This is a genomic window from Streptomyces sp. NPDC048383 (assembly GCF_040651775.1).
In the GTDB taxonomy this organism is placed as follows: Bacteria; Actinomycetota; Actinomycetes; order Streptomycetales; family Streptomycetaceae; genus Streptomyces.
On sequence record NZ_JBEZKS010000026.1, the window covers coordinates 1 to 57,671 of the forward strand.

Annotated in this window: 40 protein-coding genes (1 of these 40 running past the window's edge); 27 read left to right on the top strand and 13 right to left on the bottom strand. The window is 73.0% G+C overall.

Features of this window, described 5'->3' with window-relative positions:
- The coding region (locus AB0D46_RS19195) for an amino acid adenylation domain-containing protein (RefSeq protein WP_362878836.1) at positions 1-11,910 on the bottom strand (11,910 nt) is incomplete at its 3' end.
- Between the two features lie 304 nt (positions 11,911-12,214).
- On the opposite strand from AB0D46_RS19195, the gene hppD reads away from it, so the two are divergent.
- The 3 genes from hppD to AB0D46_RS19210 are packed head-to-tail and all read left to right on the top strand — an operon-like array spanning position 12,215 to position 15,872.
- A complete protein-coding gene (hppD, locus tag AB0D46_RS19200) occupies positions 12,215-13,300 on the top strand; it encodes a 4-hydroxyphenylpyruvate dioxygenase (RefSeq protein WP_362878838.1) in 1,086 nt (361 codons plus the stop codon).
- Complete coding sequence (locus tag AB0D46_RS19205; protein ID WP_362878840.1) at positions 13,297-14,511, top strand: alpha-hydroxy acid oxidase; 1,215 nt, start codon at positions 13,297-13,299, stop codon at positions 14,509-14,511. Before hppD ends, AB0D46_RS19205 begins: the two co-directional genes overlap by 4 nt.
- Positions 14,508-15,872: a PLP-dependent aminotransferase family protein gene (locus AB0D46_RS19210; RefSeq protein WP_362878842.1), complete on the top strand. Its 1,365-nt coding sequence runs from the start codon at positions 14,508-14,510 to the stop codon at positions 15,870-15,872. The genes AB0D46_RS19205 and AB0D46_RS19210 overlap by 4 nt, the downstream gene beginning before the upstream one ends.
- An 89-nt stretch (positions 15,873-15,961) precedes the next feature.
- On the opposite strand, the gene AB0D46_RS19215 is transcribed toward AB0D46_RS19210, so the two are convergent.
- Together AB0D46_RS19215 and AB0D46_RS19220 are read right to left on the bottom strand one after the other, a co-directional pair.
- Positions 15,962-16,624, bottom strand: coding sequence for a response regulator transcription factor (locus tag AB0D46_RS19215; RefSeq protein WP_362878960.1), 663 nt, complete (start codon positions 16,622-16,624; stop codon positions 15,962-15,964).
- A 23-nt stretch (positions 16,625-16,647) separates the two neighbouring features.
- On the bottom strand, positions 16,648-18,324 hold the full coding sequence (locus AB0D46_RS19220; protein WP_362878844.1) for a histidine kinase: 1,677 nt from the start codon (positions 18,322-18,324) through the stop codon (positions 16,648-16,650).
- A 134-nt stretch (positions 18,325-18,458) separates the two neighbouring features.
- Here AB0D46_RS19220 and AB0D46_RS19225 point away from each other — a divergent pair, with 134 nt between their 5' ends.
- The 5 genes from AB0D46_RS19225 to AB0D46_RS19245 all read left to right on the top strand — a co-directional run bounded on the left by AB0D46_RS19225 (position 18,459) and on the right by AB0D46_RS19245 (position 23,086).
- Positions 18,459-19,403 (top strand): ABC transporter ATP-binding protein, encoded by a 945-nt coding sequence (locus AB0D46_RS19225; RefSeq protein ID WP_362878846.1) that lies wholly within the window; start codon positions 18,459-18,461, stop codon positions 19,401-19,403.
- Between the two features lie 5 nt (positions 19,404-19,408).
- Positions 19,409-20,203: an ABC transporter gene (locus tag AB0D46_RS19230; protein ID WP_362878848.1), complete on the top strand. Its 795-nt coding sequence runs from the start codon at positions 19,409-19,411 to the stop codon at positions 20,201-20,203.
- 219 nt (positions 20,204-20,422) lie between these two features.
- A complete protein-coding gene (locus tag AB0D46_RS19235; protein ID WP_362878850.1) occupies positions 20,423-21,331 on the top strand; it encodes a prephenate dehydrogenase in 909 nt (302 codons plus the stop codon).
- 217 nt (positions 21,332-21,548) lie between these two features.
- On the top strand, positions 21,549-22,766 hold the full coding sequence (locus tag AB0D46_RS19240; RefSeq protein WP_362878851.1) for a lipase: 1,218 nt from the start codon (positions 21,549-21,551) through the stop codon (positions 22,764-22,766).
- A 104-nt stretch (positions 22,767-22,870) separates the two neighbouring features.
- Positions 22,871-23,086, top strand: a complete 216-nt coding sequence (locus AB0D46_RS19245) for an MbtH family protein (RefSeq protein WP_281208670.1) — start codon at positions 22,871-22,873, stop codon at positions 23,084-23,086.
- 106 nt (positions 23,087-23,192) lie between these two features.
- Here AB0D46_RS19245 and AB0D46_RS19250 read toward each other — a convergent pair whose 3' ends face one another.
- Both AB0D46_RS19250 and AB0D46_RS19255 read right to left on the bottom strand, forming a co-directional pair.
- The gene (locus AB0D46_RS19250; protein ID WP_362878853.1) at positions 23,193-25,088 is read right to left on the bottom strand and encodes a BTAD domain-containing putative transcriptional regulator; all 1,896 of its coding nucleotides are present in this window, start codon (positions 25,086-25,088) and stop codon (positions 23,193-23,195) included.
- Between the two features lie 332 nt (positions 25,089-25,420).
- Positions 25,421-27,862, bottom strand: coding sequence for an HAD-IC family P-type ATPase (locus tag AB0D46_RS19255; protein ID WP_362878854.1), 2,442 nt, complete (start codon positions 27,860-27,862; stop codon positions 25,421-25,423).
- 423 nt (positions 27,863-28,285) lie between these two features.
- Here AB0D46_RS19255 and AB0D46_RS19260 point away from each other — a divergent pair, with 423 nt between their 5' ends.
- The 3 genes from AB0D46_RS19260 to AB0D46_RS19270 all read left to right on the top strand — a co-directional run bounded on the left by AB0D46_RS19260 (position 28,286) and on the right by AB0D46_RS19270 (position 31,288).
- Positions 28,286-29,326: a class I SAM-dependent methyltransferase gene (locus AB0D46_RS19260; protein WP_362878855.1), complete on the top strand. Its 1,041-nt coding sequence runs from the start codon at positions 28,286-28,288 to the stop codon at positions 29,324-29,326.
- A 138-nt stretch (positions 29,327-29,464) separates the two neighbouring features.
- Positions 29,465-30,688 (top strand): serine hydrolase domain-containing protein, encoded by a 1,224-nt coding sequence (locus AB0D46_RS19265; RefSeq protein ID WP_362878857.1) that lies wholly within the window; start codon positions 29,465-29,467, stop codon positions 30,686-30,688.
- A gap of 87 nt (positions 30,689-30,775) precedes the next feature.
- Positions 30,776-31,288, top strand: coding sequence for a GNAT family N-acetyltransferase (locus AB0D46_RS19270; protein ID WP_362878859.1), 513 nt, complete (start codon positions 30,776-30,778; stop codon positions 31,286-31,288).
- 19 nt (positions 31,289-31,307) lie between these two features.
- Here AB0D46_RS19270 and AB0D46_RS19275 read toward each other — a convergent pair whose 3' ends face one another.
- Complete coding sequence (locus AB0D46_RS19275; protein ID WP_362878860.1) at positions 31,308-32,987, bottom strand: bifunctional 3'-5' exonuclease/DNA polymerase; 1,680 nt, start codon at positions 32,985-32,987, stop codon at positions 31,308-31,310.
- A 296-nt stretch (positions 32,988-33,283) separates the two neighbouring features.
- On the opposite strand from AB0D46_RS19275, the gene AB0D46_RS19280 reads away from it, so the two are divergent.
- On the top strand, positions 33,284-34,513 hold the full coding sequence (locus AB0D46_RS19280; RefSeq protein ID WP_362878862.1) for a DUF2786 domain-containing protein: 1,230 nt from the start codon (positions 33,284-33,286) through the stop codon (positions 34,511-34,513).
- A 7-nt stretch (positions 34,514-34,520) separates the two neighbouring features.
- Here AB0D46_RS19280 and tatA read toward each other — a convergent pair whose 3' ends face one another.
- Positions 34,521-34,703, bottom strand: coding sequence for a Sec-independent protein translocase subunit TatA (gene tatA, locus AB0D46_RS19285; protein ID WP_362878863.1), 183 nt, complete (start codon positions 34,701-34,703; stop codon positions 34,521-34,523).
- Between the two features lie 147 nt (positions 34,704-34,850).
- Between tatA and AB0D46_RS19290 the strand changes: the two genes are divergently transcribed.
- Positions 34,851-36,896, top strand: a complete 2,046-nt coding sequence (locus AB0D46_RS19290; RefSeq protein ID WP_362878865.1) for an FUSC family protein — start codon at positions 34,851-34,853, stop codon at positions 36,894-36,896.
- 107 nt (positions 36,897-37,003) lie between these two features.
- Entirely contained in the window at positions 37,004-37,249 is a 246-nt protein-coding gene (locus tag AB0D46_RS19295; protein ID WP_356871315.1) for a DUF397 domain-containing protein, read from the top strand.
- A gap of 134 nt (positions 37,250-37,383) precedes the next feature.
- Here AB0D46_RS19295 and AB0D46_RS19300 read toward each other — a convergent pair whose 3' ends face one another.
- Positions 37,384-37,890, bottom strand: coding sequence for an ATP-binding protein (locus AB0D46_RS19300; protein ID WP_362878866.1), 507 nt, complete (start codon positions 37,888-37,890; stop codon positions 37,384-37,386).
- A 356-nt stretch (positions 37,891-38,246) separates the two neighbouring features.
- On the opposite strand from AB0D46_RS19300, the gene AB0D46_RS19305 reads away from it, so the two are divergent.
- The 7 genes from AB0D46_RS19305 to AB0D46_RS19335 all read left to right on the top strand — a co-directional run bounded on the left by AB0D46_RS19305 (position 38,247) and on the right by AB0D46_RS19335 (position 45,913).
- The gene (locus tag AB0D46_RS19305; protein ID WP_362878868.1) at positions 38,247-39,107 is read left to right on the top strand and encodes a helix-turn-helix transcriptional regulator; all 861 of its coding nucleotides are present in this window, start codon (positions 38,247-38,249) and stop codon (positions 39,105-39,107) included.
- An 89-nt stretch (positions 39,108-39,196) separates the two neighbouring features.
- Complete coding sequence (locus tag AB0D46_RS19310) at positions 39,197-40,654, top strand: aldehyde dehydrogenase family protein (protein ID WP_362878869.1); 1,458 nt, start codon at positions 39,197-39,199, stop codon at positions 40,652-40,654.
- 63 nt (positions 40,655-40,717) lie between these two features.
- Positions 40,718-42,799, top strand: a complete 2,082-nt coding sequence (gene mrdA, locus AB0D46_RS19315) for a penicillin-binding protein 2 (protein ID WP_362878871.1) — start codon at positions 40,718-40,720, stop codon at positions 42,797-42,799.
- Between the two features lie 129 nt (positions 42,800-42,928).
- A complete protein-coding gene (locus AB0D46_RS19320; protein WP_362878873.1) occupies positions 42,929-43,441 on the top strand; it encodes a DinB family protein in 513 nt (170 codons plus the stop codon).
- A 36-nt stretch (positions 43,442-43,477) separates the two neighbouring features.
- Positions 43,478-44,119, top strand: a complete 642-nt coding sequence (locus tag AB0D46_RS19325) for a PadR family transcriptional regulator (RefSeq protein ID WP_362878875.1) — start codon at positions 43,478-43,480, stop codon at positions 44,117-44,119.
- Between the two features lie 177 nt (positions 44,120-44,296).
- Complete coding sequence (locus AB0D46_RS19330; RefSeq protein WP_362878876.1) at positions 44,297-45,055, top strand: MerR family transcriptional regulator; 759 nt, start codon at positions 44,297-44,299, stop codon at positions 45,053-45,055.
- 162 nt (positions 45,056-45,217) lie between these two features.
- Positions 45,218-45,913 (top strand): VTT domain-containing protein, encoded by a 696-nt coding sequence (locus AB0D46_RS19335; RefSeq protein ID WP_362878878.1) that lies wholly within the window; start codon positions 45,218-45,220, stop codon positions 45,911-45,913.
- Between the two features lie 102 nt (positions 45,914-46,015).
- Here AB0D46_RS19335 and AB0D46_RS19340 read toward each other — a convergent pair whose 3' ends face one another.
- Both AB0D46_RS19340 and AB0D46_RS19345 read right to left on the bottom strand, forming a co-directional pair.
- Positions 46,016-47,662 (bottom strand): threonine/serine exporter family protein, encoded by a 1,647-nt coding sequence (locus AB0D46_RS19340; protein WP_362878879.1) that lies wholly within the window; start codon positions 47,660-47,662, stop codon positions 46,016-46,018.
- A 363-nt stretch (positions 47,663-48,025) separates the two neighbouring features.
- Positions 48,026-48,520 carry an inorganic diphosphatase gene (locus tag AB0D46_RS19345; protein ID WP_008742522.1) on the bottom strand — a complete coding sequence of 165 codons (495 nt, stop codon included), beginning with the start codon at positions 48,518-48,520 and terminating at the stop codon, positions 48,026-48,028.
- A 164-nt stretch (positions 48,521-48,684) separates the two neighbouring features.
- On the opposite strand from AB0D46_RS19345, the gene dacB reads away from it, so the two are divergent.
- The 6 genes from dacB (at position 48,685) to folE (ending at position 56,242) form a co-directional block, all read left to right on the top strand.
- Positions 48,685-50,127, top strand: coding sequence for a D-alanyl-D-alanine carboxypeptidase/D-alanyl-D-alanine-endopeptidase (dacB, locus tag AB0D46_RS19350; RefSeq protein WP_362878881.1), 1,443 nt, complete (start codon positions 48,685-48,687; stop codon positions 50,125-50,127).
- A 38-nt stretch (positions 50,128-50,165) separates the two neighbouring features.
- The gene (locus tag AB0D46_RS19355) at positions 50,166-51,323 is read left to right on the top strand and encodes a zinc-dependent metalloprotease (protein ID WP_362878882.1); all 1,158 of its coding nucleotides are present in this window, start codon (positions 50,166-50,168) and stop codon (positions 51,321-51,323) included.
- Positions 51,324-51,587: 264 nt separating this feature from the next.
- Entirely contained in the window at positions 51,588-52,622 is a 1,035-nt protein-coding gene (tilS, locus tag AB0D46_RS19360; RefSeq protein WP_362878884.1) for a tRNA lysidine(34) synthetase TilS, read from the top strand.
- Between the two features lie 66 nt (positions 52,623-52,688).
- Entirely contained in the window at positions 52,689-53,249 is a 561-nt protein-coding gene (gene hpt, locus AB0D46_RS19365; protein ID WP_362878885.1) for a hypoxanthine phosphoribosyltransferase, read from the top strand.
- Positions 53,250-53,508: 259 nt separating this feature from the next.
- Positions 53,509-55,539, top strand: coding sequence for an ATP-dependent zinc metalloprotease FtsH (gene ftsH / locus AB0D46_RS19370; RefSeq protein WP_362878887.1), 2,031 nt, complete (start codon positions 53,509-53,511; stop codon positions 55,537-55,539).
- 94 nt (positions 55,540-55,633) lie between these two features.
- Entirely contained in the window at positions 55,634-56,242 is a 609-nt protein-coding gene (gene folE / locus AB0D46_RS19375; protein WP_362878888.1) for a GTP cyclohydrolase I FolE, read from the top strand.
- A gap of 59 nt (positions 56,243-56,301) precedes the next feature.
- Here folE and AB0D46_RS19380 read toward each other — a convergent pair whose 3' ends face one another.
- The 3 genes in view from AB0D46_RS19380 to folB are tightly spaced (at most 46 nt apart) and all read right to left on the bottom strand, a layout consistent with a single transcriptional unit that may run on beyond the window.
- Positions 56,302-56,787: a DUF3180 domain-containing protein gene (locus AB0D46_RS19380; RefSeq protein WP_362878890.1), complete on the bottom strand. Its 486-nt coding sequence runs from the start codon at positions 56,785-56,787 to the stop codon at positions 56,302-56,304.
- A gap of 46 nt (positions 56,788-56,833) precedes the next feature.
- Positions 56,834-57,442, bottom strand: coding sequence for a 2-amino-4-hydroxy-6-hydroxymethyldihydropteridine diphosphokinase (gene folK / locus AB0D46_RS19385; RefSeq protein WP_362878891.1), 609 nt, complete (start codon positions 57,440-57,442; stop codon positions 56,834-56,836).
- Positions 57,439-57,671: the 3' portion of a dihydroneopterin aldolase gene (gene folB, locus AB0D46_RS19390; RefSeq protein WP_351815760.1), read on the bottom strand. The gene runs 127 nt beyond the window's last position; the window shows 233 of its 360 coding nt (coding positions 128-360); its start codon lies off the right edge, out of view — the gene reads right to left on this strand; the stop codon is at positions 57,439-57,441. Before folB ends, folK begins: the two co-directional genes overlap by 4 nt.

Below are 57,671 nucleotides of genomic sequence, written 5' to 3' on the forward strand. Positions count from 1 at the left end.
GGTGTTCATCGTGACGCCGTGGGTACGGGCCCAGCCGGCCAGCTTGGTGCTGGCCTCGGTGTTCAGGCCGAAGGTGACGCTCTCGGGGGCGGACTGCACCGGCCCGGCCCCCGGGGCGATCAGTCCTGGTTCCTCCAGGCCCGACAGGGATTCCGTCCACGCCTCGCGGGCCGCTTCGCGGTCCCGGCCGTCCAGCCAGGTCAGGTAGTCGCGGTACGGGCGCACCCGCGGCAGGGTCGACGCGCCGTCCCCGCCCGCCGCGTACAGGGCGATCAGTTCCTGCCAGATCAGCGGCATCGACCAGCCGTCGACAAGGATGTGGTGGTTCGTCATGACCAGTCGGACCCGGTTCGCGTCCAGCCGGACGATCGTGAACCGCAGCAGCGGCGGGCTCGTCAGGTCGAAGCGGCGGGCGAGGACCTCGGCGGCGGCGCGGTCCGAGGCGCGGGTCCGTTCGTCGGCGGGGAGAGCGGTCAGGTCCAGTTCCTGCCAGTCGAGTTCGGCCTCGGCCGGTACGACCTGCACCCAGGCGCCCGACGGGACCTGACGGAAGCCGGCGCGCAGGTTGTCGTGGCGGCGCAGCAGGTTCTCGGCGGCCGTGCGCAGCCGGGGCGCGTCGAACGGGCCGCTCAGGTCGAAGGAGATCTGCCCCACGTACACGTCGCGGGTGTCCTCGTCGTACAGGTTGAGGAAGAGGAAGCCCTCCTGGAGGGGAGCGAGCGGCAGGACGTCCCGCAGGCCGGGGACGGCGGCCTCCAGGTGCTCGATCTCGGCCTGGGTGATGCTCGGGTGCGTGACGTCCGACGGGGTGAGGCCGGCGGCGTCCGGGCGGCGGGCCTCCTCGACGAGGCGCCTCAGGGCCGCGAACCAGGCGTCGGCCAGCTCCCGGACGTCCTCGGGCGCCAGTACGGCCGCCGCGTACGTCCACGTCGCCAGCAGCCGGGTACCGGACGGGGTCTCGCGGGCCGAGGCGTTGAGGTCCACCGGGTGGGCCAGGGGCATGGCGCCGTCGATGCCGGCCACGTCCGCCCCGGCGACCGACCAGGCGGCGGCCTCGCCGGCGCCCTGACCGATCTGCCCCAGGTAGTTGAAGCCGAACTCGGGCACCGGTAGGGCGGCGAGCACGGCGCGGCCGGCGGGGTTCAGGTGGCGCAGCAGGCCGTAGCCGAGCCCGTTGCCGGGTACGGAACGGAGCTGCTCCTTGACGGCCTTCAGGGCCGGGACCAGGGCCGGAGCCGGGCCGGAGCCCGTCCCGCTGCCGATGGCGCCGATGTGGCCGCCGACGCCGCTGCCGCTCCCCCCGGCGGCCGGGTCCAGGAGCACCGGGTACATCGAGGTGAACCAGCCCGCCGTGCGGCTGAGTTCCACCCCGGGTACGGCGTCCTCGTGCCGGCCGTGGCTCTCCAGGTCCACCACCACCGGGGCACCCGCCTTCGCGCCCCGCCCGCCCCGCCAGTCGGCGACCGCGACCGCGAACGCGGTCAGCAGCACGTCGTTGATCCCGGCGTTGACGGTGCCGGGCACCCAGGTCAGCAGGGCTTCGGTCGTCTCCGCGTCGAGCTCGGCGGTGACCTGCCCCGCGTCCGCGTGGGTGTCGCGGGTCCGGTCGATCCGGAGGGCCGGGGGCGTGCCGCCGAGGACGGTGCTCCAGTGGTCGAGCTGCGCCTCGGTCCGGACGTCGAGCGCGAGGTCCGCGAGCGAGCGGGCCCAGTGCCGCCACGGGGTGCCGACGGGGGCGAGGGTGCCGTCCTCGTAGGCGGTGACCAGGTCGGGGAGCACGGTCCGCCAGGTGACCCCGTCGATGACGAGGTGGTTCGCGACGAGGACGAGGAGTCCGTCCCGGTCCGGGCCGCGGTCGATCCAGACGGCCAGCAGCATCCGCCCGGCCGTCGGGTCGAGCCGGGAGCGGGCCTCGCGGGCCCGCGCGGTCACGGCCGCGCGGACCGTCCCGTCGTCGAGACCGGTGGCGTCGTACCGGGTCAGGCAGTCGGCGGCGGTCACGGAACCCGGCTCGGGCACGGTGACGGTCCAGTCGTCGGCGACCCGCAACCGCAGGGCGTCGTGGTGGTCGAGTACGGTCCCCAGCGCGCGGCCCAGGGCCTCGAAGTTCAGGCCGGCGGGCGTGTGCAGCACGGCCGACTGGTTGAACGCGGCCCGATCGGAGCCTAGTTCGGCGAACCAGCCCATCATCGGCGTCATCGGCGCTTCCCCGTACGGGGACACCCCGGCCCCCGACACGAGCCGATCGGCGCCCTCGGCGCCTTCCGCGTCCTGTGCGGCCGTCGCCGCCTCGGCGAGCAGCGCCGGCGTCTGGTGTTCGAAGACGTCGCGGACCGACAGGACGAGTCCGGCCGCGCGGGCCCGGCCGACCAGCTGGATGGAGAGGATGCTGTCGCCGCCGAGGTCGAAGAAGCCGTCGTCGGCGCCGACGGACTCCTGGCCCAGGACCTCGGAGAACAGTGCGACCAGCTGGCGCTCGCGCGGGGTGCGCGGGGCGCGGCCCGAGGTCTGCCCGGTGTAGTCGGGGGCGGGCAGCGCCGTGCGGTCCAGCTTCCCGTTGATCGTCAGGGGCAGCGCGTCGAGGGACACGAACGCCGTCGGGATCATGTGGTCGGGCAGGATGCCGCGGAGGTCGGCGCGCAGTCCGCGCACGTCCGGGGCGTGTCCGGGCTCCGGTACGACGTACGCGACGAGCCGCCGGTCGCCCGGGGTGTCCTCGCGGACGATCACGGCCGCCCGGGCGAGTTCGGAGCGTTCGACGATGACCGACTCGATCTCGGCCGGCTCGATCCGCAGCCCGCGGATCTTGACCTGGGTGTCGACGCGTCCCAGGTACTCCAGCTCGCCGCCGGGCAGCCAGCGCACCAGGTCGCCCGTGCGGTACATGCGGGCGCCGGGGGCGCCGTACGGGTCGACCACGAAGCGTTCCGCGGTGAGCGCGGGCCGGCCGTGGTAGCCGCGGGCCAGGTGGGAGCCCGCCGCGTACAGCTCGCCGGGGACGCCGGGGGGCACCGGGCGCAGGGCGGCGTCCAGGACGTAGACGGAGCTGTTGGCGATGGGCGCGCCGATGGGTGGGGTGACGGGCCCGGACAGCGGGCGGCTCATGGTGGAGCAGACGGTGGTCTCGGTCGGGCCGTACGAGTTGAGCAGCGTACGGCCGCCGGCGGACCAGCGTTCGACCAGTTCCGGCGGGCTCGTCTCGGCGCCGACGACGAGGGTCGTGACGGTGGGCAGCGCGTCCGCGGGGAGCAGCTTGAGGACCGCCGGGGTCAGGCTGAGGTGGGTGGCGCCGAAGCGGTTCGCCAGCGCGGCCAGCTCCGGTCCGGGGGTGAGGCCGGCCGGCGCGACGATCAGGGTCGCCCCGGTGAGGAGGCCCATGGACAGTTCCCAGAAGGCGGCGTCGAAGCTGGGGGAGAGGTGCTGGAGGACCTTGCTGCCGGGGCCGGTGGCGCAGTCGCCGGTGAAGATGTCGAGGAGTCCGGGGAGTCCGGAGTGGGTGACGACGACGCCCTTGGGCCGGCCGGTGGTGCCGGAGGTGTAGATCATGTACGCCGGGTGGGCGGCGCGGCGCGGGCCGCGTCGTTCCGCGTCGGTGACGTCGTGCGCGGGCAGGGCGGCGATCTCCCGTCCGGTGTCGGGGCCGTCGAGGAGGAGCCGCGGGACGCCCGTGTCGGGCAGGCCGGCGGCGACGGCGGTGGTGGTGACGATCAGGGCCGGGGCGGCGTCCTCGACCAGGTGGGCGATGCGTTCCGCGGGGTAGGCGGGGTCGACCGGTACGTAGGCGGCGCCCGCCTTGAAGCCGGCGAGGGTGGCGGTGATCAGGTCGGCCGAGCGCGGCAGGGCCAGCGCGACGAACTGTTCGGCGCGTACGCCCCGTTCGATGAACCGGCGGGCCAGCCGGTTGGCGCGGGCGTTGAGTTCGCCGTACGTCAGGTCGCCGTCCTCGGACCGGACCGCCAACCGCTGCGGTGCGGCGGCGGCATGGGCCTCGACGTATTCGGCGAAGGTCCGGGGGTCGGTCGGGCGCGGGGTGTCGTTCCATTCGACGAGTACGCGGCGCAGTTCGGCGGCGTCGAGTACGGACGGCTCGCTGATCCGCAGGTCCGGGTCGTGGGTCAGGGTGTCGAGCAGGCGCAGGAAGCGGGCGACGAGGGAGCGGACGCCGGCCTCGTCGAAGAGGTCGGCGCTGAACTCGGCGGCGCCCGCCAGGCCGGCGGGGGAGCCGTCGGCGGCGGGGACCTCGACGAGTTCGAAGGCCAGGTCGACCTTGGCGACGCCGCTGTCGACGGTGACCGGTTCCACGGCGAAACCGGCGGCGGACAGCGCGTCGAACGCGCCGCGCCGGGTGGTGTCCAGGCTGAGGAGCACCTGGAACAGGGGGTTGTGGGAGAGGGAGCGGGTCGGGCTGAGCGCGTCGACGAGCCGCTCGAAGGGGAGGTCCTGGTGGGCGTAGGCCGTCAGGTCGGTTTCCCGTACGCGGTCCAGCAGTTCGCGGAACGTGGGGTCGCCCGCGGTGTCGGTGCGCAGGACCAGGGTGTTGACGAAGAAGCCGACGGCCTCGTCGAGGGCGTCGTCGGAGCGGCCCGCGACGGGGGTGCCGATCGGGATGTCGTCGCCCGCGCCCAGCCGGTTCAGCAGGGTGGCCAGGGCCGCTTGGAGGACCATGAACACGCTGGTCCGGGACGTGCGGGCCAGGGACACCAGCCGGTCGTGCAGCTCGGCGGGGACGTTCACCGGGACCCGGCCGCCCCGGTGCGAGGCGACGGCCGGGCGGGGCCGGTCGGTGGGCAGCTCCAGCAGGTCGGGGGCGCCCGCCAGGGCCTGCTTCCAGTGGGCGAGTTGGCGGCCCGCGACACTGGCCGGGTCGGCGGCGTCGCCGAGCCGGTCGCCCTGCCACAGCGCGTAGTCGGCGTACTGGACGGGCAACGGCGTCCACGCGGGGGCGCGGCCCGCGGCGAGGGCGGTGTAGGCGGTCGCCAGGTCGCGCACCAGCGGACCCAGTGACCAGCCGTCGCCCGCGATGTGGTGGACGGACAGCAGCAGGACGTGTTCGGTCGGGGCGAGTCGGAACAGTTCGGCGCGGACGGGGACGTCACGGGTCAGGTCGAAGCCGTGCCGGCCGGCGCGCGTCAGGTCGGCGTCGAGGCGTTCCTCGGTGGTGTCGGAGACGGGCAGCTCGAACCGGACCGCGTCGGGCGCCAGAATGCTCTGGCGGGCGCCGAGGGCGTCCTCGGTGAAGACCGTCCGCAGGCTCTCGTGGCGGACGATGACGGCCCCGAAGGCGCCGCGCAGCGCCTCCGGGTCGAGCGGGCCGGTCAGCCGCAGCGCGCCGGTGATGTTGTAGGTGGCGGAGGGCCCTTCGAGTCGGTGCAGGAACCACAGCCGCTGCTGTGAGGAGGACAGCGGCAGCCGGTCGGGGCGCGGACCGGCGGTCAGCGGGGTGCGGGCCCGCTCCGCGTCGTCCAGGGTCGCGGCGACCCCGGCGACCGTCGGCGTCTCGAACAACTGCCGCACGGAGAGTTCCACGCCGAGTGCGCCACGGATCCTGCCGGCGAGCCGGGTCGCGAGCAGGGAGTGGCCGCCGAGGTCGAAGAAGCTGTCGTCGATGGTGACCCGGGGGACGGCGAGGACCTCCGCGAAGAGGGACACGAGGATCTCCTCGCGGGGGCCGCGCGGTGCCCGTCCGGCGGTGTGCGCCGTGTAGGAGGGGGCGGGCAGCGCTGCGCCGTCGAGCTTGCCGTTGGGGGTCAGCGGCAGCGCGTCGAGGGTGACGAACGCCGACGGCACCATGTGTTCGGGGAGTTGGGCCGCGGCGTGGTCGTGCAGGGTCCCGGCGGGCGGGGCGGCGCCGTCGGTCACCACGTAGGCGGCGAGCCGCAGGTCACCGGGGGCGTCCTCGCGCAGCCGCACGGCCACGTCGGTGACGGCGGGGTGCGCGGCCAACACGGCTTCGATCTCGCCGAGTTCGATGCGGAAGCCGCGGATCTTCACCTGGTGGTCGGCGCGGCCCAGGTAGTCGAGTCCGCCGTCGGCGCGGCGCCTGGCCAGGTCCCCGGTGCGGTACATCCGGGTGCCGTGCTCGCCGAACAGGGCGGCGTACGGGTCGGCGGGGAAGCGGTCCGAGGTGAGGCCGGGCCGGCCGAGGTAGCCGCGGGCCAGGCCCGCGCCCGCCACGTACATCTCGCCGGTGACGCCGGCCGCGGCGGGCCGGAGCCGGCCGTCGAGCACGTAGACGCGCAGGTCGGGGATGTTGACGCCGATGGTGCTCGCGGTCGCGGCCTCGGCGGTGGCGCGGTCCACCGGGAAGTGCGACACGTGGACGGTGGTCTCGGTGATCCCGTACATGTTGACGAGCGCCGGGGCGTCGTCCGGGTGCCGTTCGTACCAGTCGCGCAGCCGGGACAGGTCCAGGGCCTCGCCACCGAACACGATCGTGCGCAGCGCCAGGTCCGGGGCGTGCTCGCGGTCGGCGGCGGCCAGTTGGTGGAACGCCGACGGGGTCTGGTTCAGCACGGTGACGCGTTCGCGCTCCAGCAGCCGCAGGAACGCGGCGGGGTCGCGGGCGACGGCGTGCGGGACGACGACGAGCCGGCCGCCGTGCAGCAGCGCTCCCCACAGTTCCCAGACGGAGAAGTCGAAGGCGTAGGAGTGGAAGAGCGTCCACACCTGCTGTTCGTCGAAGTCGAACCAGTGGTCGGTCGCGGAGAAGAGCCGTACGACGTTGTGGTGCGGGACGGCCACGCCCTTGGGGCGGCCGGTGGAGCCCGAGGTGTAGATGACGTACGCGGTGTCGCGCGGGTCCAGCCGCCGGGTCCGTTCCGCCTGGCCGAGGTCGCCGCCCCCGAGGTCGCCGTCCCCGAGGGCGGTGCTCCCGTCCGGGCCGGCGTCCGGGCCGCCGACGACGAGGCGGGGCACGTCGTGGGCGGGCAGTCGGGCCGCGGTGTCCGGGTCGGTGAGCAGGACGGCGGGAGCGGCGTCGGACAGTACGTACGCGAGGCGGTCGGCCGGGTAGTCGGGGTCCAGGGGTACGTAGGCGGCGCCGGCCTTGACCACGGCGAGCAGGGCGGTCACCAGCTCGGCGGAGCGGGGCAGGGCGAGCGCGACCAGGGAGTCCGGGCCGATCCCGCGCGCGGTCAGCAGCCGGGCGAGCCGGTTGGCGCGGGCGTTGAGCTGCGCGTAGGTGAGGGAGGTGTCCTCGAAGGTGAGGGCGGTGCGGTCGGGGAAGCGGGCGGCCTGCCGCTCGAAGAGCTCGGGCAGCGTGACCCCGGCGTCCGGGGCGTTCAGGGCGTCCGGGGCGGCCGGGAAGGCCGTCGGGTCCGGTCGGTTGGCGTCGACCAGCAGCCGGTGCGCCTCGCCCGGAGCCAGTACGTCGACGTCGGCCGGCCGCACCCCGGGGTCCGCGGCGACGGCGGCGAGGAGCCGCAGCAGCCGGTCGGAGAGGGCGCGGGCCGTGTCGGCGTCGAACAGCTCGGTGCTGTACTCCACGGCCAGGCGCAGCCCGGCCGGCGTCCCGTCGGGGTCGCGGCTCTCGTCGAAGGCGAACGCCAGGTCGAACTTGGACAGTCCGGTGTGCAGCGGCACCAGCTCGGTCCGTATCCCCGGCAGTCGGCCCAGCGCGCCGAGGGCGTCCTGCTGGGTGGTGTCGAAGGTCAGCATTACCTGGAACAGCGGGTGGTGGGGCGCCCCGCGGTCCGGGTTGATCGCCTCCACGAGCCGCTCGAAGGGCACGTCCTGGTGGTCGAAGGCGGCGAGGTCGGTCTCGCGGACCCGGCCGAGCAGTTCGCGGAACGTGGGGTTGCCGGAGGTGTCGGTGCGCAGGACGAGGGTGTTGACGAAGAAGCCGACGAGGTCCTCCACCCCGGCATCGGTGCGTCCCGCGATCGTCGAGCCGATCGGTACGTCCTCGCCCGCCCCGAGCCGCGTCAGCAGGGACGCGAGGGCGGCCTGGAGGACCATGAACACGCTGGTGCGCGTCTCGCCGGCCAGGGCGGCCAGCGACCGGTGCAGGTCGGTGGGGACGGACAGGTCCAGGCGGGCCCCCGCGTTGCTGCGGCGGGCCGGGTAGGGCCGGTCGGTGGGCAGTTCGAGGCGTTCGGGCAGCCCGGCCAGGGCCGACCGCCAGTGGGCGAGCTGCCGGCCGCCCTCGCTGTCGGCGTCGTCGGCGTCGCCGAGCAGCTCCCGCTGCCACAGCGTGTGGTCGGCGTACTGGACGGGCAGCGGCGCCCGTTCGGGGGCCGGCGCCCCGCCCGGGCGGGCGGCGTAGGCGGTGCCCAGGTCCCGGGCGAGGGGGGCCAGTGACCAGCCGTCGCCGGCGATGTGGTGGAGCACCAACAGCAGCACGTGTTCGCGCGGGCCCACCGTGAAGAGGGTGGCGCGCAGCGGGGTCTCGCGGGCCAGGTCGAAGGGCCGGCGGGCGGCCCGGGCCAGGTCGGCGTCGAGCCGTTCGGCGTCGGTGGCGGTGACCTCCAGGCGGGCCGCCGCCCGCTCCGGGGACAGGACGACCTGGTGGGGGCCGTGCTCGTCCTCGGCGAAGACGGTCCGCAGGCTCTCGTGCCGGGCGACGACGTCGCTGATCGCGGCGGCGAGGGCGGCCTCGTCCACGGTCCCGGTCAGGCGCAGCGCGGCCGGGATGTTGTAGAGCGGGGAGGGCCCCTCGTACTGGTGCAGGAACCACAGGCGCTGCTGGGCGAAGGACAGCGGCAGCCGCTCGGGCCGCTGCCGGGCGGTGACCGCCGTACGGGTGCGGCCGGCGCCGGTGAGCGCGGCGAGGGCGGCCACGGTCGGGGACTCGAAGACCTGCTGGAGGGACAACTCGGTGCCGAGCGCCGTGCGGACGCGGCTGATCAGGCGGGTGGCGAGCAGGGAGTGCCCGCCGAGTTCGAAGAAGTCGTCGTCGATGCCGGGCGCCTCGACGCCGAGGACCTCCGCGAACAGGGTGCGGAGGATCTCCTCGCGCGGGGTGCGGGGGGCGCGCCGGCGCGCGCGGGCCGAGTACGAGGGCGCGGGCAGGGCCTTGCGGTCCAGCTTGCCGTTGGGCGTGACGGGAAGGGAGTCCAGGACGACGAACGCCGAGGGGATCATGTGGTCGGGGAGCCGCTCGCGCAGCGGGCCGCCGAGCGCCCCGGGATCGGGCCGGCCGCCGGCGGCCGGTACGAGGTAGGCGACGAGGCGTTGGTCACCGGGCTGGTCCTCGCGCAGCAGCACCGCGGCCCGGCCGATTCCCGGCAGGCCCAGCAGCACGGATTCGATCTCGCCGAGTTCGATGCGGAAGCCGCGGAGCTTGACCTGGTGGTCGGCGCGGCCGAGGTACTCCAGGTGCCCGCGGTGGTTCCACCGGGCGAGGTCGCCGGTGCGGTACATGCGGGCGCCGGCGGGCCCGTACGGGTCGGCGGTGAAGCGTTCGGCGCTCAGGGCGGGGCGGCCGAGGTAGCCGCGCGCGAGCTGTACGCCGGCGATGTACAGCTCGCCGGGCACGCCGGGCGGCGCCGGCCGCAGCGCGGCGTCCAGGACGTACATCCGGGTGTTCCACACGGGCAGGCCGATGGGCACCCGGCCGTCGTCGGCGGCGCACTGCCAGTAGGTGACGTCGACGGCGGCTTCCGTCGGTCCGTACAGGTTGTGCAGCGGGGTGTCCGTCGAGGCGATGAAACGCGCGGCGAGTTCGGGGGAGAGGGCCTCGCCGCTGCAGAAGACGCGGCGGACCCCGGCGAGGGACGCGGCGGCGGCCGGCTCGCCGAGGAACGCGTCGAGCATCGAGGGTACGAAGTGCAGGGTGGTGATGCCCTCGCGGGCGACGACGTCGCTCAGGTACGCGGGGTCCATGTGCCCGTCGGGCCGGGCGACGACCAGGGTCGCGCCCTCGGTCAGCGGCCAGAAGAACTCCCACACGGACACGTCGAAGCCCGACGGGGTCTTCTGCAGGACCCGGTCGGAGGCGTCGAGGCGGTAGGTGTCCTGCATCCAGGCGAGCCGGTTCACGATGGACTCGTGGGAGACCACCACGCCCTTGGGGCGGCCGGTGGAGCCCGAGGTGTAGATGACGTAGGCGGGGTGCCGGGGGTCGAGGGTCGGGCGGAGCGCCGGGGCGGCGTCCGCGTCGGTGCCGGCCGGCGCGGGGTCGTCCAGCAGCAGCCGGGGGGTGCCGTCGTCGGGCAGCCGGTCCGCGGTCCCCCGTGAGGTCAGCACCAGCATGGCGCCCGCGTCGCCGAGGATGTGCGCGATGCGGTCGGCCGGGTACCCGGGGTCGACGGGGACGTACGCGGCCCCCGACTTCAGTACGGCGAGCAGCGCGACGACCAGCTCGGCGGACCGGGGCAGGGCCACGGCGACGAACTTCTCCGGCCCGGCGCCCCGGGCCGTCAGGGCGCGGGCGAGGCGCTCCGCGCGGGCGTCCAGCTCGGCGTAGTCGTACGAGGTCCCCTCGAAGACGAGGGCCCGCGCCGACGGGGTGCGGGCGGCCTGCGCGGCCAGCAGCTCCGGCAAGGTGGCCGCGGGGACCTCGTGCGCGGTGGCGTTCCAGTCGGACAGGACCCGCCGGCGTTCCTCGTCGCCGAGCAGGACGGTCCGGCCGACGGGCGCCGCCGGATCCGACGTCAGGTCCGCGAGCAGCGCGACGAACCGCTCCTGGAGGGAGCGGAGTTCCTCGGCCTCGTAGAGCTGGGGGTTGCCCTCGAAGTCGACGCGGATCCCCGACTCCGGGGTGCCCGTCAGGACGAAGTTGAGGTCGGTGGTCGGCCCCGATCCGAGGCTGCGCATCACGCCGGGCGAGCCGGCGAAGTCCACGGGCCGGGTGTAGGGCAGGACGTTGACGGTGGGGCCGAGCACGCCCGCGCCCCCGGACACGCCGAGTGCGCGGTTGAGGTCCTCGCCGCGGAAGCGGCCGTGCGCCATCAGGGCGCTCAGTGCGGTGGAGACCTCGGCGATCAGCTCGGTGAACGCGGTGTCGGGGCGGACCGTGAGCCGCAGCGGCAGCTGGTTGGAGACCATGCCGGGCGTGGTGCGGGCGTTGGCGCCGTAGCGGCCGGTCACGGGCACGGACACGACGATGTCCTCGGCGCCCGTCATGCGGTGCAGGAACGCGGCGACGCCGGCGATGACGACCCGCGCCCAGGAGGACTCGTACGCCCCGGCGACCTCGTCGAGGATCCGGGTCCGCTCCGGGGGCAGCCGCAGGCCGACCCGGGTGCCCGCGAGGGCGAGGCGGCTGCTGCGGCCGGTGAGGGAGACCGGGTCGGGGCGGTCGGCGAACAGGCCGGTCCAGTGGGCGCGGTCCCGTTCGTACCGGGCGGAGGCGCGGTAGTTCTCCTCGACGGTGACGAGCTGGTCCATGTCGCCGAACGAGGCGGGCGGCACGGCGGCGCCGCCCAACAGGGCCGCGTAGACGGCGGCGAGCCGCTCGTAGAACAGGGACATGCTGGTGCCGTCGAGGACGATGTGGTGGACGCCCAGGTAGTACATGTGCCGGTCCGGGCCGAGCGTGAACAGGGCGTGGCTGCTCAGGCCGGGCCGGTCCAGGGCCACGGGCGTCGCCCGGTCGGCCTCCATCCGACGGAGCGCCTCGCCCAGCGGGTCCTCGTGCCCGGTGAGGTCGATGTGCGGCAGCCGCACCGGGGTGAGGGGGCTGCCGTCGGCGGCCGTCGGGGCGTCCTCGTCCGCGCGGTCCGCCGGGGCGAGCGGGCAGTGCACCCGGTGGGGGCCGTCCTCGTCGACGAGGAAGCGGGAGCACAGCGTCGCGGTCTCGGCCAGGGTGTGGCGCAGCGCGGCGCCGAGCACGGCGTGGTCGACGGGCCCGCTGATCTCCAGGCTCGACCCGGTCTTGTAGTGGGTGCTCCGCGGATCCATCTGCTGGGCGAGCCACACCTCGTGCTGTGCGCTGGTCAGACCGTGCCGAACGGCAGCGAACTCAGACACTGTCCCTCACATTCGTCCGCCGGAGCACCCGGCCATCGCGTGGTGCGGTGCAATCCAGGAAAAGCAGCTGGAGCATCATTCGATTAATGGGAACTTGGACGCTAACAACCTGCTGACATGCAGGTCAACCGGTTGTTCGGGCTTATCCAGGGGTCTTGAGGATTTGGATATCCGGTAGATAGCCGGGGTATATGGCAGATTTGTAGACTGTCGCTCGAATTCACATCCAATTTTGCCGGCAGAGAATGCCCGAGCCCTTTTCGATCGGGGCCCTTCCGGGCATTCACCCGTTCTTGGAGCCGCCATGCCGCCGAGTGCCATCGCCTACGCCGAGCTGTACGTGTCCGACGACCGGGAGGCCGCGGGCTTCCTCATCGACAGCCTCGGTTTCGCGCCCGTGGCCGTGGCCGGTCCGGCCACCGGGACGCGCGACCGCAGGTCCACCGTGCTGCGCCACGGCTCGGTCACCCTCGTCGTCACCCGTGCCCTGCGACCGGAGGGCCCGGTCGCCGCGTACGTGGAGTCGCACGGCGACTCCATCGCCGACCTGGCCTTCACCTGCGCCGACGTGACGGAGACCTTCGACCGGGCCGTGCTCGCCGGCGCGGCCGTCCACCACCGGCCCGAGCCCTCCCGGGTGCGCGGCCAGGGCGGGGAGTACGCCGTCGTCTCCGGCTTCGGGGACCTGCGGCACACCCTGCTGCCCGATTCCGGCGGCCCCGCGGGCCACCTGCCGCCCGACCGGGACTGGGCCCTGCTGCCCGGCGCCGACACCGCGGCCGCCGTCGGCGGCGGCGCCCGGCCCGTCCTCGACCACGTCGCGGTCTGCCTGGAGGCCGGCACCCTGCGCGGCACGGCCGCGTTCTACGAGGCCGCCTTCGGCATGCCGTACTACTCGTCCGAGTACATCCAGGTCGGCGAGCAGGCGATGGACTCCATCGTGGTGCGCAACGAGGGCGGCGGCATCACCTTCACGCTCATCGAGCCCGACGACTCCCGACTGCCCGGCCAGATAGACCGGTTCCTGGCCGCCCACAACGGCGCCGGTGTGCAACACCTGGCCTTCCTCGTGGACGACATCGTCGATTCGGTGCGCACCCTCGGCGGGCAGGGCGTGGAATTCCTGAACACCCCGTCCGCCTACTACGACCTGCTCGCCCGCCGGGTCGACGGCCTCGCCGACCGGATCGCCGAACTGCGCGGGACGAGCGTGCTCGCGGACCGCGACGAATGGGGCTACCTGCTGCAGATCTTCACCCGCTCGCCCTACCCGCGCGGCACGCTCTTCTACGAGTACATCCAGCGCAACGGGGCCCGCGGCTTCGGCAGTTCCAACATCAAGGCGCTGTACGAGGCCGTGGAGAGGGAGCGGGAAGTGGCGGGCCGATGACGGCCGAGGCCCACCCCCACCCCCGCACCCCGCCCGGGCCGGCCGGTCCCGGGCGGGCGGCGCCCCGCCCCCAACCGCCGCCCCGCCCCCGCACCCCGGCCCACCCCCGCACCCCGGCCCGGGCCTTCACCCCGGTGGACTTCGCCGCCCAGGCCCGCGCCCAACTGCCGTCCGAGGTATGGGACTTCATAGCTGGTGGGGCGGGCCGGGAACGGACCCTCGCCGCGAACGAGGCCGTCTTCGACGCGGTGCGGCTGCGCCCCAAGGCGCTGCCCGGCATCGCGGAACCCGACACCTCGGTGGAGGTGCTCGGCTCCCGCTGGGCCGCCCCCGTCGGGATCGCCCCCGTCGCCTACCACGGCCTCGCCCACCCCGACGGGGAGTGCGGCACCGCCGCGGCCGCCGGCCGGCTCGGCGTACCGCTCGTCGTCAGCACGTTCGCCGGGCAGCTGCTGGAAACCGTCGCCGCGGCGGCCACGGCCCCGCTGTGGCTCCAGCTGTACTGGTTCCGCGAGCCCGGTCTCACCCTGGGGCTCGCCCGCCGCGCGGCGGCCTGCGGCTACCGCGCGCTCGTGCTCACCGTCGACACCCCCTTCACCGGCCGCCGGCTGCGCGACCTGCGCAACGGCTTCGAAGTCCCCGCCCACATCGCCCCGGTGAACCTGGCCGGTTCCGCCGCCGCGGGCGCGGCCACCCCCGGCGCGCACAGCCGGCTGGTCTTCGACCGCGCGCTGGACTGGAGCGCGGTGGCCCGGCTGCGGGAGGAGAGCGGCCTGCCCGTCCTCGCCAAGGGCGTCCTCACCGCCTCCGACGCCGAAGCGGCCGTCGCCGCGGGAGTCGCCGGGATCATCGTCTCCAACCACGGCGGTCGCCAGCTCGACGGCGCCCCCGCCACCCTCGACGCGCTGCCCGAGGTGGTGGCCGCGGTCCGGGGCCGCTGCCCGGTCCTGCTGGACGGCGGCGTCCGCGGCGGGGGCGACGTCCTGGCCGCCCTGGCCCTCGGCGCCCGCGCCGTCCTCGTCGGCCGCCCCGCGCTGTACGCGCTCGCCGCCGGCGGGACCGAAGGCGTCCACCGCATGCTCACCCTGCTGACCGAGGAGTTCGCCGACACCATGGTGCTCACCGGCCACGCCACGACCGACACGATCGACGCGGCCACCGTCGTCCTGCCCGGACCCGGCCGGCCCGCACCGGACAGGAGCCCCGGATGACGACCACCGCCGAGACCGCCCACCCCGAACGGGCCCCGGCAGGGCCGGCCCGGGGCGGCGGCCCGGTCCTGCGCCGCACGTCACTGCACGCCAGCCTGTCCGATCCGACGCTCGACACCATGAACTTCCTCAACGAGGTCACCTCCCGCTACCCGGACGCGATCTCCTTCGCGCCGGGCCGCCCCTACGAGGGCGACTTCGACGTCGCGGCGATCCCCGGCCTCATCGAGACCTACCTCGACCACCTGCGGGGCCTCGGCCACTCCGAGGAACGCATCCGCACCGCCCTGTACCAGTACGGGGAGACGGCCGGGCAGATCCGCGACCTGGTCGCCCGCATGTTGGAGGTGGACGAGGACCTGACCGTGGACCCCGCCGCCGTGGTCGTCACCGTCGGCTGCCAGGAAGCCATCGTGCTCGCCCTGCGCACCCTGTTCCGGGACCCCCGCGACGTGCTCCTCGTCGACAGCCCCTGCTACGTCGGCATCACCGGCGCGGCCGGCCTGCTGGGGATCCCGGTCGTCGCCGTCCCCGGTGGCGACGACGGCATCGGCGCGCGGGCGCTCGAACGCGCCGTACGGGAGATCGAGGCCGGCGGCCGACGGGCCAGGGCCCTGTACGTGGTGCCCGACTGCTCCAACCCCTCGGGCGTCAGCATGAGCCGGGCGAAGCGTACGGAGCTGCTCGACGCGGCGGCGGAAGCCGACCTCCTCATCCTGGAGGACAACCCGTACGGCGTGTTCAGCACGGTCCGCCACCCCACCCTGAAGTCCCTCGACACCGACCGGCGGGTCCTCTACCTGGGCTCCTTCGCCAAGACCGCCTTCCCCGGCGCCCGCGTCGGGTTCGTGGTCGCCGACCAGCCCGTCGAGGGCGCCGACGGCGGCCCGCCGACGCTGCTGGCCGCCGAACTGGCCAAGGTCAAGAGCATGGTGACGGTGAACACCTCCAGCCTGAGCCAGGCCGCCGTCGCCGGCCTGCTGCTGCGCGGTGGCGGCGGGCTGCGGCGCGCCAACGAGGCCTCGGCCCGCCACTACCGGCGGACCATGGCCCTGCTCCGGGACACCCTGGCCGAGGAACTCCCCTCGGGCGCACCGGAGTCGGCGGGGGTGAGCTGGAACGACCCCCGCGGCGGGTTCTTCCTGACCCTCGACGTGCCGTTCCCGGCGGACGAGGCGGCGCTGCACCGCTCCGCGCAGGAGTACGGGGTGATCTGGACCCCGATGCGCCACTTCCACCTCGACCGCGCCGGCGACCGCCGGATCAGGCTCTCGTGCAGCTACCTGACCACCACCGAGGCCGTCGAAGGAGCCCGCCGGCTGGCCCGCTTCGTCCGGGACACCGGGGCGCGAACCGGCTGAGCGGCAGCGGCGCGGAAGCAAGCGCGGGTGCGGGCGCGGGTGGGCGTGGGCGCGGGCGCGGAAGGCGGGAGCGGCGTGCGGCGGCGGCCCTACCGGGGGCCGCCGTCCTCCACCAGGCCCGCCTTGTAGGCGATGATCGCGGCCTGCACCCGGTTGCGCACGCCCAACTGGGCCAGGATCGCGCTCACGTACGTCTTGATGGTGCCCTCGACCAGGTGGAGGCGTTCGGCGATCTGCGCGTTCGACAGGCCGCCGCCCACCATCCCGAGGACCTCGCGCTCGCGCTGCGTCAGCAGGTCGGTGCGGCCGCCCGGGTCCTCGCCGCGCTGCGCGGGCGCCCGGCGCAGGTCGGTCATCAGCCGGCGGGCGACGAGCGGGGACAGGCAGGAGCCGCCGGCGGCCACCGCCCGCACCCCGGCGATCAGGTCCCGGGGGTCCGAGGCCTTCAGCAGGAACCCGGCCACCCCGACGTCCAGGGCCCGCTCGATGTACTTGTCCTCGCCGAACGTGGTCAGCATGATCACCCCGGTGTCCGGGTTGGTGCCGCGGAGCTCCCCGGCGGCCGTCAGCCCGTCCATCTCGGGCATCCGGATGTCCAACAGGGCGACGTCGGGCCGGTGCTTGCGGGCCAGTTCGACGGCCTCGCGGCCGTCGGAGGCCTCGGCCACCACTTCGATGTCCGGGTCGGTGGTCAGGATGGAACGGACCCCCGCCCGAATGATCATTTCGTCGTCGGCGAGAAGTACGCGCATCGTCCGCTCCTCGGGCTTCGTTGTCACAGACTGTCCTTGGCCACCAGCAGATCATCCCTGAAGCACAACCGGTACATCCGGTTGGTGAGTTGGAGGACGTTGCCGCCCGTCCGGTAGTACTCGCAGGCGGCCCCCGGCGGCACCGGGGGTTCGGAGACGACCGGCGGCGGCTTGCTGATCCGGCGCGCGGGCAGCACCCCCGCCAGTTCCGTGCGCGGCTGGCCCGGCCGGATCCGCGCGTAGTCCCCGGGGTCGAGCGAGGTGAGCGCGGACGTGAAGACGTAGAGTCCGGCCAGCAGGGCGACCAGACCCGCGCCGATCAGTACGGGGATCCGCCCGGCCCGCCGCACGTCGCGCCGCAGCCGGCTGCGGGCCCGGCCGAGGGCCGCCCCCGAGTGGCTGCGGCCGGGCGCCGGCGCCGCGTCCGGGTGCGGGTACGGCTCGGCCCCCTCGAACCCGCCGGCGTTCCCGTCCGCGGCGGGGGGCGGCGCCCCCTGCGGATCCGCGCCCGCCGTCGGGGTGCGGGGCAGCCGCGCCAGTACCTCGAACCCGCCCGATCCGGGTCCCGTCCGCAGCGAGCCGCCGGCCAGCCGGACCCGTTCGTCCAGCCCGATCAGCCCGGAACCGCTGCCCACGGCCGGGGCGGCGGCCGGCCGGTCCGGCAGCTTGTTGAAGACCCACACGACGCACTCGCGGGGGCGGTGGGTGAGCCGTACGGTGATCTGCGCGCCCGGCGCGTGCTTCGTCGCGTTCGTCAGGGCCTCCTGCACCACCCGGTAGGCCGCCCGATCGGCGAGCAGCGCGAGCGGCGGGGCGTCCTCGCCCTCCTCGACGAACCGCACCGCCATCCCGGACCGTTCGAAGCGGCGCACCAGATCGGCTATCGACTCGTCGGAGGGGCTCAGCGGGGAGGGGCTGTCCTCCTCCCGGAGCAGTCCGATCACCTCGTGCAGTTGCTCGGCGGCCCGTGTGCACCGCTCGCGCAGCTGGGTGATCGTCGCCCGGTGTTCCTCGGGGACCCCCCGGGCCAGTTCGAGGGACCCGGACAGCAGGGCCATGACGCTCAGTTCGTGCCCGAGAGAATCGTGGATGTCCTCGGCGATCCGCGAGCGTTCCTTTAGCCGGGCCTGCTCGGCGATGTAGCGCTGCTTCCATTCCAGCCGCTCCGCGCGCTCCCATCCGGCGTGCATGAGCGCGGCGCGCCGGCTCCACCAGTAGCCTACCCACCACGGCAGGACGGAGGTCGCGAAGCCCACCATGAGCAGGCTGAGCCAGTCCTTCACCTCCGCGAACCCGGTCGTCACGGCCAGTCCGGCGAGGGCCACGAGGGCGAACACGGCGTGCGCCCGGGCGGGCGCGGTCAGCCTGCTGCCGGCGAGGAAGCTGAGGACGAGGGCGGCCACGGCGGTCCACACGCTGGTGCCCAGCCAGGGGTAGAGCCCGCTCAGCGAGGCCGCGAGCAGCAGGGACAGCAGCGGGACGGTCCGCTCCACCGCGACCGCGGCGGTGATCATCAGCAGGGCCGCGAGCCAGGGGCCGGGGGCGGAGACGAGCCGGCCGGCCTCCAGCACCGCCGGCGCGAGGAGGACGGCGAGCAGCACCAGGGTGCCGCGCTCGCCGAAGGGGCGGGCCCCGGGGCTTCCGGAGACCCGCGCCGTCAACCGCTCCGTACGCCGCCGAACGGCACGCCATCGCTGCATGCCGGCACGTTACAAGAGGGTCGGCGCCGCGAAGACCTGTCGAAAGTCGTGTGCGTTCGTTGCCGATCGCCAGATGTCCGGGGTCCGCGGAATTCCTAGTCTCCGGGTATGCCCTCGGAAGGAGCCAGCAGGCGATGATCACTTTGGACCGACTCACGAAGCGGTACGGCGACAAGACGGCCGTGTCCGACCTTTCCTTCGAGATCCACCCGGGCAAGGTGACCGGGTTCCTCGGCCCCAACGGCGCGGGCAAGTCGACCACCATGCGGATGATCGTCGGCCTGGACTCGCCGACGACGGGCCGGGCGCTCATCGGCGGCAAGCCGTACGGGGCGCTCGCCCACCCGCTGCGGGAGGTCGGCGCCCTGCTCGACGCCCGCGCCGGCCACCCCGGTCGCTCCGCCTACCACCACCTGCTGGGCATGGCCCGCAGCAACGGGATCCCGGCCTCGCGGGTGAACCAGGTGCTGGAGACCGTCGGCCTCTCCGAGGTCGCCAAGAAGCGGGCCGGCTCCTTCTCGCTCGGCATGGGCCAACGCCTCGGCATCGCGGCGGCGCTCCTGGGCGACCCCAAGGTGCTGCTGTTCGACGAGCCGGTCAACGGCCTCGACCCCGACGGGGTGCGCTGGGTCCGCGAGCTCATGCGCTCGCTGGCCGCCGAGGGCCGTACGGTCTTCGTCTCCAGCCACCTGATGAGCGAGATGCAGGAGACCGCCGACCACCTCGTGGTCATCGGTCGGGGCAAGGTCATCGCCGACGCCCCCATCGAGGAGGTCATCGCGGGCAGTTCGCTGAACGCGGTGAAGGTGCGCACCACGCGGCCCGACGTGCTGCGCCAGGAGCTGGTCCGCTTCGGGATGAGCGTCGAACCGCAGGACGGCGCGGAGTACGGCGAGTTGATCGTCGTCGGCGGCAGCCTGGAGCAGATCGGCGACGTGGCCTTCGCGAGCCAGGTCCCGGTGCACGAACTCTCCCTGCGCAAGGCCAGCCTGGAGCAGGCCTACATGGAACTCACCGCCGCGAGCGTCGAGTACACCACCCCCGCCGTATCCCTCGCCGCCGACGCCCAGAAGGTGTGATCGACATGACGACAGCAACCGCACCGCAGCTCGTCGGACCCGTCAAGGGCGGAGGTCTGCGCGGGGCCCTGGCCTTCGAGTGGACCAAGCTGTCCAGTGTTCGGGCGACCTGGTGGAACCTCGCCGTCGGCCTGGTCCTGACGGTGGGCTTCGCCGCGATGGTCGGGATGTCGGCCTCGGCCAGCGCCGCCAAGGGGGTCGACGTCGCCTCACCGGCCCCGCACGCCGCCGCCCAGGCGTTCCTGATCTCCCAACTCACCGTCGTGGTGCTGGCGACGCTCGCGCTGACCAGCGAGTACGCCAGCGGTTCCATCCGCACCACGCTGCAGAGCGTGCCGGCCCGCGGCCGGATGCTGCTGTCCAAGACCGGCGTGGTCGTGGCGGTCGTGGCGGTCGCCGGGTTCGTGTTCAGCGTGCTGGCCTCGCTGACCACCGCCGCCCTCATGGGCGAGGACGGCGCCTACACCGGCGGCGACCTGTTCGCGACGGCCCTCGGGGCGTCGGTCTACCTCGGTGCGCTCTCGGTGATGTCCATCGGCATCGGTACCGTCCTGCGCAGCGCGGCGGGCACGATCACCACGCTCATCATGGTCCTGCTGGCCCTGCCGCAGCTGATGACCGTCGTCGGCGCCAAGTGGCTCGAAACGGCCAGCGAGTACATGCCGAGCGTCGCCGGCACCGTCCTGATGACGCAGGACACCTCGCCGTACGGGAGCGGCACCGCGGTGCTGGTCCTGCTGCTCTGGTCCCTCGTCGCGGCCGTCGCCGGCCACGCGGTGCTCCGCCGGCGCGACGCCTGAGGTGCCGGGAGCGGGACCACGGCCCTGCGGGGGCCGCACGCCGAGGGGCGTGCGGCCCCTTTCCCGTGTGTCCGGGAGGGAGCGGCGGGTGGGCGGTCCGCGCCCGGACCGGAGGGCGCGCGGTCCGCGCCGGCCGTCGATAGCCGGGCGATACGCGCCCCATATCCCCTTCCACGACAGTGGTCGACGGTCAGGACCGACGGCTGAGAGGACGCCCCCATGCGCACCGTGGCGATCGTGGGCACCGGCCTCATCGGAGCCTCGGTCGGCCTCGCCCTGCGCAAGCAGGGCGTGACCACGTACCTGATCGACGAGGATCCGGCGGCGGCGCGCGCCGCGGAGGTGCTGGGCGCGGGGCTGGCGCAGCCCGTCCGGGAGCCCGCCGACCTCGCGGTCATCGCGGTCCCGCCGACCCGGGTCGCGACCGCCCTGGCGCAGCACCAACGCCGGGGCACGGCCCGCTTCTACACGGACGTCTCCGGGGTCAAGGTGCGGCTGCACCGGGAGATCGAGGACCTCGGCTGTGACCTGCCGGCCGTGGTGGGCGGGCACCCCATGGTCGGCGGCGGGTGGGCGGGCCCCTGGGCGGCCCGCGCCGACCTCTTCGAGGGGCGCCGCTGGGTGCTCACCCCGAACGAGCTGACCGACAACCTCGCGCTCAACCACGCGCTGGAGCTGGTGGCGCTGTGCGGGGCGGTGTCCGTCGTGCTCGACCCCGAGACCCACGACCGGGTGTTGGCGTTGGTCTCGCACGCCCCGCACCTCATCGCCAGCCTCGCCGCGGCCCGGCTGCTCGACGTGGACGAGGCGGCCATCCGGCTGGCCGGCCAGGACCTGCGGGACATCACCCGCGGCACGGGCGGCGATCCGGAGACCTGGACGGACATCCTGACGGCCAACGCGGGCCCGGTCGCCGATCAGTTGGACCTCTGGGCCGCCGAAGTGCGGTTGCTCGCGCAGGAGCTGCGGGCGGTGGACGGGTCCACCGAGGGCCTGCGGCCCGTACGGATTCCCGAGCTCCTCCGCTTCGGAGCGGCCGGCCGCGCCCGCATACCCGAGGATCTCGGGGCCCGCGAGGAGGGGAATGCCCCGGAAGGGCCCCTGGTACGGACGGCCCGGGGAATGTGAACGCGTTCCGTTTTGTCCCGGGGTGACCGCTCCGACCCTGTCGAACGTACCGGGGGAGTCGAGCGGAACCAGTGGCGAAAGGACCTGCGGGCGACAGGAATGAATTCTGGCCGGTTTCCCCTCGCCCGGAATGATGAAATAGGTGAACTGCGCTTCCGTTTCCTTTTCCGACTCCTAGCCTGTTCGGTGTTCGGATATCTCAAGGAGATGAACGCCGATGCCGTCGAACAGGTCAGGACATTCACCGCGCTCCTACGCCCTCGCCGCGCTGGTCGCGGCCGTACTGGCCCTCGCGCCGGCCGCCGACACCTCCCGGTCGGGCGCCCCGGCCGCCGAGGCCGGTCGGGCCCGGACCACCGGCCCGCGCCTGCCGGCCCCGACCGGCGGCCTCCCCGTGGGGCAGCGGACCCTGGCCCTGCGCGACGCGTCCCGCGAGGACCCCTGGGAGCCGGGCCGGGCCCGGGAGCTGATGCTCTCCGTCTGGTACCCGGCGCTGCCCTCCGATACCCCGCGCGCGCTCTACGTCACGCCGCGGGAGTCCGGGATGATCCTGCGGCAGCACCGCGTCGAGGGGGTCCCCGAGGACCTGTTGAGCCGGACCGGGGTGCACGCCCGTACGGGGCCGCCGGCGCTGCCCGCCACCGGCGACGGGCTCCCCCTGGTCCTGCTGTCCCCGGGGTTCTCGTTGCCGCGCACGTCCTTGACGGCGCTCGCGGAGGACCTGGCGAGCCGGGGCTGGGCGGTGGCCGCGGTGGACCACGCGTACGAGTCGGCGGCGATCACCTACCCCGACGGCCGGGTGACGGGTTGCTCGGCGTGCCGGCCCGGCGTGCAGGGCCGGACGGTCGCGGCGACCCGGGCGGCGGACCTCTCGTACGTCCGCCGGCGCCTCACCGAAGGAGGTCCGGCGGTGGGGGCCGAGGGCCTCCCGCGGCTGGATCCCGCCCGGGTCGCGGTCGTCGGGCACTCCATCGGCGGCACCGCCGCCTTCGAGGCGATGCGCCGGGACCCGGCTTTCGTCGCCGGGGTGAACATGGACGGCACCTTCGCACCGTCGGACACGGGCCCGCTGGCGCGGCCGTTCCTGCTGCTGGGCGCGGACCGGCACGGCCGGCCGGGAGCCGATCCCAGTTGGGAGGCCACCTGGCGGCGGCTCACCGGACCGCGCGCGTGGTTCTCGGCCGCCGGGGCGGCGCACACCTCGTTCACCGACTACGCGGCGCTGACCCCGGCGAACGACCCCGCCCCCGCCCTGCCCGCGGCCCGGGCCACCCGCCTCACCCGGGAGCTCGTCGCGGCCTTCCTGGAGGGGCACGTGCGCGCCGGCGCCCCGTACGACGGCGTCCCGCCCGCCGGCCGCCCGCACCCCCGCGCCGACGCCCTGCTGGACGCCGCCCAGGCGCTCCATCCCCAGCTGCGCCGGCACCGTCCGTGAGGGCGAAGCCGGACGGATAACCGACGGAAACGCCGGCTGCCTAGGGTCGTGACGCTGGCCATCCGGCCACACCCGCCATCCGACGTTCCCGGAAGGAATCCGACGTGACCAATCCGTTCGAAGACGCCGACGGCCGCTACCTGGTGCTGGTCAACGACGAGGGACAGCACTCTCTGTGGCCGTCGTTCGTCGACGTGCCGGCCGGATGGACGGCCGCCTTCGGTGAGTCCGACCGGCAGTCCTGCCTGGACTACGTGGAGAAGAACTGGACCGACATGCGCCCCAAGAGCCTCGTCGACGCGATGAGCGCCGAGGGCTGAGCGGGCGGGCCCCCGCGGCCGCCGACATCCGGGTGCGGCCCCTCCGCCGGGGAGGGGCCGCACCCGTACGGCGCCGGGGCCGCCCCCGCCCGTCCACCGGGCGGGGTCAGAACACCAGGTCCGCCGCGCGCGGGGAGGCGGCCCGGGAGTGCACCGCGTGCAGCCGGATCAACTCCTGCCAGCGGTAGGACATCTCGCCCCAGGGGCTGCGCCCCACCGGGTCCAGGAGCTGCGCGTCCACCAGGATCTCGATCAGGTCCTCCGCGTCCGCCGCCCCCGTGGACAGCACCGACGCGGCCTGCGGCACGGTGAACTCGCCGCCGTCCAGCTCGCTCAGCCGCTGGTAGGCACAGGCCGCCTCGGGCTGGAGCTCCGCCACGCTGTCGTCGAGCCGGGCCCGCAGCGAGTCCTCCCCGATGCTCAGCTCGTCCAGGCAGTCGGCGGACTTCTCCAGGCGTCGTACGAGGTCGCTGACGTGCCAGTGCTGCTTGGTCAGCAGTTTGGCCGCGGCCGCCCGCAGCGCGAGCGGCATGTGCCCGCAGAGCTCGCCCAGCCGCCGCACGGCCTCCGGTGACTCCTCGGCCCGGCGGTCGCGCAGCACTCCGGCGAGCAGCTGCCCCGACTCCCCGGCCGACAGCGGTCCGATCCGCAGCACCAGCGCGCTGTGCGCCTGCAACAGCTCGTCCAGGCCGGCGCGCCCCGTGATCAGCACGCAGCTCCCGCCGCCGCCGGGCAGCAGGGGCCGTACCCGGGCGTAGGAGACGGCGTGGTCGAGGACCAGGAGGACCCGCTTGCCCTCCAGCCGGGCCCGGTACATCCGGGCCGCCTCCTCGACGTCCGACGGCAGCGGGCCCGTCGCGCCCAGCCGCCGCAGGAAGCCGTGGAGCACGGCCTCGGTGCCGTCGCGCAGGTCCGCGAAGAGCAGGCCGTCGGGGAACCGGGCGGCCGACCGGTGGGCCCAGTGGACGGCCAGGCTGGACTTGCCGATGCCGGGGCTGCCGGTGAGGTAGGCGATCGGCGCGTCACCGCGGGCCGCGGCGCTCAGCAGGACGTCGTCCATGACGGAGCGCTCGCGCGCGTGTCCGGTGAAGAGGGGATCGTCCTCGGGCATCCGGGACGCCGGCAGCCGCTCCGGCTTCGCGGGGGCGGCCGGGAAGCCGGGGACGGCGGGATGGGGCAGCTCGTCGCGCAGGATGGAGTCGTGCAGCATCTGCAGTTCCACGCTCAGTTCGAGGCCGATCTCCTCGATGGAATGACGGGTTCCCTCGCGGAAGGTGTTCAGGGCCTCGGCCCGCCGGCCCGCCCGGTATTGGGCGAGCATGAGGTAGAAGCGCAACCGGTCGCGCAACGGATTCGAACTCACCAGTACGCGGAGTTCGCCCAGTAAGGCGTGGTGCTCGCCCAACTGGAGCCGCAGCGCCATGTGCTGCTCCACCGCGAGCAGGCGCTGCTCGTCCAGCCGCGTCGCCTCGCTCTCCACGAATTGCGCGTACACCCCGCCGAGGGCCGGTCCGCGCCAGAGCGACAGGGCCTCGCGCAGTGCTCCCTCCGCCTCGGCGTGCCGTGACGCGGCGGCCCAACCGGCGGACCGGTGGACGAGTTGCTCGAAGCAGAGCGAGTCGAGGGTGTGCCCGCTCAGGCTCAGCATGTATCCGGGCGGGGCGGTGACGATGGTCTCCCGCTCGCAACCCGCGGCCCGGAACGCCTTGCGCAGGGCGGCGATGCAGATGGCGACCTGGGTGCGGGCGGTGCTGGGCGGGCGTCCGTCCCAGACCTTCTCGATCAGCGAGTCGAAGGACACGACCCGGTTGGGCGAGAGCAGGAGCACCGAGAGCACGGCCCGCTGGCGCGGTCCGCCGAGCGGCAGGCTCCGTCCGTCCAGCCGTACTTCGAGGGGACCGAGGGTCCGGAACTCCAGTACGGCATCGGGCACCGGCCCGGAGGTGTTTCGGGCCGGCCGTCTACTGCGCTCGAAGTCTGCTATTTCCTGCTCTGCTGCCATGGTGTCGTGACCCCCGTCATTGATGACACGCGTGTGAATCTCGTTCGTGGAAAATGGCCGAGGTGGAATATGCCGGATGATCAATGTTCCGCTTCGGCGACCGGGGAGGTCTTGGGGTGCCGCCCCTACCTTCGGTAAGGATACGGAACTGTCGTGCCGTCACCGCTCGACTATCGATAGGGGCGGAGTTGTTTTCGGATCGCGCGGTGGAATTATCCCGTGTTGTCGGCGCTTTATTCCGGTTGTCGAGATGAAAAGGGCGAAAGGGACGCCCGGCGGGTGCCGAACGTCCCTTTCGCGTGGGCGGAACGGGGGATTGCCGCCCGGTGGGCTCAACCGTCGATAAGACGGCGACGACTACGAGCCCACACGAATTCGAGCACCAGGCCGGCGGCGGCCGCGGCGGCCACCGCCGCTCCCGGTGCGGAGGTGCCGACCAGCTCCAGCTGGAAGAACTCCTGGAGGTACGGGACCACCAGTACGACGGCGAACGACGTCGCCATGGTCAGCACCAGCAGGACGCGCCACCAGGTGTACGGGCGGGCCACGATGGCCAGCGCCCACAGCGCCGTCAGGAACAGCGTCAGCGTCGCCGCCGAGGTCTCCGCGGGCAGGTCGTCCGCGTACACCGACCGGGCGTACAGGTACGACACGGACGTGGCGACGGCCGCCAACGCGCCCGCCGGCACGGCGAACCACAGGACCCGGCCCACGAAGTGCGGTCGCGCCCGCTCGGTGTTGGGGGCCAGCGCCAGGAAGAAGGCCGGGATGCCGATGGTCAGCGACCCGATGAGGGTGATGTGCCGCGGCAGGAACGGGTACGGCACCTGGGCGATGACGACGATCAGCGCCATCAGCACCGAGTACATGGTCTTGGTGAGGAACAGGTTGGTGACGCGCTCGATGTTGCCGATGACCCGTCGGCCCTCCGCGACCACCGAGGGCAGCGACGCGAAACTGTTGTCGAGCAGCACGATCTGGGCCACGGCCCGCGTCGCGGGGCTGCCGGCGCCCATGGCCACGCCGATGTCGGCGTCCTTGAGGGCGAGCACGTCGTTGACCCCGTCGCCGGTCATCGCCACGGTGTGACCGCGCGACTGCAGCGCGAGCACCATGTCCCGCTTCTGCTGCGGGCCGACCCGGCCGAACACCGAGTGCCTCTCCACGGCGTCGGCGAGCGCCTCGGGGTCGTCGGGCAGGTCACGGGCGTCCACCGGGTCGTCGGCGCCCGGCAGGTTCAGGCTCCGGGCGACGGCCCCGACGGACAGCGCGTTGTCGCCCGAGATCACCTTCACCGCGACGCCCTGCTCGGCGAAGTACCGCAGGGTGGCGGGCGCTTCCTCGCGGACGCGCTGCCTGATCACGACGAGCGCGCAGGGGACGGCGCTGTCGGGGACCGCCGACGGATCGTCCTGCAACTCGCCGAGCAGCCGCGAGGACCGGGCCAGCAGCAGTACGCGCAGGCCCTGCGAGCCGTGCGAGTCGGCGCCGGCCAGCACCGGGTGCCCGGCCGGCAGCATCGTCTCGGGGGCGCCCAGCAGCCAGGAGTCCTCCTCGCCCGTGGGTCGGGCGAAGGTCGCGCCGCTCCAGCGGCGGGCCGAGGAGAACGGGGCGTTCGCACGGCGCCGCCACCCCTCGGGCGCCGGATGCGCGTCGATGATGGCCCGCATGCTGGCGTTCGGGCGTTCGTCGGCCGCGCCGAGCGCGCCCAGCACCTCCTCGACGGGCAGGTCGGGCTCCAGCCGGATCACCCGGTCGACGTCCATGGCCGTCTCGGTGAGCGTGCCGGTCTTGTCCAGGCAGACCACGTCCACCCGGGCGAGCCCCTCGATGGCGGGCAGTTCCTGGACCAGCGCCTTGCGCTTGCCCAGGCGGACCACACCCACCGCGAAGGCCAGCGAGGTCAGCAGGACCAGGCCCTCCGGCACCATCGGCACCAAGCCGCCGACCATGCGCCGGATCGCCTCGGGGACGTCGTCGTCGTTCACCATCAGCTGGGTGATGATCAGCGCGATGCCCGCCGGGACGATCGCGTAGGTGACGAACTTCAGGATCCGGTCGATGCCGTTGCGCAGCTCGGAGTTGACCAGGGTGAACCGCCGCGCCTCATCGGCGAGTTGGGAGGCGTAGGCCTCGCGCCCGACCCGGGTGGCGGTGAACGCGCCGGCGCCGGCGACGACGAAGCTGCCCGACATCACGGTGTCGCCGGGTCGCTTGAGGACCGGATCGGCCTCGCCCGTCAGGAGCGACTCGTCGATCTCCAGGCCGTCGGCCGCGAGGACCGTGCCGTCGACGACGACCTTGTCACCCGTCCCCAGCTCGATCGTGTCGTCGATGACGACCTCGGAGGAGCCGATCGTGACCCACCTGCCGTCCCGCCGGACGCGCGGCCGGCTCTCACCGACGATGGCGAGCTGGTCCAGGGTCCGCTTGGCGCGCACCTCCTGGATGATGCCGATCATCGTGTTGGCGAGGATGACCCCGCCGAACAGGCCGTCCTGGACCGGGCCGACGACCATGACGATGCCGAACAGCACTCCGATGATCGCGTTGATGCGGGTGAACAGGTTGGCCCGCACGATCTCGCCGACACTGCGACTCGACTGGGCGGGAACGTCGTTGACCCGGCCGGCGGCGACGCGCTCGGCGACCTCGGCCGTCGTCAGCCCGACGATCTCCCCGGCGCGCGGCGTTCCCTGCGCGGGGACGGCGGCGCCGCCGAAACCGGTGGCGTCGGGGCCGGCCCCGTCGAGCCCTTCCAACCGTCTCTTCATCCTCCGGTGCCCTCCGTGCTCGTCACTCCGCGGTGCCGTTCGCCGTGCACCCCGACGGTAGGAGGTCCTCCCCGGTGGTCACCAGGTACTAAGGACGTCCTCGTGAATTGACTTTCGACAGGGTCGGACGCCGCTCGTGGCGGGTCCGGCGGGGCCGTGACGGCCGACATGCCGGTGCCGTACACCAGCAAGGGCCGATTGTGGGCCTGCCCGGCCTGTGCGCGGCCGGAGTCCGGCTGGAGCGGAACCCGATGCGGGGCCGGACGCGGGCCGGACGCGGGCCGGACGCGGGCCGGAGGCCGGGCGCGGCATCCGGGGTGCGGAAAACCGATGGATATCCAAGGGAAAGAGCCCACTCCTAGCGTCTGCGGCACATCCGGCCCGGACCTCCCGGGCCACCCCGACGCGGAGGAGCCCCACCCCATGCGGACCACGACGAGCGGATGCCTCGTGCGCGGCGACGACCTCCGCGGCCAGGTCGACGAACTGCACCGACTGCACCCCCGGTTGTACGCGGTGACCGACCCGGTGCGGCTCGCCGCCCAGGAGGCGGAGCCGCGCACCGGCCCCGTACGGCACGACGACTTCGGAGCCGACGCGGACACGAGCCGGGGCACCGAGTACGTCCAGGCCCAGACGCTCAACCCGTGGGCCCGCGCCACCGGAATCCGCAACCTGCTGGGGTTGGCGGGCACCGCGCGGCCCGCACCCGGCGCGGAGCGTCCGGTGCTCGTCGACCTCCTCGGCGGCGACGGACTCGTCCGCAAGGTGTGCGAGGAGCTGGGCATCGGCGACTTCGACATCCTGACCTGCGACGCCTCCGAGCACATGGTGGAGTCGGCGTGGGCCGCCGGCATGCCGGCCCTGCTCCAGCGCGCCGAGCGGCCGTTGCTGCGGGACGCGTCGGTCGACGCGGTGCTCCTTGCGTACGGCTCGCACCACGTGGACCCCTCGGCCCGCCAGGAGCTGACCTCCGAGGCCTTCCGCGTGCTGCGGCCCGGCGGGACGTTCATCCTGCACGACTTCCTCGTCGGCTCGCCCGTCGACGTCTGGTTCGAGCGGGTCACCGACCCCTACTCGGCGACCGGGCACAAGTTCGCGCACTTCACCCGGGAGGAGATCGCGGGCTACCTGGCGCGGGCGGGCTTCGACTCGTACGAGGTGGTGGAGATCGACGATCCGTACACCGCGGTCGGCGACACCCCGGAGGCCGCGGAGATCGAGATCGGCCGCTACCTGCTCAACATGTACGGGCTGGTCAAGGTCTTCGAGGGGCGCACCGAGGAGGAGGCCTACCGGTGGGTGACGGAGACCGCGAAGGCGATCTTCCGGTACCCGGCGCGATCCGACGGGCTGTCCGGCGACAGCGAACTGGTCCGGGAGGAGGCCACCGGCCTGTGGCGCCTGACCATTCCGCGCCGCGCGGTCGTCGGCGTCGGCCGCACCGCCCCCGCCGCCGGCTGACCCGGTCGCCGGGTCCGCCCGGATCCTCGGCCCCCACGCCCGCCCGGGCGCCCGGCGCCTCCGGTCGCACCCGTCCGGGGGCCGGGGCTAGCGTGGAGGGACCGGGGGGCCTGGCGTAATGCGGGCAGGAGGCCGGCCATGAGGACACGACGGTGGCGCGCGGCGGCGGCGGGCGCGTCGGTGGCGGCCCTGATGGTGGTGCCCCTGGGAGTCGGGGCGGGCGTGGGGTACGCCTCGGACGGGCCGGCCCCGCCGGCCGTCGCCGCCGCACCGGCCGCCGACACGTTCCCGCAGCTCACGCCCGCCGTGGCGGCGCAGCTCGACGAGGCGGTGAAGAAGGTGCTCGCGCAGGCCGCGGTGCCCGGGGTGATGGTGGCGCTGTCGGCGCCGGGCAAGGGGGAGTACGTACGCTCCTTCGGGGTCGCCGACAAGGCGACGAAGGCGCCCATGACCACCGACCTGAACATGCGGATCGGCAGCGAGACGAAGACGTTCACGGTGACGGCCCTGCTGCAACTGGTCGACCAGGGCCGGGTCGGACTCGACGACCCCATCGGCACGTACGTCGCCGGGGTGCCCGACGGCGACCGGATCACCCTGCGCGAGCTGGCCGGGATGCGCAGCGGACTGTTCAACTACTCCGAGGACGAGGGCTTCTTCAAGGCCCTGACCACCGATCCCCGACGGCAGTTCACCCCGCAGGAGCTGCTGGGCTACTCGTTCCGGCATCCGGTGGTGTTCCAGCCCGGGGCGCGGTTCCAGTACTGCAACACCAACCTGATCCTGCTCGGGCTGGTGATCGAGAAGGTGACCGGGCGCCCGCTCGCGGAGTACGTCAACCAGGGCGTCGTCGCCGAGGCCGGGCTCAAGCGGACGCTGTTCCCGGTCGGCGCGGAGTTCCCGACCCCGCACGCCCAGGGCTACACCGACCAGACGGCCACGGGCAGGACGGCCAACGCCACCGACTGGAACCCCTCCTGGGGCTGGGCGGCCGGCGCGATGATCTCCGACCTCGCCGACATGCGGAGCTGGGCGAAGACCCTGGCCACGGGAACCCTGTTGACCCCCGCCACCCAGGCCGAGCGACTGAAGGTGACCCCGGCGGGCGACCTCCCCGACACGGGCTACGGCCTGGGCGTCTTCAACGTCGACGGCTGGATCGGGCACAACGGCTCCCTGCCCGGCTACGAGTCGCTGACCGTGTACCTGCCCGAGGCGCAGGCCACGCTGGTGGTGCTGCTGAACACGGACATCCCGTACCGGGGCGGCGAACCCAGTGCGCTGTTCGGCGAGGCGATCACGCGGATCGTGACCCCCGAGCACCTCTTCCGGTTGCCCGCCCAGCCCGTCACCGCGCACTGACGGCCGGCCCCCGGGCCGGGTGCGCGGTCCCGGGGTCCGCCCGCGCACAATGGGGCCTCCGAACACGGCGGCGACCAGGGAGTTTTCATGCGGGACCAGGCAGCGGCGGAACACCGGGACACGGCGGGCGCCGTCGGCGCGCAGGACACGGCGGTCGTGCTGCGCGTCGCCGGGGAAGCGGACCTCGACATCGCGGCGGAACTCTTCAGCGGCTACCTCGACTTCTACGAGGTGCCGCCCGCCGACCCCGCCGGCCCGCGCGCGTTCCTCGCGGAGCGGATCGCGAAGGACGAGTCGCTCGTCCTGCTCGCCGAGGTCCCCGGGGTCGGCACGGTCGGCTTCGCGCAGGTCTACCGCGCCTTCTCCTCGCTCACCCTGAGCACCGCCTGGATCCTGAACGACCTGTACGTGGCCCCCGCCGGCCGGCGCACCGGCGCGGGCCGGGCGCTGCTGCGCGAGGTGGTGCGCCGGGCGGCCGAGGCCGGGGTGGCCGGGGTGCAGCTGGAGACGGCGTACGACAACCTCGTCGCGCAGGGGCTGTACGAGTCGGAGGGGTTCGTCCGGGAGGAGTTCCACGTCTACTTCCACGATCTGGGCTGAGCGGTGAAACACTGCGCGCCTACTTCGCGTCGGCGTAGCACTCCACGACCGCCGTGGTGAACGGGAAGCGGACCGGGGTGTCACCGAAGGTGATCCGGCCCGCCCGGTCACCGGCGGCGCGGATCGCCTCCGCGACCGCCCCGGCCTCCTCGGCGGGGCAGTGCACGATCACCTCGTCGTGCTGGAAGAACACCAGCTCGGCCCGCATCCCGACGGTCGCCTGGCGCAGCGCCGCGAGCAGCAGCAGCGCCCAGTCGGCGGCGCTGCCCTGCACCACGAAGTTACGGGTGAACCGGCCGCGGGCCCGGGTGTTGGTGGAGGCGTAGCTCGGGGTCCAGCCGTCCTCGCGGTCCTGCGGGACCCCGGCCTCGCTGTCGTCGTCGGCCGGTGCGACGGGCGGCGGGCAGGTGCGGCCCAACCAGGTCCGGACGAGCCGGCCCTCCTCGCCGGCGCGGGCCGCGTCGTCGACGTAGGCCACGGCGCGGGGGAAACGGCGGCGCAGTGCCGCCAGGTTCTTCAGGCCGTCGCCGGAGGTCTGGCCGTACACGGCGCCGAGCACGGCCAGCTTGGCCATGTCCCGGTCGCCGGAGAAGCCCTGGCGGGAGATGGCCGTGTAGAGGTCCTCGGGTCGGCCGGCCACCTCCATGAAGGCCGGGTCGCGGGAGATCGCGGCGAGGACGCGCGGCTCCATCTGGTCGGCGTCGGCGACCACGAGCCGCCAGCCGGGATCGGCGACGACGGCCCGCCGGATCACCTTCGGGATCTGCAGCGCCCCGCCGCCGTTGGTCACCCAGCGGCCGGTGAGGGTGCCGCCGGGCACGAACTCGGGGCGGAACCGGCCGTCGTGGACCCAGTCGGCGAGCCAGGACCAGCCGTGCGCGGTGTAGATCCGGTACAGCTTCTTGTAGGCGATGAGCGGCTCCACGGCCGGATGGTCCAGCTCCTGGATCTCCCAGCGGCGGGTGGACTTCAGCTTGATCCCGGCCTCGGCGAACGCCTTGATCACGTCGGCCGGGAGGTCCGGGCGCACCCGGCGCCCGAACGCGGCGGACACCTCGTCGGCGAGCTCGGCCAGTCTGCGGGGCTCGCCGCGCCCGGCGTACCGCTCGCCGAGCAGCTCGGTCAGCAGGGCCCGGTGCACGTCGGCCCGCCAGGGCAGGCCCGCGCCGTGCATCTCGGCGGCGACGAGGAAGGCGGCGGACTCGGCGGCGACGAGCAGCCGCATCCGGTCGGGGTGGGCGGTGGCGGCGAGCCGCCGCTCCTGCTCGGCGTGGACGGCGAGGAGGCCGTCGAGGGAGACCGGGACGGTGGGCCGCGGCTCGAAGAGGGAGTCCTGCGTGCCCGGCTCCGCGGCGCGCTGGGGCGGATCGGGCGGCACGGGGCCGCCGGTGAGCCGGGCCAGGGCGGCGGCCGCCGAACGGGGCTCGCCGATGCGGCCCTCGTGCCCGAGGAGCAGCAGCTCGGCGTCCTCGACGTCGTAGCACCGTTCGACGCGGGCGCCGGCGGCGAGCAGGCGGGGGTAGACGTCGGCCGTGGAACGCCACACCCAGCGGGTGCCGGCGGGCGCGGCCCGGACCGCCTCGGCGGGGTCGCGCACGGCGATCCGCGCCCCGGTCGCGGGGGGCACGGGCGCGGCGTGCCACCAGCCGTCGCCGTGCTCGGACTCGGCGAGGGCCCACCGGCCGGCTTGGTCGCTCACGGGTGCGAGTGTCCCACCCGGGTCCGACAACACCCGCCCCGCCACGACACCCACCCCTTGCCCCGCCCCCACCCCGCCCGGCTGCCGCCGGGGCCGGGCCCGTACCCGGGCCCGTACCCGACCCCGGCCCGGGCCCGTACCCGACGCGGCCTGCCCCCGCCCCGGCCCGCCTCCGGCCCGGCCCTTCCCGCCCCCGGCCCTTCCCGTCCCGGCCCGCCCGGCGTCCGACCCGGGAGGGCCCCCGCCGCCCCCGGGGCCCGCGCGGGGCGGCGGGGGGGACATGCCAAGCTGAGGGGGTGAGTGAGTTCGCCGAGACCGTCGACCGTGCCTTTGCCGCCGCCCTCCACGCCCAGGACGACGCGGGCCTGGACACGGGGGCCTCGCTGCTCGCCGCCGCCCCCGGCGGTTGGGGCGGGACCGGACGGGAGCTGCTGGCGCGCGGGCAGGCGTACGTACGGCAGGCCTGGGAGCGGGGTTGGCAGCCGGCGGACGTGCTGCGGCTGGTGCGGCGCGACCTGGAGGACCTCCACCTGCGCGTCACCGCCGACGTGATCGCCGCCGAGGCACGCCGCTACGCGCGGCTCCCGGAGCGTTGGACCGACGCCGAGGTCTGGTGGACCGGCGCCGGCCCGGCGGGCCCCGCCGACCGCGCGGGCGACGACGCGTGGGCCGAGCAGCTCGCGCGGCGCGCGAAGGCGGACCGGTTCACGCTGGCCACGGCCGTCCTGGAGGTCTTCCGGCTGCTGATCCGGCTGCCCTCGATCGAACCGGTGGGCCCGCTGCCGGGCGACCCGGTCGACGCCCTCGCGGCGCACGCGCACATCGAGCCGCGCATGCTGGCCCGCATCCGGGCCCTGCTCGCCAAGGCCGAGGCGACCACCTTCCCCGAGGAGGCGGAGGCGCTCAGCGCCAAGGCCCAGGAGCTGATGGCCCGCCACACGGTGGACGAGGCGCTGCTGGCCGTGCGCGGCGGGGCCCCGGCGCAGGTCCCGGGGGCCTGCCGGATCGGGGTCGAGCCGCCGTACGAGGAGGCCAAGGCGGTGCTCCTCGACGCGGTGGCCGGCGCCAACCGCTGCCGGGCGGTGTGGAACAGCGGCTTCGAGTTCTCCACGGTGGTCGGCTTCGAGAGCGACCTGGAGGCCGTGGAACTCCTCCACACCTCCCTGCTGGTGCAGGGCACGGCGGCGATGACCCGCGCGGAGGCCGCGCAGCGCGCCGGCGGACGCAAGCGGACCAAGACCTTCCGGCAGTCGTTCCTGCTCGCCTACGCCAGCCGACTCGGCCGCCGGCTCGCCGAGACCGCCGAGCACGCGGCCACCGAGCACGCCGGCACCGAGGCCCCCGACTACCTGCCCGCGCTGGTGGCCCGCGACGTCGCCGTCACCTCACGGGCCGACGAGATGTTCCCCCGCACCACGACCACCCGGCTGCGCGGCGCCACCGACCACGCGGGCTGGGAGGACGGCACGGCCGCCGCCGACGCCGCCCACGTGGGCGGCCGCCGGCGCCCGCTGCCCGGACGCTGACGTCCCCTCACGCCCCGCCACCCGCGCCGGGGCGGTCCTCCGCGCGCAGCTCGCGCGTCTCCGCCTTCAGGATGCGCGCCGAGCGGCCCAACGACCGGGCCATGTCGGGCAGCTTCTTCGAACCGAACACCAGCAGGCACACCACCAGGACGACGATCAGGTGCCAGGGCTCGACGGCGTTGCGGAGCATGGGTGTGCCACCTCTCGGATGATCCGGACGGTCTCTTCGAACATCGGGCCCCATGGAACCGCCCCGCACGACCCCTGACAAATCTGAAGAAGTCCTGAAAACCGGCGGAACGTCGATCCGGACCGCATCGAGGTTACTGTCGGTGCCATGAGCTGGCTCCGGGCCCTGAAGGACACCGCGCGCTCGGGCATGACGGTCACCCGGACCCCACTGGAGCCCCTCGTCGCGCTGCGGGCCGCCGTCGGGCTCGCGCTCGTCATCGCCGCCGGCCTCGCCCTCCTGGGCCCGGGCGCCGCCGTCAGTTCCGCCTTCGGCGCCTTCATGGCCGCCATCGCCACCTTCCAGCAGAGCTGGCGTCCGCGCCCCGTGCTCGCCCTCGCCTCGGGGCTGACCCTGGCCGTCTCCACGTTCGTCGGCTACCTGGTCGGCGCCGCGCAGACCGGCCTGTTCCTGCTGCTGCTCGCCCTGTGGGCCTTCGTCGCGGGCCTGCTGTGGGCCGCCGGCCCCACCGCCGGGATCATCGCCTCCGGCAACGTCGCGATCATGCTGGTCACCGTCACCCTGCCGACCTCCGTCCCGCAGGCTGCCGGGCACGCGGCGATGATCGCCGCGGGCGGGGTGGTGCAGGCGCTGCTGATCGTGCTGTTCCCGATCCGCCGCTGGGGCGCCCACCGCGACGCGCTGGCCGACGCGCTCGCGGCAGAGGCCGACTACGCCCGTAGGCTGCGCCACGACCCCGTGGCCCCCTTCGACCCGGAGCCCCTGATGAAGGCGCGGGCCGCCGCCACCGTCACCGTCCGCCAGGCCCGCCGCCGCCCCGCCGAGCTGCACGGGGCGCGGGGGCTCGCCGAGCGGATCCGTCCCGTGCTGGCCTCGCTCGCCGACCCGGCCGTCGGGGCGCCCGCCGAGGGCCCGGCCCGGGACCGGGTACGGGAGCTGCTCGCCGCCGCGGCCGCCGTACTGGACGCCGCCGCGCGCGCCATCCGCCAGGGGGAGCCCGTCCGGCCGCCCGCACCCGAATCGGCCGTACTGAAGGCCCCCGACCTGCCGGAACTGCTCGACGGGGCGCCGCTGCGGGCCGCCCGCCGGCTCGCCGCGCTGCTGGACGACGTACTGGAGACGGCCGAACCGGGCTCCGGGCGCACCGCCGACCCTGGCGAGGCGATGCTGCGGCCCACCCTGCCGCGGATGGTGCCGCACGTGCTGCGGGCCGTACGGGCCGAGCTGCGCCCGGGCTCGCCCGTGCTGCGGCACGCCGTGCGGGTGACGGTCGTGGCCTGCGCCGGGTACCTCATCGGCGGCGCGCTGCCGTTCGGGCACGGCTACTGGGCGCCGATGGCCTCGGTGATGGTCATGCGGCCCGACTTCTCCCAGACCTGGTCCCGGGCCGTGGCCCGGTTCGGCGGCACCCTGGTCGGCGTCGGGGTCGCCACCGCGATCGTGCAGCTCGCGCAGCCGGGGATGTACCTGTCGGGGTTCCTCGCGGTGCTCAGCGCGGGCCTGATGTACGTCCTGATGCGCACCGGGTACGCCGTCGCGCAGACCTTCGTCTCCGCGTACGTGGTGTTCCTGCTCGGGATGGGCGGCGTCCGCTGGGACCAGACCGTGCCGGACCGCATCGCCCTGACCCTGGTGGGCGGGGTCCTCGCCATGGTCGGCTACGCCCTCTACCCGGCCTGGGAGACGCCGAGGCTGCGCACCCGGCTCGCCGACTGGGTCGCGGCCGTCGGACGGTACGCGGCCGCCGTGCTCGGGCAGTACGCCGACCCGGCCGGGGCCCGCCGCGCCGACGTCCGGGAGGCCCTGCTGGAGACCCGGGACGCCCGCATCGCCTGGCAGGAGGCGCTCGCCCGGGCCGAGGGGGAGCCGGTGCGCCACCGGGGGCTGTCCCGGGCCGCCGCCGACGGGGCGGGCGACGCGGTGGCCGCCTTCGGCCGCAGCGCCATGCTGCTGGAGGCCCACCTCCCGGACCGGGCCCACGCCCCCGTTCCCGGCGCGGCCGAACTGGCCGAGGCCCTGCGCGCGGCGACGGAGGCGGGCGCGCGGGCGGTCCGGGAGCGACGGGTCCCCGACTGGGAGGCGGTCCGGCGACTGCCGGCCGAGTCGAATGCCCCGGAATCGGATGCTCTGCGGGCAGCGGCGGAGCGATTGGTGGATTCCTTGGACGACATCACGGACGCTCTTCGCCCCTGACAGTGATCAATTCGCCACCGCGCGTGCACGTGCATCTGCCCATGCATGCGCTTATGAACACAGCTATGATCCGGTGGAGTTGACATCTGCACTATCGGGGGCTTCCTGTGGACCACGCGTACAACGGGATGGCAGCTGCAGAACTCGCTTCCATGTTTGAGCTGACCTGGCAGAAGAGCCGACACAGCAACTCGCAGGGATCCTGCGTGGAGTTCGCCAGACTGCCCGGCGGCGACGTCGCCATGCGCAATTCGCGCTTCCCGGACGGGCCGGCGCTCGTGTACACGCCGGCCGAGATAGAGGCCCTGCTCCTGGGCGTCAAGGACGGCGAGTTCGATCACTTGATCGGCTGACGGAACAGCGCATCGTTTCACGCCATGCACGTGCACTGGCCGGGACTGATCCAAACGATCAACCCCGGCCAGTGGCCCCGCTTCGTGTCCTGATCACGCGCCCCGCGCACGGGACCCGCCGATCCCCCCGCGCGTCAGTCCCGGAGCAGGAACAGCGCCCAGACGACCTTGCCGGTCAGCCGGCCCGCGAGCGGGTGCCAGCCCCAGCTGTCGCTGTACGCGTCCACCAGGAACAGCCCCCGACCCGACTCCAGGTCGCAGTTCTCGTCGGTCCGCTCCGGCACGAACGACCCGCCGGGCCGGTCCTCGCTGGGATCCCGTACCGCGCACACCAGGCGGGTGCTCCACCGCATCAGGTGCAGCCGTACCGCGGGCTCCGGCTCGCCGCAGGGGCGGGCGTCGTCGGGCAGGGCGTGGCGCAGCGCGTTGGTGACGAGTTCGGAGACGACCAGGGAGACGTCGTCGAAGCGGTCGTCGAGGTCCCATTGGGACAGCGTGGACCGGGTGAACGTACGCGCGCCGCGCACCGCGTCGAAGCGCGCGGGCAGACCGCACGAGGCGGATCCGGAGACAGCCGTGGGGTCGACCGGGGGCAGCCCCTGCCGTAACGGCTCGAGCATGGTCGATCCATTCGTCCCCATGCGAGGCACTCCCGGGATTCGCGGACGAAGCGGCGGCTCTGTCCATGGAGAACTGCGGGGTGGGTCCCGCGCCGGCGCGAAGAGCACGCAGGTGCGCGGCACCATCGTTCCGAATGCCGAAGCCGGATGCAAGGGCAGATGCACGTGCACGCGCCCGACCCGTCCCCTCCCGTGATGGTTCTTGCTCATTTCTTCCTACGCATACTTACGGACTTCTTTTCCGGGACGCCGAATTCCGTTACAGAACGAGTACGGGCGGATGCGTTTTGGTGGCAGACTGCGGCACCGGGGTGCGGGGGCCCCGCCGAGCACGCGCACACCACGCGCACACCATCGTGACGGGGAGGGCAGGACAAGTGACCGCAGAAGCCAGCGGTTCTGTGGTGCGACGCATCCTCCTGGGCTCTCAGCTCAGGCGACTCCGAGAATCCCGCGGCATCACCCGTGAGGCGGCCGGCTACTCGATCCGCGCATCCGAATCGAAGATCAGCCGCTTGGAGTTGGGAAGGGTGAGCTTCAAGGCCAGGGACGTCGAAGACCTCCTCACGCTGTACGGGGTGACGGACGACGCCGAGCGCGAGTCCCTGCTGGGGCTGGTCCGGGAGGCCAACGCCACCGGCTGGTGGCACAGCTACGGCGACGTGCTCCCCGGGTGGTTCCAGACGTACGTCGGGCTGGAGGGCGCCGCGTCGCTCATCCGGATTTACGAAGTCCAGTTCGTCCACGGGCTGCTGCAGACCGAGGCGTACGCCCACGCCGTCGTCAGCCGGGGCATGCCCGGTGCGAGCGCCGCCGAGATCGATCGCCGCGTGGCGCTGCGCCTGGAACGCCAGAAGGTCCTCGTCTCCGAGAACGCCCCGGTCTTCCACGCCGTGCTCGACGAGGCCGCGCTGCGCCGCCCGTACGGCGACCGCGACGTGATGCGCGGCCAATTGGAACACCTGATCGAGATCAGTCAGCGGCCGAACGTGCAGCTCCAGGTGATGCCGTTCTCCTTCGGCGGCCACGCGGGCGAGAGCGGGGCCTTCACCCTGCTGCGCTTCCCCGAGTCCGATCTCCAGGACATCGTCTATCTGGAACAGCTCACCAGCGCCCTCTACCTGGACAAAGAAGAGGAAGTGGCGCAGTACGCGCGGGCCATGCGCAGGCTCCAGGCCGATTGCCCGGATCCCGACAGCACCCGCGATCTCCTGCGAGGACTGCTCCAACTGTCTTGATCCGCACGTACTATGACGTCTGATCAGTGTATGACGACCGACCGGTCTCCGGTGCAGCGCAAGGGTGCGCGCTCGCAGTAAGGGATGGCATGTCCATATTCACCGACCTTGCTCACCAGTACATAGACGGCGAATGGCTGGCCGGCACCGGTTCGTGGGACATCATCGACGTCAACCCGTACAACGGGGAGAAACTCGCCGCCATCACGGTGGCCACGGTCGAGCAGGTCGACCTGGCCTACCGCGCGGCCGAGCGGGCGCAGAAGGAATGGGCGGCCACCAGCCCGTACGCGAGACGCGCGGTCCTGGAACGCGCCCTGCGGATCACGGAGGAGCGCCAGAAGGAGATCGTCGAGGTGATGATCGACGAGCTCGGCGGGACCCGTCCCAAGGCCGAGTACGAGGTCCACCTCGCGATGGAGTTCCTGCGCGAGGCGGTGCAGCTGGCCATCCGCCCCGAGGGGCGCATCCTCCCCTCGCTGGTGCAGGGCAAGGAGAACCGGGTCCAGCGCCTGCCCGTCGGTGTCGTCGCCGTGATCAGCCCGTTCAACTTCCCGCTGCTGGTGACCCTCAAGTCGGTCGCCCCGGCGCTGGCGCTGGGCAACGCGGTGGTCATCAAGCCGAACCAGAACGCCCCGGTGTCCGGCGGCGGGATCATCGCCAAGATATTCGAGGACGCCGGTCTGCCGGCCGGACTGCTGAACGTCCTGGTCACCGACATCGCCGAGATAGGCGACGCCATCCTCACCCACCCGGTCCCCAAGGTGATCTCCTTCGCCGGGTCCGACCGCACCGGCCGGCACGTGGGAGCCGTCGCCGCCCGCCACTTCAAGCGGACCGTCCTCGAACTGAGCGGCAACAGCGCCCTGGTCGTCCTCGACGACGCGGACCTCGATTACGCCGTCGACGCGGCCGTCTTCAGCCGGTTCGTCTTCCAGGGTCAGGTCTGCATGGCCGCCAACCGGATCCTCGTCGACGCCCGTGTGGCCGAGGAGTTCACCGAGAAGTTCACCGCCCGGGTACGCGCCCTGAAGACCGGCGATCCGCGCGAGGCCGACACCCACATCGGCCCGCTGATCAACTCCTTCCAGGCCGACGCGCTGACCGCGCTCGTGGACCGGGCCGTGGAATCCGGCGCGCGGGCCCTCGTACGGGGGTCTACGCGCGGCAACCTGGTCGAGCCGACCGTGCTGGCCGGGCTCCCGGAGGATTCCCCGCTGCTGACCCAGGAGATCTTCGGCCCCGTCGCGCTCCTCGTCGTCTTCGACGGCGAGGACGAGGCGGTGCGGCTGGCCAACGCCACCCCGTACGGGCTCAGCGGCGCCGTCCACACCCGCGACGTGGAGCGCGGGGTCCGGTTCGCCGACCGCATCGAGACCGGGATGATCCACGTCAACGACTCGACCATCGGCGACGAGCCCCTCGCCGCCTTCGGCGGGGAGAAGGCCTCGGGCCTGGGCCGGCTGGGCGGAGAGGCCACCGTGGAGGCCTTCACGACCCAGAAGTGGATATCGGTACAGCACGGTCGTACCCGGTTCCCGTTCTAGGTCGGCGGTCGCGGCCCCCTACACTCGGCCGGGCGTACGGCTCGCGTCCGGGGGAGATCAGGGTTGAGCAACATTCCGGAGACCGGCCGGACCCCTCGGGTCCAGAACCGGCTCGTCGTCATCCAGGTGGTCGTCTTCTCGCTGCTCCTCACGCTCGGCGGGCGGCTCTGGTACCTCCAGGTGCGCAATGGCCAGGAGTACACGGACGAGGCGAAGAACAACCACGTCCAGCAGGTGATCCAGCCCGCCGTGCGCGGCTCGATCCTGGACTCGCGCGGCGTTCCGCTCGCCGACAACGCGACGCACCTCGTGGTCTCGGCCAGCCGCACCGAGCTGCTGGCCATGAAGGACAAGGGCAGGTCCGTCCTCACCCGGCTCGCCGGGATCCTGGGCATGGACCCCCAGGAGGTCCTCGACAAGGTCCGGCTCTGCGACTCCGAGACGAAGCAGCCCTGCTGGAACGGGTCCCCGTACCAGCCGATCCCGGTCAGTGACGAGGCCACCACCGAGCAGGCCCTGCAGATCCGCGAGCACCCCGAGGACTTCCCGGGCATCACCGCCGAGGCGACGGCCCTGCGCCGCTACGCCGGACCCGACCAGGCCAACACCTCGCAGGTGCTGGGCTACCTGTCGCCGGTCACCGACGAGGAGATCGTCAAGGCGAAGAAGTCGGACTCCCCGTACCTGCGCTCCGACCAGGTGGGGCGCTCCGGCCTGGAGCGCACGTACGACAAGGAGCTGCGCGGCAAGGCCGGAGTCACCCGCTACGAAGTGGACAACCTGGGCCGGATCCTCGGCCAGGGGCGGACGGACCCGGCGCAGCCCGGCTCGAACATCGTGACCTCGATCGACTCGCGGGTGCAGGCGGTCGCCGAGCGCGAGCTGAACGCCGCGATGATCGAGGCGCGCAAGGGGTACGACCGCAACACCCGCCGCAACTACGAGGCCGACTCGGGTTCCGTCGTGGTGATGGAGACGAAGACCGGCCGGGTGGTCGCGATGGCCTCGAACCCGACGTACGACCCCAACGCCTGGGTGGGCGGCATCTCCGCCAAGGACTACGCGGGCCTCACCGCCAAGGAGTCCAACTACCCGCTGCTGAACCGGGCGATCCAGGCGCAGGCGGCGCCGGGCTCGATCTTCAAGGTGGTCACCTCGGCCGCCGCGGTCAACGCGGGCTACCCGTTCGACCGCCGCTACCCCTGCCCCAGCGCGTACACGGTCGGCAACCAGACCTTCACGAACTTCGAGTCGCAGGGCCACGGCGACATCACCATCGGGCGGGCCCTGGAGGTCTCCTGCGACACCGTCTACTACGCCATCGCCGACCAGGAGTGGAAGAAGGACGGCGGCATCAAGCCGAAGAAGGACCCGAACGACTGGTTCCTCAAGACCGCCCACGATTTCGGCTTGGGCAAGCGCACCGGCATCGACCTGCCCAACGAGGTGCCGGGCCGGATCCCCGACCGGAAGTGGAAGCAGGACTTCTTCACGGCGAACAAGGACGCCTGGTGCCGGGACGGCAAGAAGAACGGCACCTTCGCCGAGAAGATCGCCTACGAGAACTGCCGCCAGGGCAACCAGCTGCGCGAGGGCGACGCCATCAACTACTCGATCGGACAGGGCGACACGCTCGTCACCCCGGTCCAGATGGCCTCCGTCTACGCGGCGATCGCCAACGGCGGCACGATCCACCAGCCGAGCGTCGGCAAGGCGGTCATCAGCGCCGACGGCCGGTCGGTGCGGGAGATCGCGCCGAAGGAGCGGGGCAAGCTGCCGATGGACGCCAGGACCCGCGACGACATCGACGAGGCCCTCGCCGGGGTGGCCACCAACGGCAGCGCCGCCTGGCGCTTCGGCGGCTGGCCGCAGAAGCAGATCCCGATGCACGCCAAGACGGGTACCGCCGAGGTCCAGGGCAAGCAGACCACATCGTGGTTCGCCTCGTACACGGCGGACTACGCGATCGTCATGACGATCTCCCAGGGCGGCACCGGCTCCGGCGCCTCGGGGCCGGCGGTCCGCAAGATCTACGAGGCCATGTACGGGCTCGACCCGACGGGCAAGCAGGACCTGGCCAAGGCCCTGCTCCCGCAGCCCGCGACCGCGCTGCCGGTGATCCGGCAGGACGAACAGGGCCAGTGACGGGCTGCCCGGGGACGGCTCGGGACCGCTGCGGGACGGCCGCGAGTTGAGGACAGAAGCTGACCGCATGGCTCCGTAGCGTGGTTCTCGTCAGCAGGAGAAGAACCCCACGGAAGTAGGCGGTCGGCCATGGCTCAGGTTTCCACAGAGGTCCCCGGTGACGAGCGCGGGACGCTCCTCGCCTTCGTCGAGGCCCAGCGCGAGGGGCTGCGCGAGGCGGCGCGGGGCCTGACCGAGGAGCAGGCGGCGAGCCGCCCCACGGTCAGCGAGCTGTCGCTGTCCGGGCTGCTCAAGCACGTGGCCGGGTGCGAGCTCGGCTGGCTGCGGATGGCGCAGCAGCGCCAGGTCGAGGGCGGGCCCGACGAGCAGTCCTGGAGCGACGGTTTCCGTCTGGTCGGCGGGGAGTCGATGCCGCAGGTGCTGGCCTTCTGGGACGGGGTCCGGGCGGAGACCGAGGCCTTCATCGCCGCCGTCCCGAGCCTGGACGACACCTTCCCGCTGCCGCCGGCCCCCTGGTTCCCGGAGAACGGCAAGGTCTCGATGCGGTGGATGCTGCTGCACCTGATGGAGGAGTTCGCCCGGCACGCCGGTCACGCGGACATCATCCGCGAGTCCCTGGACGGGACGAAGGCCATGGGGTGAGGCGGGGCGCCCGCCGGGGATGAGTAGCCTGGCCCGATGTCAGCGATTCGGCTCCTCGTCCTCGGTGCGGTCCGCCGGCACGGCCGGGCGCACGGCTACCAGGTGCGCAACGACCTGGAGTACTGGGGCGCCCACGAGTGGTCCAACACCAAGCCCGGCTCGATCTACCACGCGCTCAAGCAGATGGCGAAGCAGGGCGTCCTGCTCGCGCACGAGGTGGCGCCGAGCGCGGCCGGCGGGCCGCCGCGCACCGAGTACGAGGTGACGGAGGCGGGCCGCGAGGAGTACTTCCGGCTGCTGCGCGAGGCCCTTGCGGCCTACGACCAGAAGACGGACGTGCTGTCGGCGGCGATCGGCTTCATGGTCGACCTGCCCCGGGACGAGGTGCTGACCCTGCTGGGCGAACGGCTGGCGAAGCTGGCGGGCTGGCGGTCGGCGGTGACCGAGTACTACACGCCGGAGGGCGGCCCGGGTCAGCTCGGACACATCGGCGAGATCATGCACATGTGGGTCCACTCGTCCGACGCCGAGGCGGAGTGGACCCGGGGGCTGATCGCCCGGATCCAGGAGGGGGCGTACTCCTTCGCGGGCGAGGGCGGCGACCCCTTCGTGGGAGTCCTCGCGGACGGCCAGGAGAACCCCTTCGCGGAGCAGCAGGCTCGGCAAAGTGTCGATTAGTCAACTTTGACTGACGCGGCCGTCGGCGACGGCCACCGCCGTGCGCGACCTGTTCGGGAACCCGGCGGCCCGCCACCGGGGGCTCGGAAAGTAGGCCCGCGCGGCGGACTTGCACCTCACGCGACGTGAGGTCCCACAGTGAGGGGCGTACCCAACCGATCGAAGGAGCGGGAAGCGATGGGCTGGTCCGTGGGTCAGGTCGCCGGGTTCGCCGGAGTGACGGTGCGCACGCTGCACCACTACGACGAGGTCGGGCTGCTCTCCCCGAGCAGCCGCAACGGGGCGGGGCACCGGCGGTACGAGGACGCCGACCTCGACCGGTTGCAGCGGATCCTGTTCTACCGGGAGCTCGGTTTCCCGCTCGACGAGGTCGCGGTCCTGCTGGACGACCCGGATTCGGACCCGGAGGAGCACCTGCGCCGGCAGCACTCCCTGCTGTCCGACCGGATCGCCCGGCTCCAGCAGATGGCCAAGGCCGTTGAGCACGCCATGGAGGCGAAGAAGATGGGCATCAACCTCACGCCCGAGGAGAAGTTCGAGGTCTTCGGGGACTTCGATCCCGACGAGCACACCGAGGAGGCGGAGCGCCGCTGGGGCGGCACCGACGCCTACCGGGAGTCGACCCGCCGCACGGCCTCGTACACCAAGGAGGACTGGCAGCGGATCCAGGCGGCGGCGGCGGACCTCAACGCCCGGTTCGCCGCCCTGTTGGACGCCGGGGCGTCCGCCGGGTCCGAGCCGGCGATGGACCTCGCGGAGGACCACCGGAGCTGGATCAACGGCTCCTACTACTTCTGCACGTACGAGATCCACACCTGCCTCGGCGAGATGTACGTCGCCGACGAACGGTTCGCGGCGTACTACGAAGCCGTCCGTCCGGGTCTGGCCGCTTTCGTCCGGGACGCGATCCTCGCCAACGCGATCCGGAAGGCGTAGCCGCGCGGTCGCCGGGAGTTCGCCGGAGGGCCACCGCACAGTGCGCACACCGCCCCCGCAGGTACCTGGAACCTGGCGGGGGCGGTGTGCGTTCATAATTGGAACCACCGTCATGCCCCGCATCCCCGCTGATCCCCCTCGATCCAGGAGAGCCCGGAACTCGTGTACACGCTTGCGCTCGGCCCTGAGTGGCTGTCCCCGGACTATCTGATCGGGGAGTTCGGCCTGATCGGCATCCTGATCATCGTCTTCGCCGAATCGGGACTGTTCGCGTTCCTGCCCGGTGACTCCCTGCTGTTCACGGCGGGCCTGTTCGTGGCGAGCGGCAACATCAGCCAGCCGCTGTGGATGGTCTGCACGCTGATCGTGCTCGCGGCCGTCATCGGTGACCAGGTGGGCTACCTGATCGGCAAGCACTTCGGGCCGAAGCTCTTCAACCGGCCGAACTCCCGGCTGTTCAAGCGCGAGAACCTCGACGCCGCGCACGACTTCATGGAGAAGCACGGCCCCAAGGCCATCGTGCTCGCCCGCTTCGTGCCGATCATCCGCACCTTCGCGCCGATGGTCGCCGGCGCCGGCGCGATGAAGTACCGCACCTTCCTCACCTACAACATCATCGGCGGCGTCCTGTGGGGCGCGGGCGTCACCACGCTCGGCTACAAGCTCGGCCAGTTCGACGTCATCAAGAACAACATCGAGCCGATCTTCATCGGCATCGTGCTCGTCTCGATCATCCCGGTGATTTTCGAGGTGTTGAAGGCCCGCAAGAACAAGGCCAAGTCCCCCGCCGCCGGTCCCGCGCAGGGCCTGGGCGCCCCCGAGGACCCGCAGCCGCGCGGCCGGCACGCCAAGCGCTGACCGCCCGTACGGACGTACGCGAACGCCCCGGGGACCCGAGCGTCCCCGGGGCGTTCGCATGCCCGCAGCGGGCCGTCGGGGCGCCTCCCGGGGCGACGGGGGTCAGAAGCCGCGGGTGCGCTTCGCCGCCCGGCGCTTCGCGGCGCTCTCCGCGCCCGGGATCCGCATGAACAGGCGGGAGGTCTCCGACCCGAGGTTGACCCCGACCGCGATGGCGAGCGCGATGGCGGCGGCGTTGGTGAGGGAGGCGAACCCCGCGTCCAGCCGGTTCTCGGCGATCGACAGCAGCCCGTAGTACGTCGCGGAGCCCGGCAGCAGCGGCCCGATGGCCGCGGTCACGTAGGGCAGGGCCGAGGCGAACCGGTAGCGGGAGAAGAGCTGCCCGAAGAGGCCGACGAGCCCGGCCGCGATGGCCGTGGACGGCACCGGCGGCAGCTCGGCCGCCCGCAGCGCCCCGAAGGTCACCCAGGCGACCCCGCCGTTCAGCGTCACGATCAGGACGGTGGAGCGCTCCTGCTGGAGCAGGATGGCGAAGGTGAACACCAGGACCATCGAGGCCAGGATCTGCAGGATCGGCCGGGAGGGGATCTGGAGGACCTCGTCCGGGTTCGGCTCGGCGCCGAACTGCAGGCCGACGTAGATCACCACGAGCACGCCCACGATGATCCCGATGAAGAGGTACATGACCTCCAGCAGCCGGGCCGAGGCGGTGATGTAGAAGCCGGTCAGGCCGTCCTGCACGGCCGCGACCAGGGCCCGCCCGGGCAGTAGCGCGAACAGCCCACCGGTGATGACCGCGGACGCGCGGACGTCGATCTCGGCGATCTTCAGCGCCACCCCGATCGCGGCCGGCGGCATCGCCGCGACCACGAACTGGTAGAACTCCGGCAGCCCGCGCCCGGCGCAGAACCAGGCCAGCCGGTCACCGAGGACGGCGCCGAGCACGGCGCAGAAGAACACCGTGACCCCACCGCCGACGAGCGTCGAGGCGGCCCCGGCGAGCAGTCCGGCCGCGGCCGTGAGCACCCACCCCGGGTACGGGTGGCGGTTGCGGCGGATCTCGGCGAGGCGGCGGTAGGCCTCCTCCAGGGAGATCTCCACCTCGTGCGCGCTGATGTCGTCCACCAGGCGGAAGACCGCCGCGAGCCGCGTGTAGTCCGTACCGCGCCGGCGCACCGTGCGGTTCGCCGAGACGGGGTCGTCGACCAGGGAGGGCTGGTGGGTGATGGACAGCAGGGTGAAGGTGACCGTGGGTTCGCAGCGGTCGAGGCCGTAGGAGCGGGCGACGGCGAACATGGCCGCCTCGACGTCCTCGGCGCCCTCGCCGCCCGCCAGCAGCAGTTCGCCGATGCGCAGCGTGAGGTCGAGCACGCGGCCCACCGCGGGCCCGCTGTCGCTCTTCTGCACGGGTTCGGCCACCGGGCGGACGTCCACCGGCATGCGCAGCATGACGCGCATCCGGTCCTGCCAGGGCGATTCCTTCATCCGGGAGCCGGGGAACCCGGCGCTCATGCCGGGGGCGTACGCCGGCGGGGAGTGCTGGGCGCTGTAGGTGGCCGGTGCGGCGAAGGCGGAACCCTCGGGCTCGACGGGCAGCGCGGCCAGCCCGTCGGGGACGGTGAACTCCGACGTCGGTTGCTCGTCCTCCGGGTACTCCGACGCGATGCCGCGCGGCGGGGTGAAGGCGCTGCGCGCCTCGTCCGACTTGGGCTTCCGGTCCTCGAACCCGGATCCTTCGGCCTCCGCCACGCGTCCTCCCGTCCTGGCCGGTTCCGGCTCGGACACAAGTATGCGGAATCGTTTCCTCCCCGGCGAAAGCGCACGCCCGTCCGCCGCCGCGACGGCGCCCGCCGGCCGGTCCCGGGCATTTTGCGTCGGCCATCCGCCGCTCCTGCGCCGCTCCTCCGCCGCTCCTGCGCCCGTCCTCCGCCGGCTCTCCGTCGGCTCTCCGCCGGCCGTCCGGGCGCCTGCGGCCGTCCTGCGGCGGCCCTCCGGCGGCGCGCCACCGCGCCCCGGACACGACGAACGGGCGACACCCCCCGGAAGGGGTACCGCCCGCCGTCATGTCAGCCGGTCGGCGCAAGGCGCCGACACGATCTCACCGAGCGGAGCTCAGTGGTGGCCGCCCTGCGCCTCCAGGCGCTTGTACGAGGCCTCGATCTCGGCCTCGGCCTCGGTGCGGCCGACCCAGTTCGCGCCCTCGACGGACTTGCCGGGCTCCAGGTCCTTGTAGACCTCGAAGAAGTGCTGGATCTCCAGGCGGTCGAACTCGGAGACGTGGTGGATGTCGCGCAGGTGCTCGACACGCGGGTCCGAGGCCGGCACGCACAGCAGCTTGTCGTCGCCGCCCGCCTCGTCCGTCATGCGGAACATGCCGATGGCGCGGCACTTGATGAGGCAACCCGGGAAGGTCGGCTCGTCCAGGATGACCAGGGCGTCCAGCGGGTCGCCGTCCTCGCCGAGGGTGTTCTCGACGAAGCCGTAGTCGGCCGGGTAGCTGGTCGAGGTGAAGAGGCGACGGTCCAGACGGATCCGGCCGGTCTCGTGGTCCACCTCGTACTTGTTCCGCGAACCCTTGGGGATCTCGATGGTGACGTCGAACTCCACGTCCTGCTCCTCCATGATCAGCTTCATTGCTTCGGGACTGCATCCGACTTCGACCGCGCGCGCGTCCGGCCCAGCCTGCGGGGTGGGCTGCCATGCTCGCGGCAAGACGCAGTGGTTAAGTGTCCCTCACGCATAAGTGTGATCGCGAAAGGGGCTGGTCCGAGGTGCCATTGGCCAAGACGTGGCAGCTCATCGCGGGGTCGGCCGTCGCCGGCCTCGCCCTCTCGGCGGTGACGGTGGCATCCGCCGGGCCGTGGGACTCCGGTCAGCGTAAGGCCGAGCGGGACAGGGCCGCCTCCTGGAGCCGTTCGGGTGGCGCAGATCACGTCGCCGGGCCGGGCCTGCCCGAGCCCGCGGCCAGCGCCCCCGGCGTCCTCCCCGGCATCGGCGGGGCCGCCCCGGCCGGCGACCGCCCGGCCGCCGCCCCCGGCGGCGGGTCCGGGGCGCTGGCCGGGGTGCTCGGGCCGCTGCTCGCCGACCGCGCGCTCGGCACCGTCCGCAGCGCCTCGGTGATCGACACCGCGACGGGCCGCGTGCTGTACGAGTCCGCCCCCGGCGAGGCCATGACCCCGGCCTCCACCGTCAAGATCGCCACGGCGGTGGCCGCGCTGTCCGCCCTCGGCCCCGAGCACCGGATCCGGACCGCGGTGACCCCCGGAGCCGGCCCCGGGCAGATCGTCCTCGTCGGCGGCGGCGACCCCTCGCTCACCGCGCGGAAGAAGAGCCCCGCCGGATCCGGCGGCAGCCTCGTCGCGCTCGCAGCGGACACCGCCCAGGCCCTCAAGGCCGCCGGCACCGACACCGTCGCCCTCGGCTTCGACGATTCCCTGTGGACCGGGCCCGTCCGCCACCCGATCGGCCGCAACGACAACATCGCCCCCGTCACCGCCCTCACGGCCGACGAGGGCCGCCCCGACGACTCCGTCTCCGGACCCGTCGAACGCTCCGACGACCCCTCCGGGGACACCGCCCGCGCCTTCGCCGGCCTGCTGCGCGAACGCGGCATCAACGTCACCGGCGAACCCGCCCGCGTCACGGCCCCCGCCGGTGGGCGGCAGCTGGCCGCCACCCACTCCACCCCGGTCGCCGGCCTCGTCGAACGGATGCTGACCAACAGCGACAACGACATCGCCGAAGCCCTCGCCCGCCACACCGCCGTCGCCGCCGGCGCGCCCACCGGCTTCGAGGGCGCCGAGAAGGCCGTCTCCGACGAGCTGGCCGCCCTCGGCCTCGACGTGAGCGGCTCCCGCTTCGCCGACGGCAGCGGCCTCAACCGCGCCGACAAGGTCAGCACCCGCCTCCTGACGGGACTCCTCGCCAAGGCCGCCGACCCCCGACACCCCGAACTGAGACCGGCCCTCACCGGCCTTCCCGTCGCCGGATTCACCGGCACGCTGCGCTCCCGCAACGCCGGAACCTCCCCGGCCGCGGGCCTGCTGCGGGCCAAGACCGGCACCCTGACCGGCGTGAACTCCCTGGCCGGCACCGCCGTCGACCCCTCCGGCCGACTACTGGCCTTCGCCTTCCTCACCGCGGGCGCCCCGGACGGGCCGGCCGCCGAGAAGGGCCTCGACAAGCTCGCCGCCGCGGTGGCCACCACCCCGTAGGGGGTCCGCTCCGGCGCGGGTCCACGTACGGTTTACGCATGACGAGCACCGGTGGAGCGGAGATGGTCGACTGGAACCTCGCGGTGGCGACCGCGACCCGGCTCGTGCGGCCGGGTCCCGAGGTCAGCCGCGACGAGGCCCGGGCCGTGGTGGCGGAACTGCGCCGGCACGCCAGGACCTCCGAACAGCACGTGCGCGACTTCACCCGGATGATGGAGGGCCTGCCCGACGGCGGGGCCGCCGTCCCCGACACGCCCGTCCTGGTCGTCGACCGGGCCGGATGGATCAAGGCCAACGTGGCCGGCTTCCGCGAACTGCTCGGCCCGCTGCTCGGCAAGATGCAGGAACGTCGCGGCGCCGGCCCCGGCGGCGCCGTCCTCGGAGCCGTCGGCGGCAAGGTCACCGGCGTCGAACTGGGCATGCTGCTGAGCTTCCTGGCCTCCCGGGTCCTCGGCCAGTACGAGACCTTCGCGCCCGGCGGCCTCGACCTGCCGGGCTCCGCCGCGACCGGCGGCCGGCTGCTCCTCGTCGCCCCCAACATCGTGCACGTCGAGCGCGAGCTGGAGGTGAACCCGCACGACTTCCGGCTGTGGGTCTGCCTGCACGAGGAGACGCACCGTACCCAGTTCACGGCCGTTCCGTGGCTGCGCGCCCACCTGGAGGGCGAAATCCAGACGTTCCTCGGCGCCACCGAAATGGACCCCTCCACCGTCCTGGAACGGCTGCGCGAAGCGGTCCAGTCCTTCGCCGGCGCCCGCCCCGATGCCGAAACCGGCGAGGAGGGCCGCTCGCTCGTCGAGCTGGTGCAGACCCCCGAGCAGCGCGAGGTGCTGGGCCGGCTCACCGCGGTGATGTCCCTGCTGGAGGGCCACGCCGACTTCGTCATGGACGGCGTCGGCCCCGAGGTCGTCCCCTCCGTCGCCGAGATCCGGGAGAAGTTCCAGCAGCGCCGGGCCAGTGGCGCGGGCCGCCTCGACGCCGCCCTGCGCAAGGTCCTCGGGCTCGACGCCAAGCTGCGCCAGTACCGCGACGGCGAGCGGTTCGTCCGCGCCGTCGTCGGCCAGGTCGGCATGGACGGCTTCAACCGCGTGTGGACCTCGCCGAACACGCTGCCCACGAAGGCGGAGATCGCCAAGCCCGCCGACTGGGTGGCCCGGGTGCACGGCAGGGGGAGCGAGGGGGGCGAAGGAAGGTGACACACGGGGCGTGAAGATGTCCCACTGGGGGAAGCAGCGTCACCCGTCCGAGGGACCGTAGGCCGTGGAAGGGCGTGCGATGCTCGGGGAACGGCTCGGTTCTGTCACCATCGACGCACTCTGAGTGACAACCCGCGACATCCGGGGTTTCCTCCGCGGCCTTCCCGCCGCGGACCTCCGGACAGCGGGCCGGGCACCACCGAGCAGCACCCCTCGCACCACCCAACGCCTCCGAGCATCCGAACTCCACGAAGGGCACCGGACATGGGTCCCCATCCTGCGGTCGCGGCGATACGCCTGGCGGTCCGCCGCGTACTCCACGACGTCCTCACCGACCTCACCGACCGTCCCGCCGACCGTCGCACCCCGGACGGCGCCGCGCCACTCGTCCTCGTCGCCTGCTCCGGCGGCGCCGACTCCATGGCCCTCGCCTCCGCCCTCGCCTTCGAAGCCCCCAAGCTCGGCGTCCGGGCCGGTGGCATCACCGTCGACCACGGCCTCCAGGCCGGCTCCGACCTGCGCGCCGCCGAGGTCGTCACCCGCATGACCGCGCTCCGCCTCGACCCGGTGGAGTCCGTCGCCGTGCGCGTCGGCCGTGACGGCGGACCCGAGGCCGCCGCCCGCGACGCCCGGTACTCGGCGCTCGACGAGGCCGCCGACCGGCTCGGCGCCGCCGCCGTGCTGCTCGGCCACACCCGCGACGACCAAGCCGAAACCGTCCTGCTGGGCCTCGCCCGCGGCTCCGGGATCCGCTCGTTGTCCGGCATGGCGGAGGTCTCGGGAGGACCGGGCCGCACCAGGCGCTACCGCCGCCCCTTCCTCCAGATCGACCGGCAGACCGCCCGCAAGGCCTGCATGGTCCAGTCCCTCCCCGTCTGGGACGACCCGCACAACATCGACCCCGCCTACACCCGCTCCCGGCTGCGCCACGAGGGACTGCCCGCCCTCGAAAAGGCGCTCGGCAAGGGAGTCGTCGAGGCGCTCGCCCGCACCGCGCAGCTCTCCCGGGACGACGCCGACGCCCTGGACGCCTGGGCCGCCGACGCGGAGGGCGGCGTACGCGACGCGGACGGCCGCCTGGAGTGCGCGAAGCTGTACGCCCTGCCCCCCGCCGTCAGGCGCCGCGTGCTGCGCAGGGCCGTCGTCGCGGCCGGATCCCCCGCCGGTTCCCTGTTCGCCCGCCACATCGAGGAAGTCGACCGCCTCATCACCGGTTGGCGCGGTCAGGGCGCCATCAACCTGCCCGGCCGCGTCGAGGCCCAGCGGCAGGGTGGCAGACTTGTCATTCGGCAGGGCTGATTGGCGCTCGAAACACGGCTGAGTCCTCCGGGGGCACCCCCGGAGCCCCGGCCGACAACGAAAGTGATGCGGGTGGACGAGAAGGACATGGGCAGCGACCTCCAGTCGGTGCTCATCACCAAGGAAGAGATCGACGCGAAGCTGGCCGAGCTGGCCGCGAAGATCGACGCGGAGTACGCGGGCAAGGACCTGCTCATCGTCGGCGTGCTCAAGGGCGCGGTGATGGTGATGGCGGACCTGGCGCGTGCCTTGTCCACCCCGCTCACCATGGACTGGATGGCGGTGTCGTCCTACGGCGCCGGGACCCAGTCCTCCGGCGTGGTGCGGATCCTCAAGGACCTGGACACCGACATCAAGGACAAGCACGTCCTGATCGTCGAGGACATCATCGACTCCGGTCTGACGCTGTCATGGCTGCTGTCGAACCTGGGCTCGCGCCAGCCGGCCTCCCTGGAGGTCGTCACGCTGCTGCGCAAGCCCGACGCCGCGAAGGTCGCGATCGAGGTCAAGTGGGTCGGCTTCGACATCCCGAACGAGTTCGTCGTCGGCTACGGCCTCGACTACGCGGAGAAGTACCGCAACCTGCCGTTCGTCGGCACGCTCGCCCCGCACGTCTACGGCGGCTGACGCGCCCGCCCCGGCGACGTCCGGCGCGGTCACGCGCGGGCCGTCTCCGGCGGTCGCGGAGGGCGCTCCCGACAAGACCGCGGGGAAACCTGGGGAACCTCGGGGCGATTCCCGCCGTTGGAGCATGGGAAGGCGGGTCTGTCAGCCGTCCCACGAGGCCGCGGGTGACAATACAGGGGTACATTCCGAAGAACAGTCTTTACTCAGAGCAGCATTTACCTACGGGCAGGAGGGACGGGGTGCCTAGCGCCCCGTATGGATGGACGTGAAGCGATACTTCCGTGGGCCGGTCATGTGGATCGTGCTGGCCGTCCTCGCCGTGGTCGTGTTGATGAACGTCGTCGGCTCCGGCGGCGGCTACAAGTCGGTGGAGACCAGCGAGGTCATCAAGGCGATCAACAGTGGCCAGGTGGACAGCGCCAAGCTGACCACCGGCGACAGCCAGATGATCAAGATCGAGCTCAAGAAGGACCAGAAGCTCGGCAACAACGACGGCACCAAGTTCCAGGCCAACTACATCGGGGATCAGGGCGTTCAGCTCGCCCAGAACCTCCAGACCAAGTACGAAGCCGGTCAGATCCCGGACGGCTACTCCGTCACTCCGGACAAGACCAGCCCGTTCCTGAGCGTGCTGCTCTCGCTCCTGCCCTTCGTCCTCATCGTCGTGGTCTTCCTGTTCCTGATGAACCAGATGCAGGGCGGCGGCTCCCGGGTCATGAACTTCGGGAAGTCCAAGGCCAAGCTCATCACCAAGGACACCCCGAAGACGACGTTCGCCGATGTCGCGGGTTCGGACGAGGCCGTCGAGGAACTCCACGAGATCAAGGAGTTCCTCCAGGAGCCGGCGAAGTTCCAGGCCGTCGGCGCCAAGATCCCCAAGGGCGTGCTGCTGTACGGCCCGCCCGGCACCGGCAAGACCCTGCTGGCGCGCGCCGTCGCGGGCGAGGCCGGTGTGCCCTTCTACTCGATCTCCGGTTCCGACTTCGTCGAGATGTTCGTCGGTGTCGGTGCCTCGCGTGTCCGTGACCTGTTCGAGCAGGCCAAGGCCAACGCGCCGGCGATCGTCTTCGTCGACGAGATCGACGCCGTCGGCCGGCACCGCGGTGCGGGTCTCGGCGGCGGTCACGACGAGCGCGAGCAGACCCTCAACCAGCTGCTGGTCGAGATGGACGGATTCGACGTCAAGGGCGGGGTCATCCTGATCGCCGCCACGAACCGTCCCGACATCCTCGACCCGGCACTGCTGCGCCCGGGCCGTTTCGACCGGCAGATCGCGGTCGACCGCCCGGACATGCAGGGCCGTCTGGAGATCCTGAAGGTTCACCAGAAGGGCAAGCCGGTCGCTCCGGACGTCGACCTGGGCGCGGTGGCCCGGCGCACGCCCGGCTTCACCGGTGCCGATCTGTCCAACGTCCTGAACGAGGCGGCCCTGCTGACCGCCCGTTCGGACAAGAAGCTGATCGACAACCACGCCCTGGACGAGGCGATCGACCGCGTCGTGGCGGGCCCGCAGAAGCGGACCCGGATCATGTCGGACCGGGAAAAGAAGATCACCGCGTACCACGAGGGCGGCCACGCCCTGGTCGCGGCGGCTTCCCCGAACTCCGACCCGGTCCACAAGATCACGATCCTGTCCCGCGGTCGGGCCCTGGGTTACACCATGGTCCTGCCCGACGAGGACAAGTACTCGACCACGCGCAACGAGATGCTCGACCAGCTGGCGTACATGCTGGGCGGGCGCGCGGCCGAGGAGCTGGTCTTCCACGACCCGACGACGGGCGCGGCGAACGACATCGAGAAGGCCACGGCCACGGCGCGAGCCATGGTCACGCAGTACGGCATGACCGAGCGTCTCGGCGCGATCAAGTTCGGCGGCGACAACACCGAGCCGTTCCTGGGCCGCGACATGTCGCACCCGCGGGACTACTCGGAGGAGGTCGCGGCGCTGGTCGACGAAGAGGTCAAGAAGCTCATCGAGACCGCGCACAACGAGGCCTGGGAGATCCTGGTCGAGAACCGGGACGTCCTGGACAACCTGGTCCTCGCGCTGCTGGAGAAGGAGACGCTGAACAAGGAGCAGATCGCCGAGGTCTTCTCGACGATCGTGAAGCGTCCGGCCCGCCCCGCGTGGACCGGCTCCTCCCGCCGCACCCCTTCCACCCGTCCGCCGGTGCTCTCTCCCAAGGAGCTCCAGCTGACGAACGCCGCCAACGGGATCTCGGCGGCTTCGCCGGCCGTGTCGGTGGAGAAGGATCCGGAGCCCTCCCCGGAGGAGCGTCCGGAGGCCTGATCAGGCCCCGAATGGATGCCGCGCCCCCCAGGTCCTAGCCTGGGGGGCGCGGCACTTTCACGTGGCCGTGTGCGCACAGAGGAACGAGGATGAGATGACCGACCCAGTGACCCTGACCGGTGGCGAGGGCACGATCGGCGAGTTCGACGAGAAGCGCGCCGAGGCGGCCGTCCGGGAGCTCCTGATCGCGGTCGGCGAGGACCCCGACCGCGAGGGCCTGCTGGAAACCCCGGCGCGGGTCGCGCGGGCGTACCGGGAGATCCTGGCGGGGCTGCGGCAGAGCCCGGAGGAAGTCCTGACGACGACCTTCGACATCGGCCACGACGAGATGGTCCTGGTCAAGGACATCGAGATCGTTTCGCTCTGTGAGCACCACCTGCTGCCGTTCCACGGCGTGGCCCACGTCGGCTACATCCCCGCGGAGTCCGGCAAGATCACCGGCCTGTCCAAGCTGGCCCGGCTGGTGGACGTCTTCGCCCGCCGCCCGCAGGTGCAGGAACGTCTCACCACTCAGATAGCCGACTCGCTGATGAGCATCCTCGAAGCGCGCGGCGCCATCGTCGTCATCGAGGCCGAGCACATGTGCATGTCGGTGCGGGGCATCCGCAAGCCGGGCGCCAAGACCCTCACCTCGGCCGTGCGCGGCCAGCTCCGTGATCCCGCGACCCGCAGCGAGGCGATGAGCCTGATCGTGGCGCGCTGAGCGTGCCCCCGGGGCGGCCACGGCGGTGAGGTGACCCTCCCGGCCGCCCCCGCGGCGTTTCAGGCCGTTGCCGGGGCCTTGCCGGGGTCCTCGTCCTCCGGGAGCCTCAGGACGTGCTCCAGGAACAGGGCGGCCGCGATGACGGCGGCGCCCGCGATGACGGAGCCGCCCGCGTACCAGGCCTGGTCGCGGCGGGCGGGCACGTCGAGGGCGTCGGTCAGCAGGAACACCCCGACCCCGCCGTACATGCCGGCGACCAGGGCCGCGACGAGCGCGCTGGCCTGCCCGAAGACCACGGCGCGGGCCGCCATCAGCGGCTCCACGCCCTTGGCCCCCGGGCGGCGCTCGCGCTGGGCCTTGAGCCGGGAGCGCATCGACAGGGCCGTGGCGAACAGGACGGCCGCGATGACGGCCAGCACGATCGGGGCGGCCAGCGGCACGCCCGGCAGGCTCCCGTACGCGTTCCACAGCCGGGCGCCCGCCCAGGACAGAATGCCGGCGATCACGAAGATGCCCGCCAGGACCGCCGGCCTCAGTTGCTTCACTTGCCCGTTCCCCACTCTCAGCCAGTAGCAGTGAACAGGCTAACGACTACTCCGGGAGGCGGAGTTCCAGGTCGGGGCGTGCCGTGACCCCGGTCAGGCCGATTCCGGCCAGCAGGGCGGCGACCCCGCCGATCCCGGGGAGCTGCGCCTCGGGGTCGATGTCGTGCCACGGGGCGAGCACGAAGGCCCGCTCGTGGGCCCGGGGGTGCGGGAGGGTGAGGACGGGGTCGTCGGAGACCACGTCGGCGTAGGAGACGATGTCGACGTCGATGGTGCGGGGCCCCCAGCGCTCCTCGCGGACGCGGTCGAAGGCCTCCTCGATGGCCTGGCCGCGCTCCAGCAGCGAGGACGGCGGCAGGGTGGTCTTCACCGCGATGACCGCGTTGAAGTACGAGGGCTGCGAGCCGGGCTCGACGCCCCACGGCTCGGTCTCGTAGACGGGGGAGACGGCCTTGACCCGCAGGCCCGGGGTGTCACCGAGGGCGTCGATGGCGCCCTGGAGGGTCTCCAGCCGGTTGCCGAGGTTCGCGCCGAGCGCGACGACGGCCCATTTCGGATTGGACAGCGTCACGTCCGCGGCGTCGACGGCTTCGACGACGGATGCGGGTACGGGCTGGACGGTGGGATCGCTCTGGGCGGTCAGTCCGTTGTTCATGCGCGGCTCCGGGTGATCGTGATGGTCACGTCGTCGAAGGGGACGGTGATGGGTGCGTCCGGCTTGTGGACGACGACCTCCACCTGTGCCACCGCTTCGTGCTTGAGGCACTGCTGTGCGATCCGCTCGGCGAGGGTTTCGATCAGGTCGACGGGCTCGCCCCGGACCACGTCGACGACCTCCTCGGCCACCACCCCGTAGTGCACGGTCTTGGCCAGGTCGTCCCCGG

Coding starts and splice junctions, on each gene's coding strand:
- folE (WP_362878888.1), top strand. CDS start 55,634: ATGACCGACCCAGTGACCCTGACCGGTGGCGAGGGCACGATCGGCGAG.
- AB0D46_RS19290 (WP_362878865.1), top strand. CDS start 34,851: ATGAGCTGGCTCCGGGCCCTGAAGGACACCGCGCGCTCGGGCATGACG.
- tilS (WP_362878884.1), top strand. CDS start 51,588: ATGGGTCCCCATCCTGCGGTCGCGGCGATACGCCTGGCGGTCCGCCGC.
- AB0D46_RS19235 (WP_362878850.1), top strand. CDS start 20,423: ATGCGCACCGTGGCGATCGTGGGCACCGGCCTCATCGGAGCCTCGGTC.
- AB0D46_RS19255 (WP_362878854.1), bottom strand. CDS start 27,862: ATGAAGAGACGGTTGGAAGGGCTCGACGGGGCCGGCCCCGACGCCACC.
- AB0D46_RS19320 (WP_362878873.1), top strand. CDS start 42,929: ATGGCTCAGGTTTCCACAGAGGTCCCCGGTGACGAGCGCGGGACGCTC.
- AB0D46_RS19355 (WP_362878882.1), top strand. CDS start 50,166: ATGACGAGCACCGGTGGAGCGGAGATGGTCGACTGGAACCTCGCGGTG.
- AB0D46_RS19240 (WP_362878851.1), top strand. CDS start 21,549: ATGCCGTCGAACAGGTCAGGACATTCACCGCGCTCCTACGCCCTCGCC.
- AB0D46_RS19330 (WP_362878876.1), top strand. CDS start 44,297: ATGGGCTGGTCCGTGGGTCAGGTCGCCGGGTTCGCCGGAGTGACGGTG.
- folK (WP_362878891.1), bottom strand. CDS start 57,442: ATGAACAACGGACTGACCGCCCAGAGCGATCCCACCGTCCAGCCCGTA.
- AB0D46_RS19230 (WP_362878848.1), top strand. CDS start 19,409: ATGACGACAGCAACCGCACCGCAGCTCGTCGGACCCGTCAAGGGCGGA.
- AB0D46_RS19260 (WP_362878855.1), top strand. CDS start 28,286: ATGCGGACCACGACGAGCGGATGCCTCGTGCGCGGCGACGACCTCCGC.
- AB0D46_RS19250 (WP_362878853.1), bottom strand. CDS start 25,088: ATGGCAGCAGAGCAGGAAATAGCAGACTTCGAGCGCAGTAGACGGCCG.
- hpt (WP_362878885.1), top strand. CDS start 52,689: ATGCGGGTGGACGAGAAGGACATGGGCAGCGACCTCCAGTCGGTGCTC.
- ftsH (WP_362878887.1), top strand. CDS start 53,509: ATGGACGTGAAGCGATACTTCCGTGGGCCGGTCATGTGGATCGTGCTG.
- AB0D46_RS19220 (WP_362878844.1), bottom strand. CDS start 18,324: ATGCAGCGATGGCGTGCCGTTCGGCGGCGTACGGAGCGGTTGACGGCG.
- tatA (WP_362878863.1), bottom strand. CDS start 34,703: ATGCTCCGCAACGCCGTCGAGCCCTGGCACCTGATCGTCGTCCTGGTG.
- AB0D46_RS19210 (WP_362878842.1), top strand. CDS start 14,508: ATGACGACCACCGCCGAGACCGCCCACCCCGAACGGGCCCCGGCAGGG.
- AB0D46_RS19310 (WP_362878869.1), top strand. CDS start 39,197: ATGTCCATATTCACCGACCTTGCTCACCAGTACATAGACGGCGAATGG.
- AB0D46_RS19270 (WP_362878859.1), top strand. CDS start 30,776: ATGCGGGACCAGGCAGCGGCGGAACACCGGGACACGGCGGGCGCCGTC.
- AB0D46_RS19300 (WP_362878866.1), bottom strand. CDS start 37,890: ATGGGGACGAATGGATCGACCATGCTCGAGCCGTTACGGCAGGGGCTG.
- AB0D46_RS19265 (WP_362878857.1), top strand. CDS start 29,465: ATGAGGACACGACGGTGGCGCGCGGCGGCGGCGGGCGCGTCGGTGGCG.
- hppD (WP_362878838.1), top strand. CDS start 12,215: ATGCCGCCGAGTGCCATCGCCTACGCCGAGCTGTACGTGTCCGACGAC.
- AB0D46_RS19225 (WP_362878846.1), top strand. CDS start 18,459: ATGATCACTTTGGACCGACTCACGAAGCGGTACGGCGACAAGACGGCC.
- AB0D46_RS19325 (WP_362878875.1), top strand. CDS start 43,478: ATGTCAGCGATTCGGCTCCTCGTCCTCGGTGCGGTCCGCCGGCACGGC.
- AB0D46_RS19215 (WP_362878960.1), bottom strand. CDS start 16,624: ATGCGCGTACTTCTCGCCGACGACGAAATGATCATTCGGGCGGGGGTC.
- AB0D46_RS19205 (WP_362878840.1), top strand. CDS start 13,297: ATGACGGCCGAGGCCCACCCCCACCCCCGCACCCCGCCCGGGCCGGCC.